The 57,671-nt window shown below is 62.1% G+C and carries 43 protein-coding genes and 3 pseudogenes (1 of these 46 running past the window's edge); 19 read left to right on the top strand and 27 right to left on the bottom strand.

Going from position 1 to position 57,671, the window contains the following annotated elements; all coding sequences use genetic code 11:
- Nucleotides 1-179, top strand: the final stretch of a protein-coding gene (locus tag XalbCFBP2523_RS10240; protein WP_045765478.1) for a TonB-dependent receptor plug domain-containing protein. 2,584 nt of this gene lie to the left of the window's left edge; the window shows 179 of its 2,763 coding nt (coding positions 2,585-2,763); its start codon lies off the left edge, out of view; its stop codon occupies nt 177-179.
- Between the two features lie 360 nt (nt 180-539).
- Here XalbCFBP2523_RS10240 and XalbCFBP2523_RS10235 read toward each other — a convergent pair whose 3' ends face one another.
- Entirely contained in the window at nt 540-2,132 is a 1,593-nt protein-coding gene (locus tag XalbCFBP2523_RS10235; protein ID WP_045765477.1) for a phytoene desaturase family protein, read from the bottom strand.
- A 158-nt stretch (nt 2,133-2,290) separates the two neighbouring features.
- Between XalbCFBP2523_RS10235 and XalbCFBP2523_RS10230 the strand changes: the two genes are divergently transcribed.
- The 5 genes and pseudogenes from XalbCFBP2523_RS10230 (at nt 2,291) to katG (ending at nt 10,809) form a co-directional block, all read left to right on the top strand.
- Nucleotides 2,291-4,417 (top strand): M13 family metallopeptidase, encoded by a 2,127-nt coding sequence (locus XalbCFBP2523_RS10230; RefSeq protein ID WP_045765476.1) that lies wholly within the window; start codon nt 2,291-2,293, stop codon nt 4,415-4,417.
- A gap of 182 nt (nt 4,418-4,599) precedes the next feature.
- Nucleotides 4,600-6,612: a M13 family metallopeptidase gene (locus tag XalbCFBP2523_RS10225; protein ID WP_045765475.1), complete on the top strand. Its 2,013-nt coding sequence runs from the start codon at nt 4,600-4,602 to the stop codon at nt 6,610-6,612.
- Between the two features lie 681 nt (nt 6,613-7,293).
- Nucleotides 7,294-7,674, top strand: a complete 381-nt coding sequence (locus tag XalbCFBP2523_RS16370) for a hypothetical protein (RefSeq protein WP_152625021.1) — start codon at nt 7,294-7,296, stop codon at nt 7,672-7,674.
- 242 nt (nt 7,675-7,916) lie between these two features.
- Nucleotides 7,917-8,116 (top strand): annotated as a pseudogene (locus tag XalbCFBP2523_RS17150) (IS3 family transposase); the annotation flags it as partial.
- 494 nt (nt 8,117-8,610) lie between these two features.
- Nucleotides 8,611-10,809: a catalase/peroxidase HPI gene (gene katG, locus XalbCFBP2523_RS10215; protein WP_045765473.1), complete on the top strand. Its 2,199-nt coding sequence runs from the start codon at nt 8,611-8,613 to the stop codon at nt 10,807-10,809.
- Nucleotides 10,810-10,900: 91 nt separating this feature from the next.
- On the opposite strand, the gene XalbCFBP2523_RS10210 is transcribed toward katG, so the two are convergent.
- A complete protein-coding gene (locus tag XalbCFBP2523_RS10210; protein WP_045765472.1) occupies nt 10,901-11,308 on the bottom strand; it encodes an RNA-binding S4 domain-containing protein in 408 nt (135 codons plus the stop codon).
- 463 nt (nt 11,309-11,771) lie between these two features.
- Here XalbCFBP2523_RS10210 and XalbCFBP2523_RS10200 point away from each other — a divergent pair, with 463 nt between their 5' ends.
- Nucleotides 11,772-13,232, top strand: coding sequence for an MATE family efflux transporter (locus XalbCFBP2523_RS10200; RefSeq protein ID WP_045765470.1), 1,461 nt, complete (start codon nt 11,772-11,774; stop codon nt 13,230-13,232).
- 253 nt (nt 13,233-13,485) lie between these two features.
- Here XalbCFBP2523_RS10200 and rplS read toward each other — a convergent pair whose 3' ends face one another.
- The 7 genes from rplS to ffh all read right to left on the bottom strand — a co-directional run bounded on the left by rplS (nt 13,486) and on the right by ffh (nt 19,235).
- The gene (rplS, locus tag XalbCFBP2523_RS10195; RefSeq protein WP_012915482.1) at nt 13,486-13,902 is read right to left on the bottom strand and encodes a 50S ribosomal protein L19; all 417 of its coding nucleotides are present in this window, start codon (nt 13,900-13,902) and stop codon (nt 13,486-13,488) included.
- Nucleotides 13,903-14,034: 132 nt separating this feature from the next.
- On the bottom strand, nt 14,035-14,826 hold the full coding sequence (gene trmD, locus XalbCFBP2523_RS10190) for a tRNA (guanosine(37)-N1)-methyltransferase TrmD (RefSeq protein ID WP_045764339.1): 792 nt from the start codon (nt 14,824-14,826) through the stop codon (nt 14,035-14,037).
- Between the two features lie 89 nt (nt 14,827-14,915).
- Nucleotides 14,916-15,428, bottom strand: coding sequence for a ribosome maturation factor RimM (gene rimM, locus XalbCFBP2523_RS10185; RefSeq protein ID WP_045765469.1), 513 nt, complete (start codon nt 15,426-15,428; stop codon nt 14,916-14,918).
- Between the two features lie 45 nt (nt 15,429-15,473).
- Complete coding sequence (rpsP, locus tag XalbCFBP2523_RS10180) at nt 15,474-15,734, bottom strand: 30S ribosomal protein S16 (protein WP_012915479.1); 261 nt, start codon at nt 15,732-15,734, stop codon at nt 15,474-15,476.
- Between the two features lie 93 nt (nt 15,735-15,827).
- Nucleotides 15,828-16,628: an aminotransferase class IV family protein gene (locus XalbCFBP2523_RS10175; RefSeq protein WP_045766660.1), complete on the bottom strand. Its 801-nt coding sequence runs from the start codon at nt 16,626-16,628 to the stop codon at nt 15,828-15,830.
- Nucleotides 16,625-17,689, bottom strand: coding sequence for an NAD(P)H-dependent flavin oxidoreductase (locus tag XalbCFBP2523_RS10170; RefSeq protein WP_045766659.1), 1,065 nt, complete (start codon nt 17,687-17,689; stop codon nt 16,625-16,627). The genes XalbCFBP2523_RS10175 and XalbCFBP2523_RS10170 overlap by 4 nt, the downstream gene beginning before the upstream one ends.
- Before the next feature lie 169 nt (nt 17,690-17,858).
- Entirely contained in the window at nt 17,859-19,235 is a 1,377-nt protein-coding gene (gene ffh / locus XalbCFBP2523_RS10165) for a signal recognition particle protein (protein ID WP_012915476.1), read from the bottom strand.
- A 116-nt stretch (nt 19,236-19,351) separates the two neighbouring features.
- On the opposite strand from ffh, the gene XalbCFBP2523_RS10160 reads away from it, so the two are divergent.
- Together XalbCFBP2523_RS10160 and XalbCFBP2523_RS10155 are read left to right on the top strand one after the other, a co-directional pair.
- A complete protein-coding gene (locus tag XalbCFBP2523_RS10160; RefSeq protein ID WP_045765468.1) occupies nt 19,352-20,143 on the top strand; it encodes a cytochrome C assembly family protein in 792 nt (263 codons plus the stop codon).
- A gap of 141 nt (nt 20,144-20,284) precedes the next feature.
- Nucleotides 20,285-20,380, top strand: a pseudogene (locus tag XalbCFBP2523_RS10155) (IS5/IS1182 family transposase); the annotation flags it as partial.
- A gap of 9 nt (nt 20,381-20,389) precedes the next feature.
- Here the strand turns inward: XalbCFBP2523_RS10155 and XalbCFBP2523_RS10150 are convergent.
- Nucleotides 20,390-21,442, bottom strand: coding sequence for an aldose epimerase family protein (locus XalbCFBP2523_RS10150; protein ID WP_045766658.1), 1,053 nt, complete (start codon nt 21,440-21,442; stop codon nt 20,390-20,392).
- A gap of 429 nt (nt 21,443-21,871) precedes the next feature.
- On the opposite strand from XalbCFBP2523_RS10150, the gene XalbCFBP2523_RS10145 reads away from it, so the two are divergent.
- Entirely contained in the window at nt 21,872-23,461 is a 1,590-nt protein-coding gene (locus XalbCFBP2523_RS10145; protein WP_080928060.1) for an alpha-N-arabinofuranosidase, read from the top strand.
- Between the two features lie 238 nt (nt 23,462-23,699).
- Complete coding sequence (locus XalbCFBP2523_RS10140) at nt 23,700-24,968, top strand: cation:proton antiporter (protein ID WP_045766656.1); 1,269 nt, start codon at nt 23,700-23,702, stop codon at nt 24,966-24,968.
- A gap of 14 nt (nt 24,969-24,982) precedes the next feature.
- On the opposite strand, the gene yjfF is transcribed toward XalbCFBP2523_RS10140, so the two are convergent.
- The 5 genes from yjfF to araD1 all read right to left on the bottom strand — a co-directional run bounded on the left by yjfF (nt 24,983) and on the right by araD1 (nt 30,691).
- A complete protein-coding gene (gene yjfF / locus XalbCFBP2523_RS10135) occupies nt 24,983-26,020 on the bottom strand; it encodes a galactofuranose ABC transporter, permease protein YjfF (protein ID WP_045757871.1) in 1,038 nt (345 codons plus the stop codon).
- Nucleotides 26,017-27,072: an ABC transporter permease gene (locus XalbCFBP2523_RS10130; RefSeq protein ID WP_045765467.1), complete on the bottom strand. Its 1,056-nt coding sequence runs from the start codon at nt 27,070-27,072 to the stop codon at nt 26,017-26,019. The genes yjfF and XalbCFBP2523_RS10130 overlap by 4 nt, the downstream gene beginning before the upstream one ends.
- Entirely contained in the window at nt 27,069-28,580 is a 1,512-nt protein-coding gene (locus XalbCFBP2523_RS10125) for a sugar ABC transporter ATP-binding protein (RefSeq protein ID WP_196297578.1), read from the bottom strand. Before XalbCFBP2523_RS10125 ends, XalbCFBP2523_RS10130 begins: the two co-directional genes overlap by 4 nt.
- 11 nt (nt 28,581-28,591) lie before the next feature.
- Nucleotides 28,592-29,584: an ABC transporter substrate-binding protein gene (locus XalbCFBP2523_RS10120; protein ID WP_230596693.1), complete on the bottom strand. Its 993-nt coding sequence runs from the start codon at nt 29,582-29,584 to the stop codon at nt 28,592-28,594.
- 99 nt (nt 29,585-29,683) lie between these two features.
- Nucleotides 29,684-30,691, bottom strand: a complete 1,008-nt coding sequence (araD1, locus tag XalbCFBP2523_RS10115) for an AraD1 family protein (RefSeq protein ID WP_045766655.1) — start codon at nt 30,689-30,691, stop codon at nt 29,684-29,686.
- A 152-nt stretch (nt 30,692-30,843) separates the two neighbouring features.
- On the opposite strand from araD1, the gene XalbCFBP2523_RS10110 reads away from it, so the two are divergent.
- A complete protein-coding gene (locus tag XalbCFBP2523_RS10110) occupies nt 30,844-31,821 on the top strand; it encodes a LysR substrate-binding domain-containing protein (RefSeq protein ID WP_045757867.1) in 978 nt (325 codons plus the stop codon).
- A gap of 201 nt (nt 31,822-32,022) precedes the next feature.
- Here XalbCFBP2523_RS10110 and XalbCFBP2523_RS10105 read toward each other — a convergent pair whose 3' ends face one another.
- On the bottom strand, nt 32,023-32,820 hold the full coding sequence (locus XalbCFBP2523_RS10105) for an SDR family NAD(P)-dependent oxidoreductase (RefSeq protein WP_045765465.1): 798 nt from the start codon (nt 32,818-32,820) through the stop codon (nt 32,023-32,025).
- A 171-nt stretch (nt 32,821-32,991) separates the two neighbouring features.
- Here XalbCFBP2523_RS10105 and XalbCFBP2523_RS10100 point away from each other — a divergent pair, with 171 nt between their 5' ends.
- Nucleotides 32,992-34,716, top strand: coding sequence for an IlvD/Edd family dehydratase (locus XalbCFBP2523_RS10100; protein WP_012915464.1), 1,725 nt, complete (start codon nt 32,992-32,994; stop codon nt 34,714-34,716).
- A gap of 202 nt (nt 34,717-34,918) precedes the next feature.
- Here XalbCFBP2523_RS10100 and XalbCFBP2523_RS10095 read toward each other — a convergent pair whose 3' ends face one another.
- The 9 genes from XalbCFBP2523_RS10095 to XalbCFBP2523_RS10055 form a co-directional block, all read right to left on the bottom strand.
- A complete protein-coding gene (locus XalbCFBP2523_RS10095; protein WP_045765464.1) occupies nt 34,919-35,746 on the bottom strand; it encodes an alpha/beta hydrolase in 828 nt (275 codons plus the stop codon).
- Nucleotides 35,747-35,876: 130 nt separating this feature from the next.
- Nucleotides 35,877-37,277 (bottom strand): DNA repair protein RadA, encoded by a 1,401-nt coding sequence (radA, locus tag XalbCFBP2523_RS10090; RefSeq protein ID WP_045765463.1) that lies wholly within the window; start codon nt 37,275-37,277, stop codon nt 35,877-35,879.
- An 85-nt stretch (nt 37,278-37,362) separates the two neighbouring features.
- Nucleotides 37,363-38,709: an aminotransferase class I/II-fold pyridoxal phosphate-dependent enzyme gene (locus tag XalbCFBP2523_RS10085; RefSeq protein WP_080928059.1), complete on the bottom strand. Its 1,347-nt coding sequence runs from the start codon at nt 38,707-38,709 to the stop codon at nt 37,363-37,365.
- A 492-nt stretch (nt 38,710-39,201) separates the two neighbouring features.
- Complete coding sequence (locus tag XalbCFBP2523_RS10080) at nt 39,202-41,091, bottom strand: M61 family metallopeptidase (protein ID WP_045765462.1); 1,890 nt, start codon at nt 41,089-41,091, stop codon at nt 39,202-39,204.
- Between the two features lie 251 nt (nt 41,092-41,342).
- On the bottom strand, nt 41,343-41,681 hold the full coding sequence (gene cyoD / locus XalbCFBP2523_RS10075) for a cytochrome o ubiquinol oxidase subunit IV (protein WP_045765461.1): 339 nt from the start codon (nt 41,679-41,681) through the stop codon (nt 41,343-41,345).
- The gene (gene cyoC, locus XalbCFBP2523_RS10070) at nt 41,681-42,301 is read right to left on the bottom strand and encodes a cytochrome o ubiquinol oxidase subunit III (RefSeq protein WP_012915458.1); all 621 of its coding nucleotides are present in this window, start codon (nt 42,299-42,301) and stop codon (nt 41,681-41,683) included. The genes cyoD and cyoC overlap by 1 nt, the downstream gene beginning before the upstream one ends.
- A 3-nt stretch (nt 42,302-42,304) precedes the next feature.
- Nucleotides 42,305-44,305: a cytochrome o ubiquinol oxidase subunit I gene (gene cyoB / locus XalbCFBP2523_RS10065; RefSeq protein ID WP_045757863.1), complete on the bottom strand. Its 2,001-nt coding sequence runs from the start codon at nt 44,303-44,305 to the stop codon at nt 42,305-42,307.
- On the bottom strand, nt 44,305-45,246 hold the full coding sequence (cyoA, locus tag XalbCFBP2523_RS10060) for a ubiquinol oxidase subunit II (protein WP_012915456.1): 942 nt from the start codon (nt 45,244-45,246) through the stop codon (nt 44,305-44,307). Before cyoA ends, cyoB begins: the two co-directional genes overlap by 1 nt.
- A gap of 590 nt (nt 45,247-45,836) precedes the next feature.
- A complete protein-coding gene (locus XalbCFBP2523_RS10055) occupies nt 45,837-46,292 on the bottom strand; it encodes an avidin/streptavidin family protein (protein ID WP_080928189.1) in 456 nt (151 codons plus the stop codon).
- Between the two features lie 564 nt (nt 46,293-46,856).
- On the opposite strand from XalbCFBP2523_RS10055, the pseudogene XalbCFBP2523_RS10050 reads away from it, so the two are divergent.
- The 5 genes and pseudogenes from XalbCFBP2523_RS10050 to XalbCFBP2523_RS10030 form a co-directional block, all read left to right on the top strand.
- Nucleotides 46,857-47,105 (top strand): annotated as a pseudogene (locus XalbCFBP2523_RS10050) (IS3 family transposase); the annotation flags it as partial.
- Nucleotides 47,106-48,245: 1,140 nt separating this feature from the next.
- Nucleotides 48,246-49,373, top strand: coding sequence for a TrbL/VirB6 family protein (locus tag XalbCFBP2523_RS10045; RefSeq protein WP_045765460.1), 1,128 nt, complete (start codon nt 48,246-48,248; stop codon nt 49,371-49,373).
- Nucleotides 49,374-49,424: 51 nt separating this feature from the next.
- Nucleotides 49,425-49,934: a DUF4189 domain-containing protein gene (locus XalbCFBP2523_RS10040; protein ID WP_080928058.1), complete on the top strand. Its 510-nt coding sequence runs from the start codon at nt 49,425-49,427 to the stop codon at nt 49,932-49,934.
- Nucleotides 49,935-50,004: 70 nt separating this feature from the next.
- Nucleotides 50,005-50,565, top strand: coding sequence for a hypothetical protein (locus tag XalbCFBP2523_RS10035; RefSeq protein ID WP_045765458.1), 561 nt, complete (start codon nt 50,005-50,007; stop codon nt 50,563-50,565).
- Between the two features lie 152 nt (nt 50,566-50,717).
- Nucleotides 50,718-52,226, top strand: coding sequence for an MASE1 domain-containing protein (locus tag XalbCFBP2523_RS10030; RefSeq protein ID WP_080928057.1), 1,509 nt, complete (start codon nt 50,718-50,720; stop codon nt 52,224-52,226).
- Here XalbCFBP2523_RS10030 and XalbCFBP2523_RS10025 read toward each other — a convergent pair.
- Nucleotides 52,210-52,803, bottom strand: coding sequence for a hypothetical protein (locus tag XalbCFBP2523_RS10025; RefSeq protein WP_249027722.1), 594 nt, complete (start codon nt 52,801-52,803; stop codon nt 52,210-52,212). The two genes, XalbCFBP2523_RS10030 and XalbCFBP2523_RS10025, sit on opposite strands and share 17 nt — an antisense overlap.
- 114 nt (nt 52,804-52,917) lie before the next feature.
- On the opposite strand from XalbCFBP2523_RS10025, the gene XalbCFBP2523_RS10020 reads away from it, so the two are divergent.
- Nucleotides 52,918-56,730 carry a hypothetical protein gene (locus XalbCFBP2523_RS10020; RefSeq protein ID WP_045765456.1) on the top strand — a complete coding sequence of 1,271 codons (3,813 nt, stop codon included), beginning with the start codon at nt 52,918-52,920 and terminating at the stop codon, nt 56,728-56,730.
- A 424-nt stretch (nt 56,731-57,154) separates the two neighbouring features.
- Here XalbCFBP2523_RS10020 and XalbCFBP2523_RS17145 read toward each other — a convergent pair whose 3' ends face one another.
- Nucleotides 57,155-57,565, bottom strand: coding sequence for a hypothetical protein (locus XalbCFBP2523_RS17145; RefSeq protein WP_249027721.1), 411 nt, complete (start codon nt 57,563-57,565; stop codon nt 57,155-57,157).
- Nucleotides 57,566-57,671: the final 106 nt, after the last annotated feature.

Raw genomic sequence — 57,671 nt, 5'->3', positions numbered from 1 at the left:
TCACCTACAAGGCATTCGAGGGCATGGAGCTGTCGCTGATGGTGACCAACGTGTTCAACAAGATGCCGCCGCTCGACAAGTCCTATCCTGGCAGCACATATTGGGCGTACAACGATTACAACTACGACGTGTACGGCCGCGCGTACTACCTGCAAATGCATTACGCGTTCGGCAAGTAAGCGGATACGCACAATCGGAAAAGCCCACCCCCGCGGGTGGGCTTTTTTGCGTACGCTGTAATTGGAATTTTGTACGTACATCATCACCACTTCACGGCATATACGGCCCATGACACATCGCCGCCAAGCGAAAATTACGCGCTTTTGATAAGCGCACACACCGCCCTTCGCGCCCGGCAGAGTAGGCGGCGGCGTTTGAAGTCCACAGACGAGGCGACCATATCGACAGACATCGCCACACCGCGGTGCGTCCGCCATCGCGCCACGAATCCACGCTAGGCCGCGCCGCCTATTCCACGATCGCCTCGCTCGAACCGATGCGCGCTTGCTTGCCTTACTGTGCGCAAACAGCGACGCAGCTCAACCACGCAACAGGGCCATCGCCGCGTTGTGGCCGGGCGCGCCAGTCACGCCACCGCCAGGATGCGTACCAGACCCACATAGAAACAAGCCAGCAATCGCACCGCGATACGCGGCTTGGCCAAGCATCGGCCGCGCACTGAACAACTGGTTGAGGCTCAACGCACCATGAAAAATGTCGCCGCCGACCAAACCGAACGTGCGCTCCAGGTCCAGCGGAGTCAGCACCTGCCGCCCCAACACCGAGGCGGCGAAACCCGGCGCGTAACGCTCGACGGTAGCGATCATCAGGTCCGCGACCACGTCGCGATACGCATCCCACGAACGCCCCTGCGGCAATTGCGGCGCTACGTGCTGGCAGAACAGACTGGCCACGTGCTGACCGGGCGGCGCCAGCGATGTATCCAACGTGCTCGGAATGAGCAATTCAATGATCGGGTCGCGCGACCAGCCCTGCGCACGCGCATCGTGGTAGGCACGATCCATGTAGCCCAGGCTCGGCGCCAGCACGATGCCGGCGGTGAGATGATCGCCTGGCTCGGGCAACGCGCGGAACGTGGGCAACCGCGATAGCGCCACGTTCATGCGAAACGTGCCGGAACCACAGCGCCAGTGCGCCATGCGCTCCAAGGTGGCGGCCGGCACGTGCCTGGGGTCGAGCAGGCGTTCGTAAAGCAACTTGGGATTGACGTTGGCGACCACATGCCGCGCGTACACACGTTCGCCACGTTCGGTCAGCACGCCGACTGCGCGTCCGTCCTTGACCAAAATCTCAGCCACACCGACATCGGTACGGATGCGGGCGCCGGCCGCGACTGCGGCCTTGGCCATCGCCTGCGTGATCGCGCCCATGCCGCCCAGCGCGTGCCCCCAGGCGCCCTTGACCCCGTTGCTTTCGCCGAACACATGGTGCAACAGCACGTAGGCCGAACCCGGCGTGTACGGGCTAGCGTAGTTGCCGACGATACCGTCGAAGCCGAACAAGGCCTTGACCGGTTCGCTCTCGAACCAGCGCTCCAGATACTCGGCGGCCGAGAGCGTGAACAAATCCAGCAACTCCTGGCGCAAGGTCGCCTCCAATGCATGCAGGCGCCGCCCGAGGCGAGCGGCACGCAGCAACTCCGGTAGCGCCTGCCACCAGCCGCCCTCGGTGACGTTGGGTGGCGGCTGCAACGCCAGCGCACGCAGCACGTCGGCAATGCATTCCAGCCGCGCCTCGTAGGCGGGTAGGCGAGCGGCGTCGCGCGCGGAGAATTTGGCGATTTCGGACTGGGTCAGGCCAGCGCCGGTCAGTAGATAACGGTCGTTCGGCAACGGCAGGAAATTGTTGCGGCGTCGCGGCACGATGCGCAGGCCATGCCCGGCCAGATCGAGGTCGGCAATCACTTTGGGCTGCAGCAGCGACACCGTATACGACGCCACCGAGTTGCGGAATCCTGGGTGGAACTCCTCGGTGACCGCAGCACCACCGACCACGCCGCGCCGCTCCAGCACCGTCACCGTCCAACCGGCCCGCGCCAGATACGCGGCGCAGACCAGGCCGTTGTGGCCGGCCCCCACGATCACGGCATCGCATGGCGGCTTGCTGCGCATTGCGGGCATGGTAAGCGAGTCCCGTGGCGGCGGCAGCGTGGTCGACCATCACGCCATGCCCATGACCTTCGACACCCCTGCCCCCCTCTGAAGCACGATAGAGTCTGCCCTCGGCCCATCCGGGCCATTCCGTATCCACGCTGGCCTGGAGCCTCACAGTGACCCTTCGCCCCCCTAAGATCTTGCTGCTGTCCCTCGCCGTGAGCGCCGCACTGGGCGGCTGCGGCAAGCACGACGCGGCCGCCCCCGCCGCCGACACCGCCAAGCCCGCCGCGACAACCGCACCAGCCCCCGCGCCCGCCGCGGCCGAACTCACCCTCGACACCAGCAAGCTGCCACCCTACAGCGCATTCAACATCGACGATCTGGATCCCAGCAAGAACGCCTGCGACGACTTCAATGGCTACGTCAACGGAAAATGGCTGGCCACACACGAGATCCCCAAGGACCGCAGCACTTGGGGCTCGTTCTCGATCCTGGAGGAGCGCTCGGTCGCCGTGCAGCACCAACTGGCCGAACAGGCTGCCGCCGCAACCAACGCAAAGGGCGTGGAAAAGATCGTCGGCGACTTCTGGGCCTCCGGCATGGACGAAGCCAAGATCAACGCGCAAGGCCTCGCCCCGCTGAAGGCCGAGCTGAGCGCGATCGACAACCTCAAGGATGGCCCAGCGGTGGCGGACTACCTGCGCCAGAGCGCGGCCAAGGGCGAGAAAACCCTGTTCTCTTTTTACGCGGGGCCCGACTACAAGAACTCGTCCATGAACATGGCCTACGCCATGCAAGGGGACCTCGGCCTGCCCGACCGCGGCTACTACCTCGATGCCGACAAAAAGGACAAGCTGAAGGCGTACCAGGCACACGTCGCCAAGGTACTGGAACTGTCCGGCGTGCCAACGACCGACGCCGCCAAGCAAGCGCAGGACGTGGTGGCGCTGGAAACGCGCTTGGCCAAAGTCTCCAAGTCAATCGAACAACTGTCGCGCGATGAAGCGCTGTCCTACAACCCGATCACCCCGGCCGAAGCCGACAAGCTGACTCCGAACTTCCCCTGGACCAAATTCTTCGAATCGCAAGGCGTGGCGGTGCCGGAGAAGTTCTCGCTGGCAATCCCCGCCTTCCACCAGGAGGTCAGCAAGGCATTGGGCGATACCGATCCGGCGGTGTGGCGCGCCTATCTGCGCTTCCACACCGTGGATAACGCCTCGCCGTACCTGAGCGATGCCTTCGTACAAGAACGTTTCGCGTTCTACAACAAGGAACTCAACGGCCAGGCGGAGATGAAGCCGCGCTGGAAGCGCGTTCTCCACAGCATCCAGGACGGCGCTGGCGAGGCAATGGGCCAGATGTACGTCAAGGTTGCCTTCTCCGCCGACGACAAGGCCAAGATGGAGCAGTTGGTCGACAACCTGCGTCAAGCGTTGAAGGCGCGGATCGAAAAGCTCACCTGGATGAGCGAGGAAACCAAGGCAAAAGCCTTGGACAAATGGAAGACCTTCACCCCGAAGATCGGCTACCCGGACAAGTGGCGCGACTACAGCGGCCTGAACACGCAGCGCGACAGCTACCTGGACAACGTGCGCGCCGCCAACGCCTTCAACTACAAGTACGTACTGAGCAAAATCGGCAAGCCGGTGGACAAGACCGAGTGGGACATGACTCCGCAAACGGTCAACGCGTACTACAACGCGCAGCGCAACGAGATCGTGTTCCCCGCGGCGATCCTGCAGCCGCCGTTCTTCGACCCGAAGACCGACGACGCGTTCAACTACGGCGGCATCGGCGCGGTGATCGGCCACGAGATGACCCACGCCTACGACGACCAGGGCGCGCGCTTCGGGCCGACCGGCAACATGGAAGACTGGTGGACCAAGGCCGACGCCAAGAAATTCGCCGCGCTCACCGGCAAACTGGTCAAGCAGTTCGACGCTTACAAAGTGGACGGTAAACCAGTCAACGGCAAGCTGACCCTGGGCGAAAACATCGCCGACCTGGGCGGTCTGACCACCGCCTACGATGCCTTCAAGAAAGCCACCGAGGGCAAGGACGACCCGAAGGTCAACGGCATGGCCCGCGACCAGAATTTCTTCATCAACTGGGCCACGGTGTGGCGGACCAAATACACTCCGCAGACCGCGATGATGCTGCTGATCACCGACCCGCACGCCCCGTCGCAGTTCCGTGCGATCGGCGCTCCCTCGAACCTGCCGGCGTTCGCCGCAGCGTTCCAGTGCAAGCCGGGAGCCCCGATGGTGCGCAGCGGCGACAAGCAGGTGGTGATCTGGTAAACGCCGCACACACGCGGCGTCCATCGAAAAGGCCCGGCATGTCCGGGCCTTTTCCTTGCCTGGCAAACGCGCAGCGTGCCACTGCCGACGCGCGCGGCACGACACACCACGCACCATCGGCACAGTTGCACGTCGCGGCTTGTTAAACTTGCCGACTTGATTCCTGACCGGATGCGTTCCAGATGCTCATTGCTCGTCCGCTTGCCCTTGCCGTCACCCTCGGCCTGATCGCCCTGGCATCCACCGCCGATGCTGCGCCCAAAAAGAAACATGCCGCTGCCCCCAAGCCCCCCGCCGTCAGCGCCGCCTGCAGCGATTTCTACGGCGACGCCAATGCGGATTGGTTGAAGCGCAACCCGGTGCCGCAAACCGGCGCAGTCACCGCTCTGAGCCAACTCGCCGAGCACGCCCAACAGCAGCAACGCGACCTGCTCGACGCGGCAATGCAGTCACCGCAGAACCAAGTGCAGAAGGCACTGGGCGACTTCTGGGCCAGCGGCCTGGACGAGGCCGCGGTGGAGAAAAATGGCTCCACTCCGATTGCGCCGCTCCTCAGCCGCATCGATGCGATCAAGAAAGCCAAGGACGTACCAGCCTCGATCGCCGCGCTACATCAGATCGGCATCCCGGTCGCGTTCAATTTCGGCGCCGACGTCGACCTGAAGGCGCTGGACCGCCACATCGGTTACTTCATGCAGGGCGGCATGGGTCTGCCCGACCCGGCCTTTTACACCCGCACCGACGCCGACACACTGGCGCTGATGGGCCGCTACCGGACCTACGTCAAACAGATCCTGACCCTGACCGGCGCACCAGCGGCCACGCTCGACGCCGACGTGCAGTCGGTGCTGCAGATCGAAACCGCGCTGGCGCGCAGCGCCAAATCCCTGGCCGGCATCAACAACCCGTTCAACAACTACGCGCCGATCTCCACCAAGGACTTGAACAAGCAGTATCGCAATCTGCAATTGGACGCCTTCCTCAAGGCACAGGGCGTCAACGACGACCTGGTGTCAATGGCCGATCCGGACATGTTCAAGCAACTCGACGGCATGATCCTCAGCATCAAGCCCGAGCAGTGGAAGGCCTACCTGCGCTGGCGCGTCGGCGATGCGATGGCGCCATACCTGTCCAAGAGCTTCCGCGACGCCAACTTCGACTTCCGCGGCCGCGTACTGGAAGGCCAACCCACGCCACCGCCACGCTGGGCACAGGTGCTGGACGCGATCAACGTCGCTGCCGGGCCAATGCTCGGCCACGAATACGTCGCCCGTTATCTCAACGCCGACACCCGCCACAAAGCCGAGACCATCGCCGACCAAGTGCGCGATGCGCAGATCGCCGCAGTCAAGCGTAGTACCTGGCTCAGCGAACCCGCACGCACCGAAGCGCAAGCCAAGCTGGCCGCCCTGAAGATCGAAGTCGGCGCACCGCATCGCGACCTCGACTACACCCTGCAACCAACCGGCCGCGGCAGCTTCGGCGGCAACATGCTGATCGCTTCCACTTGGCGCCATCGCGAAGAAATGAAGCGCATCGGCAAGGGCAACGCCGACCGCCGCTGGGACGTGTTGCCGCAGCAACCAGCACTGACCTACGACATCGCCCAGAACCGCCTGATCGTCACCGCCGCCGTGTTGCAACCGCCCGTATTCGCTAGCGGCGGCGACGCTGCTGCGCTATACGGCAGCTATGCGGCGCTGGTCGCGCACGAATTGATCGGCGCGATCGACGACAAGGGCAGTCAGGTCGATGCCCAGGGCCAGTTGCGCACTTGGTGGAGCGCCGAGGACAAGAACGCCTGGAACGCACTGGCCGCACGCGCCGCCACGCAATACGGCGCTTATGATTTCCCCGGTGTGAAAGGCGCCAAAGTCAACGGCACGCTTACCCAATACCAGGACCTGACCGACATCGGCAGCGTCGAACTCGCCTGGCAGGCCTACGCCGCCGCCCAACCCACCGCCAGCGATGCCGGCAAGCAAGCGTTCTACACAGCCTGGGCAGGCCTGTGGGCGCAGCAGCTATCGCCGAGCGAAGCGGTGCAACGCGTCACCGCCGACGTGCACGCGCCTGGCCGCTGGCGCACCAACGGCCCCCTGGCCAACCAACCGGCCTTCGCCGCGACCTTCAGCTGCAAAGCAGGACAGCCGATGGTGCGAAGCGACGCCGAGCAGATTCACCTGTGGCCGTAACTGCTATCGGATAAGCAACTCCATGCACGACGGCGCGGACAACCGCGCCGTCGTCGTGTTGGTCGCGACTTTTCTTCGGCGCATGGCCCGGGACAGAACACGTCATACCCTCGCCCATTTTTTGCTCAGGTCATCCGGTGAATCTCGGCATCGGCCAAGAACAGCAACCCACTTTTATTGCTCGATTCATCGTGGCTACAGGGGCCAATGCTGGCAAAACGCTTATTTTACAATGGACTCGTTTTCTTTGAGGTTGGTCAACGGATCTCTCCATCATCAATGAATCCGAGTTAACCATATACAATCCACTAATCAATATTAAATATCGTGACGCTAACCACATTATTATATTTTCAATGTTGCCTTTGAATAATCGATTCGACATCATAGTTATGCGATGCAATTTTAAGAAGTTAGAAAATCCACTTAGGCGCTTTGAAACAATGCGTAACCATTCGAATAATTTGCGTATCGCCGTGCCTACATGTTTCATGTGCTTCTCGCCGTATCAATCGGCAATGGCAAGGAGCTGCTGACCAATTGCCCACCTTGCTTGAAAGTGCATCGCATGCTTTATTCATGTAAATGATGCAGCGTGTCTCGCGTTTATAATTTGATAATTACGATTTTATCTGAAGTTCGCACTTATATTTTCAAAAATTTATTTTTTGGAGCAATATGATGGCCACTGATTTGAATATTTGCAAGATCGTGCTGTGCGCCCTGTTTGTAATGACCACAAGTGCCGCTACAGCGGCTGACGCGCAACAACCCGACACTGTGTTGTACAACGTGCAGAACTGGAGGCCGGACGTCGTGGCTATAAAGGTTACCACCAATAACTCCACGGGTTGCGCGCAAGTACGCTCGGCCAATGGAAACCCCCAAAACAACGACACAATACCCTTCCAGGTCGGTATCACACAAAGCGTTGTGGCGATGTCACAGCGTGATTGCAGCAATGGTCACGGTATAGCTGGATTATATGCATCCGCTTCCGTATCCAAACCAGGGATCATTATTATCAGGGGCAATCAACTCCAAATTCTCCCTAATCGTTGATCTGCGTAGGACGAGTCTGTAAATCGAACTGCTTGGACTCCACTTCCAAGTGCAACACCCCGCAATCACGCGGGGTGTTGTCATGTGAAAGCAATACAGTCATCTGAGTTGCAAGGACATGCGCGATCTGGGCGAGCGCTCCAGCCGTCATCGCGTGTATCGCTGGATGTGCGCGGAAGGGCTGCGCGCTTAGGTGGGCGATGGTGCAAGCCACGTTTTCATGCCATATCTATGCAGCATGGCGCGGCAACTGCCAAGACAACGCACCGGTGAAGAGTTTCCTCGAGCTGCTCAAACGCGAGCGGATCAGGCGGCGGATCTATCCCACGAAAGACGCCGCACGCGCCGACGCGTTCGACTACATCGAGATGCTCTACAACCCCACAACCACCGCCATCGTTCCAATGACGATCTGTCGCCTGTAGAGTTCGGGCGGCGCCACGCGCAACGAGGGTCATGCGCGTCTATGGAACCCTGGGCGATTCAGACGCTTGATGACCCGACCTTAGGCGATGCGCTCGGACACAGCGTCCATCGACTACACCTGCCCAGCGGGCCACTCAACATCGAGGGACGCCGACGCCGCAACATCGCGAGCCATCGGCAGCATGCGAACGCAAGGGCATGACAGCAGGACAGGACGAGCCTTCAGCACAATCGATAAGATAAAACTATCGATTCAGTAATTTTATTCAAATTACACCAATAAAACTTTCGTTCTATCGTTTGCACATCTGCCATATGAAGTTCGCCAGATGCGCTTGTCCACCACAGCACCGCAGCAAGCACTCACTCTTTGCCGCACAGCCGGCGAACGAACGCCTTGCCCCTGACCTGCCCTTGCCACCAACACACACGCCCACCGTCTGTTTTTCCATTCCAGCCACTGCTGCGACCCATCGCTCCCCACATGTTCACGTAGAGAGATAATTGCTCATGACGACCGAAGCGAAGTGCCCCTTCAACCACGCCACGACCGGCACCAGCACCAGCAACCGCGACTGGTGGCCCAATCAACTGCGGGTGGAACTGCTCAACCAACATTCCGACCGTTCCAATCCGCTGGGCACGCACTTCGACTACGCCAAGGCATTCAAAAGCCTGGACTTCCAAGCGCTGAAGCAGGATCTACGCAAGCTGATGACCGATTCGCAGGATTGGTGGCCAGCCGATTTCGGCCACTACGGTCCGTTCTTCATCCGCATGGCCTGGCATTGCGGCGGCACCTACCGTATCAGCGATGGCCGTGGCGGCTGCCGCCGTGGGCAACAGCGCTTCGCTCCGCTCAACAGCTGGCCGGACAATGTCAACCTGGACAAGGCGCGGCGCCTGGTGTGGCCGATCAAGCAAAAATACGGTCAAGCGATCTCCTGGGCCGACCTGCTGGTCCTCACCGGCAACGTCGCACTGGAGTCCATGGGCTTCAAGACCTTCGGCTTCGCCGGCGGCCGTATAGACACCTGGGAACCGGACCACGACGTGAATTGGGGACGCGAAACGACGTGGCTGGGCAGTGAAGAGCGCTACGCCCACGGGAAGCAGAAGAACACCCGCGATCTGGAACGCCCACTGGCCGCGGTGCAGATGGGGCTGATCTATGCCAACCCGGAAGGTCCCGATGGCGATCCCGATCCACTGTTGTCGGCCCAGGATATCCGCATCACGTTCGGGGAAATGGCGATGGACGACGAGGAGACCGTCGCGCTGATCGTCGGTGGCCACACGTTCGGCAAAACCCACGGCGCCGCCTCGACCGATTATCTCGGCCCCGATCCAGAAGCCGCAGGGCTGGAAATGCAGGGCCTGGGCTGGTTCAACTCCTTCCGCAGCGGCAAAGGCCCCGACACCATCACCAGCGGCCTGGAAGTGACCTGGACCACCACGCCGACGCAGTGGAACCACGACTTCTTAGAACTTCTGTTCAAGTACGAGTGGGAACTGAGCAAGAGCCCGGCCGGCGCGCACCAGTGGGTGGCCAAGAACGCCGATGCGGTGATTCCCGACGCATACGATCCGTCCAAGAAGCACCTGCCGACCATGCTCACCACCGACCTGGCACTGCGCGCCGACCCGGCCTACGAGGCAATCGCGCGGCGCTTCCTGGCGCATCCGGAACAATTGGCCGACGCCTTCGCCCGCGCCTGGTTCAAGCTGACCCATCGCGACATGGGCCCACGCACGCGCTACCTTGGCCCGGAAGTTCCGGCCGAAGAGTTGATCTGGCAGGATCCGATCCCCGCCGTGAACCACCCGCTGGTCGACGCACAGGACATCGCCGCATTGAAGCAGGCCCTGCTCAACGCCGGCCTGAGCATCGCCCAGTTGGTCTCCACGGCATGGGCCTCGGCCTCCACCTTCCGCGGTTCGGACCTGCGTGGCGGCGCCAATGGCGCGCGCCTGTTCCTGGCACCGCAAAAGGACTGGGAGGTCAACCAGCCCGCGCAACTGGCGCAGGTGGAAGCCACGCTGAAACGCATCCAGGCGCAATTCAACGGCGCCCAGAGCAACGGCAAGAAAATCTCGTTGGCCGACCTGATCGTCCTGGGCGGTGGCGCGGCGATCGAACAGGCCGCCAAGCAGGCCGGGCAGACGCTGACCGTGCCGTTCGTGCCAGGACGCATGGACGCCTCGCAGGCGCAGACCGATGTGGAGTCCTTCGCCGTCCTGGAACCGAACGCCGATGGCTTCCGCAACTACGCCAAACCTGGCTACACGGTGTCGGCCGAAGCCATGCTGATCGATAAGGCACTGTTACTGACCCTGACCGCGCCGGAGATGACCGTGCTGGTCGGCGGCCTGCGCGTGCTCGGCGCCAACACCGGGCAGTCCACAGATGGCGTCTTCACCGACCGCCCTGGCGTGCTCAGCAACGACTTCTTCGTCAACCTGCTGGACATGCGCACCGACTGGAAAGCCACCTCGCAACTGCAGGACTTCTACGAAGGCCGTGATCGCAGCACCGGCAGTCTGAAATGGACCGGCACCCGCGTCGACCTGGTGTTCGGCTCCAACGCGATACTGCGCGCGGTGGCCGAGGTCTATGGCAGCACCGATGCGCAAGAGAAGTTCACACGCGATTTCGTCGCCGCCTGGACCAAGGTGATGCAGCTGGACCGCTTCGACCTGGCCGCATGAGGTTGGCGGCTCAAGCGCCGACTGCGACGCCTGAGCCTGCGGCAATCGCGGCGACCAATCGCGACGTGTGGCATCGCGCGACGCACCGCGCCTACAACGCGTCGAGATCGCCCAGCGCGCGGATCAGCCGCCGCGCTCGCTTGTCTGGCTTGCTCTCGGGCGCCTGATAACCATTGCGTTCGGCACGCTGCTGCGCGCGCCATTGCGCGCGCCGTTCCCGCGACTGCTCGCTTTCTTGGTAAAGCGCCTGCGCCACACTGGCCGGGCCACGCGTGTCGCTGAGCCCCAGCACCTGAAGCTCGAAGAGTTCATCGCCTCGTTGCACGCGCAAGCACTCGCCCACGCGCACGGCGCGCGAGGATTTCGGCCGCTGCCCGGCCACCTCCACCTTGCCGGTTTCCACCGCCTGCTTGGCCAGGCTGCGGGTCTTGAAAAAGCGTGCGGCCCACAGCCAGACATCCAACCGAACCGCCGCCGCTTGTGCGAGAAGTTCATTCATTTGTGTTGACGAAAATCCAGCTGCATTGGCTGTTCGCCCGACCGCGCGATGTTGCCTTGCGGCGCCTGCCCGGGATTGCAGCGCTGCTGACGCTGGTTCGCCACCAGTCCATCGGCGCGTGGCGGAATCGCGCTGGGTTGCTCGCCGACCAAACACTCCGTCGATCCGGCCGCACCTTGGCATCGCCCCAACGCGCCCTGTCGGCGCAACCGGTCAATCCCGACAGCAACGCCAACCCCAACGCACTGGCCCCCATCCATTGCACATGACCACGTAACTGCCGCATTGCACGCTCCTTCATTCGGTTTGGCTAACGCGCACCCGCACATCCGCTTGGCGGACAGCGGACCTGCGCATCGATGCAACCAGTCTAGGACGTTGGCGGCTGCGCCGCATCTGTCACCGCCCCGTGCGCATATGCCAGTGCTAGTCTGCCCCCTCACCCAATCCCCTTACGCATCCAATGCAAAAGCCCGGCGCACTCACCGAAGGACCGATCGGCCGGCAGTTGCTGCTGTTTTCGCTGCCGATCCTGGCCGGCAACATCGCGCAATCGCTCAACAGCTCGGTCAATGCGATCTGGATCGGCCACTACCTCGGCGAGGCCGCGGTGACTGCAGCGGCCAACGCCAACAGCATCATCTTTTTCGTGCTCAGTTCGGTGTTCGGTATCGGCATCGCCGCCACGATCCTGATCGGCCAGGCGATTGGCCGCAACGACATGGCGCAGGCGCGTCAGGTGATGGGCACCAGCACGAGCTTCTTCATCGGCATTTCGGTACTGATCGCCGCCAGCGGCTGGTGGCTGGCCCGGCACCTGCTGGCGGCGATGGGAACCCCGGCGGCGTCGCTGCCGCTGGCCGAGGCCTACCTGCGGGTGTTCTTTCTGGCGATGCCACTGCTGTACACGTTCGGTTTCCTGTCAGCGGCGCTGCGCGGCACCGGCGATTCGCGCACGCCGTTTCGTTTTCTGCTGCTGTCGGTGGTGCTGGACATCGTCATGAACCCGCTGCTGCTGTTCGGGCTGGGACCGTTCCCGCGACTGGGGATCGCCGGTGCCGCCTGGTCCACGCTCATCGCACAAGGCATCGCACTCAGCGGACTGCTGCTATACCTGCGCCGCAAGCGCCACGTGCTGTGGCTTGGCCGCCGCGACCTGCACCTGTTCCGGGTGGATCTGCCAATCATGCGCGCGCTGGTCGTCAAGGGCCTGCCGATGGGCATGCAAATGGCGCTGATCTCGCTGGCGATGATCGTACTGATCTCGCTGGTCAACACCTACGGCACCGATACCTCGGCCGCTTACGGCGCCGCCTTGCAATTGTGGGCCTATCTACAGATGCCGGCGATGGCGATCGGTGTCGCCTGTTCGTCGATGGCCGCGCAGAACGTCGGCGCGCAGCGCTGGGACCGGGTCGCGGCGACCGCACGCAAGGGCGTGCTGTTCAACTTCCTGATGACCGGCGCCCTGATCGCACCGCTGATCCTGCTCGACCGCTGGACGCTCGCGCTATTCCTGCCACCCCACAGCACGGCGCTGGAAATCGCTCGCCATCTCAACCACATTACGCTGTGGTCGTTTCTGTTCTTCGGCGTGACCTTCGTGATTTCCGGCGTGGTCCGCGCCACCGGCGCGGTGATCCCGCCCCTGCTGATCCTGGCGCTGGCGCTGTGGGGCGTGCGCGTGCCATTCGCGCAGTTACTGCAACCTTACCTGGGCGCGGAGGCAGTGTGGTGGAGCTTCCCGACCAGCGCCATCTGCGCGATGCTGCTGTCGCTGAGCTATTACCGCTGGGGCAACTGGCGCAAGGCGCGGATGCTCGCGCAACCGCACGCCGACGCATTGACCCACCCCACCGACGTCGCAACGCAACCACCTGCGCCAGTAGTCGGGGTGCCAACCGCACAGGACCCGAGGCGCTGAAACCCGTCCCACAGCCCTCAGTCAATCGCCAGCACGTGCTGCGGGGACTAGCAGCGATTGAACGGAACCGTGCTGGCCGATGATGCAGATGCCACAACCGCTGCTGGGCGGAACTCACGCTCGATGCAAAAAAGCCGCCTCCTCCGCCACGCCCAGCGTGCGCCCCCGCATCGCCACACCGAGCAATCGCAAAAACGCAAACGGCCACCCGGAGGCGGCCGTTGCAGCAGCGACCAGTCGCCGCCGGAGAAGCTTATTCGGCCTTGGCGGCAGCCACAGCAGCCTGGCGGGCGACCTTGGCCTGCGCGGCAGCGGCCAAGTCTTCCTTGATGCGCGCAGCCTTGCCTTCCAGGCCACGCAAGTAATACAGCTTGCCGGCGCGAACCTTGCCGCGGCGCTTCACTTCGACCGACTCGATGGTAGCGCTGTGGGTCTGGAACACGCGCTCGACGCCGTAGCCGTGCGAAATCTTGCGCACGGTGAAGGAGGAGTTCAGGCCCCCGTTCTTGGTGCCGATCACCACGCCTTCGTAGGCCTGCACGCGCTCGCGGTTGCCTTCCTTGACCTTGACGTTGACGACGATGGTGTCGCCCTGGTTGAACTCCGGCAGCTTGCGCTGGATCTGGGCGGCTTCGAAGTCGGCCAGGATGGTCTTGTTGAGCTTGCTCATGATGGGCACCGCTTGTGTCTGGTGAGGTGGTCCGGCAGTCGCCACACGGCGATTGCACGATATCGGGCCGGGCCGAGTCAGCAACGCACTGGCCGGAAAGCCGGGCATTTTAACTCAGCCCAATGCCCATGGCTAGGGCTTGGAAGGATTTTCCGGTTTGGGCGGCTCGGGCGGTGGCGGAACATCCATACCCTCGCGGAATTCCTGCAACAAACGCCGGTCGGTCGCACTCAACGCGGCGGCGTCCAGCAACTCCGGACGCCGCCGCCAGGTCCGCCCCAGCGCCTGCATCCGCCGCCAGCGTGCGATCTCGGCGTGGTTACCGGAGCGCAGCACAGCCGGAACCTCGCCCAGGGCATGCATGCGCGGATGGGTATAGTGCGGACAATCGAGCAGGCCGTCCGGCCCTTCGAAACTGTCCTGGGCCGCGGACTCGGCGTCGTTCAACGCGCCCTCCTGCAACCGGGTCAGCGCATCCACCAGCACCGCCGCGGCCAATTCGCCGCCGGACAGCACGTAGTCGCCGATCGAGATTTCCTCGTCCACCGCAGCGGCAACGAAACGTTCGTCCACACCCTCGTAGCGCCCGCACAGCAGCAGCAGGCGCGGCAGTACGGCCAGTTCGCGGACCTTGGCCTGGGTCAACGGCTGCCCCTGCGGACTGAGGTAAATCAGCGGCGCCGGCTGCGGATCGACTGCGCGCACTGCCTGCAAACAGGCCTGCAGCGGCTCGATCATCATCACCATGCCCGGCCCGCCGCCGAACGGACGGTCGTCCACCTTGCGGTAGCCCCCACTGGCGTAGTCGCGTGGATTCCAGCCATGCAGACCCAACAGCGCGCGCTCCTGCGCACGGCCAACCACGCCGAACGCCGCACACTGGGCGACGAACTCGGGGAACAGGCTGATGACGTCGATGCGCATGGTGAACTCGGGACTCGGGACTCGGGACTCGGGACTCGGGACTCGCAAAGCCTAGGCATGCGCCGCTGCTGTGCAAGCCCCTGCCGGACTCAGAACTCGGGATCCCAATCGACCACGATCAGGTTGGCCTCGAAATCCACCGACCTGACGTAATCCGGCTGCACGAACGGCACCAGCCGCTCACGCTCGCCGCGCACCACCAGCACATCGTTGGCGCCAGTGGAGAACAGGTGCGATACCTGCCCCAAGGCCACACCTTCGACGGTGCGCACGTCTAGACCCTCCAGATCCACCCAGTAGTATTCATCCGGACGCGGCGGCGGCAAGCTACTACGCGTTACGTAGATCTCGGTGCCACGTAAGGCTTCGACCGCATCGCGATCGCTCACCTCGGGCAGGCTGGCGATCAGGGACTTGCCGGAAGCGCGACCACGCACGCCAGTCAGGGTGCTCTCGCTGCCGTCGGGTTTGCGCACGATCCAGGGTTGATAGCGAAAAATGGCCAGACGCGGCTCGGTCCACGATTCGAGCTTGGCCTCGCCACGGATGCCGAACGCGCCGAGAACCCGACCGAGCAGGATGCGGCGCTGGCTATCTTTCATCGGAGCAAACGCAAGGGCCGCACGCAGATGGCGCGGCCCACAGGATCAGGCCGCGACGGCCTGGGCCTTGGTGGCTTCCTTGCACAGATTACGCACCTTGTCGGTCAGCTGCGCGCCATTGGACACCCAATGCTCGACGCGGGCCATGTCCAGCACCACGCGCGGCTCTGCGCCCTGCGCGACCGGGTTGTAGTAGCCAAGGCGTTCGATGTTGCGGCCGTCGCGCGCGCTGCGCACGTCGGTGACGATGATGTGGTAGAAGGGGCGCTTCTTGGCGCCGCCACGGGTAAGGCGGATCTTGACCATGGTTGAGTTCCGGTGTTGCCCAGTCGCCAGGATGGCGCGGTGAACTGGCAATGATAACCACTGCTACGCGCGCTGCCAAGTCGCCCCAGCCGTTCAGATCGACTGCCATGGCTGGGTGCGCAATGCGGCCTCCAGTACTTCCAACACCTGCTTGGCAGGCCGCAACGCGCGCCCATCCACCGTGGCGATGGCCTGCTGCCCACGGGCATTGCAGACGAATGCGGCCATGTCCGCATCCAACTCGTGCACTTGCAACGGTCGCACTTGCTGCGCCACGCCCAACGCGGCCAATCCCGCCTGCAACAAGCGCTCCTGGGTTCCGCGCAGGGCCGGCGCCTGCGGCCAATGCAGACACTGCCCATCCCACGCACCCAGGTTCCAGGTCGTGCCTTCGGCCACCCATCCGTGCGCATCAACAAACAATGCATCATCGCACCCGGCCTGCATCGCCAGGCGGCGCTGGTGGAAGGCAGCGAAGGTACCGACATGCTTGATCTGCGGCAATTCGCGCGCGAACACGCTGCTGCGCAGACGCAATGGCGCGACGTCCGCCACCGCTGGCGCATCCAGCGAAACCAGCAACTCCGGCATGCAAACCGCATCGGCACGACGCAACGCGAAGCGCGGCGAGAACACCGTGGCGCGCAGCGAGGCATCGGCATGACCGAACTCAGCCAGCGCCGCGCGCAATTCGGCACGCACGTGCTCGGCCAGCAACGCACTGCCGAATAGCAATTGACTGGCCTGATCCAGCCGTTGCAGGTGCAGATCCAACCCGCGCACCGCGCCATCGCGCACCTGCAGCGTACTGAAGTGGCCGTAGTTGACTAGCGCCGCCGCGGCCAGCACCTCCGCATCCGCCAGCCTCCCGGCGTGAAACACGCGCGCGCTCACCGCAAAGCCTGCGCTTGCGCCCACCACTGCGCCACCAGTTCCGGCGCCGGCTGCGCCTGGGCCATCCATGCCGACTGTCCAGCCCAAGCCTGCATGGTCGGCAGATGATCGGCCTGCTGCGCGGCTTGGCGCATCGGCGTGGTCAAGCCGCGTTGCACGGGGTATGGCCGCGGCGCTGGCGCCCCAGGCGCGGCGGCGGCGCGCACATAGTCGTTGGTCAGCGCACGACCCAGGCGGCCAGAGAAGGCGCGCGTCAGCACCGCGTGTTCGGGTTCGGCCTGGGCCAGCGCATTGGCCCAGGCCGGCGCCAATGCCGCTTCCGGCGTGCGCAGCAACGCGGTGCCGATCTGCACCGCGCTCGCGCCCAGGGCCAATGCAGCGGCGATGCCGCGACCGTCACCGATACCGCCAGCCGCGATCACCGGCACCTGCAGGCGATCGACCAGGCGCGGCAACAACGCGAACAATCCGGTCAATTGGCGCTCGGCGCTGGCCGCATCGAACGCACCGCGATGGCCGCCGGCCTCGGCCCCCTGCGCGACCACCGCATCGGCGCCGGCCTCCTGCGCAGCCAGCGCTTCCTCCAACGTGGTGGCGCAGGCGAACCAGGCGATGCCGGCCTGCTTCAATTGCGCGACAAAGGCGGGCGGGAACAGCCCCATGATCGAGGAGGCCGCCATCGGACGCGCTTCCAACACGGCGGCGCATTGCGCAGCGAAGTCGGCTGGCGCCGCGTCGCCAGCGCTGGGATCCACCGGCGGCCCCCAGGCGCCGAGAAAAGCACGCATGTCGGCCTCGGCAGACGCATCGCGCAACGGCGGTGGATCCGGCACCCATAGATTGATCTGGGCCGGTCCACTGCAAGCAGCGCGAAAGGCGTCCATCCACGCGACGATGTCCTGCGGCGAGGACAACACCGCCCCCATTGCGCCCATACCACCGGCCGCAACCACGGCTGCCGACAGTGGCACAGGACACGCTCCGGCCATCGGACTGAGCAGCACCGGCAGGCGCAACCCGAACCGCTGCCGAAAGGCGTCGACCCGCGACAAGTCCCCCATCATGCGACTCCAATGATCAACAGAACACGCATGGTAACGGCGACTGGCCTGGGCCACTGCGCAGTCGCCGACAGCACTACCCAGCGGCTCATCGACTGCAACACCAAGACCAAAAACACAGAGAACAATCGCCAACGAAAGGACACAAAGCCCGTGCCGTGTTCAGCACTCAGCGGAACGGCAGGCCGCCGCCGCCCATGCCACCCATCATGCCCTTCATGCCGCGCATCAGGCCCTTCATGCCGCCGCCGGCGAGCTTGCCCATCATCTTTTCCATCTGCTGGAACTGCTTCATCAACTTGTTGACGTCGGCCGGCTGGGTACCGGAACCGCGGGCGATGCGCGCGCGGCGCGAACCGTTGAGCAAGGCCGGGTTGCGCCGCTCCTTCTTGGTCATCGAGCCGATGATGGCGATCATGCGTGGCACCTCCTTGTTACCGGCCACTTGCTGCTTGAGGTGCTCGGGGATCTGCCCCATGCCCGGCAGCTTGTCCATCAATCCGGACAAGCCGCCCATGTTCTGCATCTGCTCGAGCTGGTCGCGCATGTCGTTGAGGTCGAACTTCTTGCCCTTGGCGACTTTCTCCGCCAGCTTCTGTGCCTTGTCCTTGTCGACCTGCTGCTCGACCTGCTCGACCAGCGACAACACGTCGCCCATATCCAGGATGCGACTGGCCAGGCGGTCGGGATGGAAGACATCCAGACCATCGGGCTTCTCGCCCACGCCGATGAACTTGATCGGCCTGCCGGTGATGTAACGCACGCTCAGCGCGGCGCCGCCGCGCGCATCGCCGTCGGTCTTGGTCAACACCACGCCAGTGAGCGGCAGCGCATCGCTGAACGCCTTGGCGGTGTTTGCCGCGTCTTGGCCGGTCATGGCATCGACCACGAACAGTGTCTCGGCCGGGGTGATCGCGGCATGCAACGCCTTGATCTCCGCCATCATCGCCTCGTCGATGGCCAGGCGGCCGGCGGTATCGACCAGCAGCACGTCGACGAAGGACTTGCGCGCATCGGCGATGGCGGCGCGAACGATGTCCACCGGTTGCTGCGAGGATTCGGACGGGAAGAACAACACACCGACCTGCTCGGCCAAGGTCTTGAGCTGTTCGATCGCGGCAGGCCGATACACGTCGGCGCTGACCACCATCACTTTCTTCTTGCGCTTTTCCTTCAGATGCTTGGCCAGCTTGCCGACAGTGGTGGTCTTGCCCGCGCCTTGCAAGCCCGCCATCAACACGATGGCCGGTGCAGGCACGTTGAGGTTGAGGTCGCTGGCGGCCGAGCCCATCACCGCGGTCAACTCGTCGCGCACCACCTTGATCAGCGCCTGACCCGGGGTCAGGCTCTTGAGCACTTCCTGACCGACCGCGCGCACCTTGATGCGTTCGATCAGCGCCTGCACCACCGGCAGCGCAACGTCGGCCTCGAGCAGGGCAATGCGCACCTCGCGCGTGGCTTCGCGGATGTTCTCCTCGGTCAAGCGGCCACGCCCGCGCAGGCGCTGCATGGTGCCGGAGAGACGCTGGGTTAAGGATTCGAACATGCGGGCGGATCGCAGACGGGAAACGGTCTTTGATTATAGCCCTGCGCGTTGGCGATCCCCGTGGCGCAGCGGCCGCCACCATCACCAGGCTCGGCGCGATATGCGAAACTGACGCGATGCTCATCCTCGTCGCCACCTTGCTATACCTGACCGCGACCGGCCTGCTCGTTGGCGCGGTCGTGCGCGACCGGGTGGAGCGCAGCCGCGTGTGGCTGTGGCCGGCGTTGCCGGCGGTGGTGCTGCACGCGGCATACCACGTGCAGGTGGCGCTGCATACGCCCGGCGGCCCGGACATGCACTTCTTCGCCGCGCTGTCGCTGGTGAGCCTGGGGATGGCGTTGATGACCGCGCTGGTCGGCGCCAGCGGGCGCATGGCCGCGCTCGGCGTGGTGGTCTTTCCTCTCTCGGCGACGCTGCTGCTGGCCTACCACGGTTACGGCCACGCGCCAGCGCCACTGCTGGATTGGCGGCTGCAACTACATGCCTGGCTGGCGTTGCTGGCCTACGCCACGCTGGGCATCGCCGCACTGCTGGCGGCGATGCTGTGGCTACAGGAACGCGCGCTGCGGCGTCGCGACTTCCACCCGTGGTTGCGCGCACTGCCGCCGCTGACCGCACTGGAAACCCTGTTATTCCGCACGATCGTGGTCGGTTTCATCCTGCTCAGCCTGACCCTGCTGACCGGGGTCTTGTTCGTGCAGGATTTCCTGGCGCAACAGCTCGTGCAAAAGACCGTGCTCAGCGTGCTGTCGTGGATCGTGTTCGGCGCACTGCTGTTCGGCCGCTGGCGCTACGGCTGGCGCGGAGTCAAGGCGGTGCACTGGACCTTGGTGGCGATGCTGTTGTTGCTGCTGTCGTTTTTCGGCAGCAAGTTCGTGATCGAAGTGCTCCTGGGCCACCTGCAATAAGCACCACACGCCACCGAACAATGCATGCTTGCTCGTAGCGCATGCGCACGCTGCGACGCCTATACCGTGCAGATCGGCGCGAACAACATGCGCTGTTTAGAGCGTGTTCAAAGTCTCCCGCGAGCATGAGAAGCTCGGAGGATGAGAAAAGCCTATCCAAGCGGCATCAAGCGCGAGCAGTTCGAGCAGGCCAGGGAATTGCTCGAGAGCGCCCGCAGGAAGACAGCGCCGCGCAGGCGCGTGACCTCACCCGACCAGTGCGGCCTCCACCGCAGCCCAATCGGCGCCCGCACCGACCTCGGCAAAGCGGTATTGGATGCGATGCCGATAGATCTGCCCCGGGCGCAGGATCGTGTCGGGGAACCCAGGCTGGTTCGGTGCATCTGGATAGCCTTGCGGCTCCAGACAAATGCCGCGCCCCAGGTGCGGATGCTGCCGGTCCAGCCCCTGCCCCTCGTACAGTTGCAGCGCCGGCATCGGACTGTCCAGACGCATCGCCACGCCGCTGTACGGCGAGTACAGCAGCGCGCTGTAGTCGCGCACCTGCGCCAGCACCAGGCAATGATCGTAACCGGCACTCAGGCACAGTTGCGGATCGGCGGCGATGTCCTTGTCGGCGATCGCACGTGGGCTGCGGAAATCGAACGGCGTGGCGGCAACGCCGGCGATCTCGCCGCGGGGCAGCATGCCCGCGTCGCACACAGGCAGGTAGCCCTCGGCGGGCACGCGTAGCCACTGCGCCGCCGCGGCCACGGCGGGATCGCCGGCCAGATTGAAATACGGATGATGGGTGAGGTTGAGCGGCGTGGGCGCATCGGTCTGCGCGACGAACTCCAACTCCAGGCAATGATCGTGCAGACGAAACGCCGCTTCCACCCGCAACGCTCCGGGATAGCCTTCCTCGCCGGCCGGCGAGTCGTAACGCAGTTGTAGTTCGCTCGTGGACTGCGCCACGACCGTCCACACGCGCCGTCCGAAACCCTGTGCGCCGCCGTGCAAGTGGTTAGCCCCCTCGTTGGCGGTCAAAGGATAACGCTGCCCATCGAGCGTGAACGCCGACCCGGCGATGCGATTGCCGAAACGACCGACCAACACGCCCAGATACGCCGGATCGTGCAGATACGCCTGCAACGTCGGCAGCCCCAGCACCATTTCGACAGGACCGTGCGCGGTGTCCAGGCGCAGGCTGCGCAGCAGACCACCGTAAGTCAGCAGTTCGGCGCGCAGGCGATGCCCGCTGTCCAGGACCAGGCGATGAATGGCGGTGCCGTCGGGAAGATGGCCGAAGATCGATGACATGCAGACTCCAGGTTCTGCCGGCACACGCGCCAGCGTGGCGTGCAGCATACCCAGGACGGACACGTGGCGGCCATCGCCATGCAGCATCGCAGCGGCGCGGGGCAGCACCGACGGCGACACACCGCAGCGCAGCATTGCAATCCGGTTATACGCAAGCCGATTTAAAGCATTGGTCGCCGCCTCATGCGGTCCTCTATGCTCGATCCGCCGTGGACAGCGGCACCGCCCATCGCACGGGAGAACGAACGCGAACGCAAGACAGCACGCTGCACGTGTGACGCCAGCGCTTCGCGTGTTTCCAACGCTCGGCGTTCATACGTGTGCGCTGCGCGATGGGTATAGCGTCGGCGACACGCTGGCGCAAGCCACTGTCTACGCGCCACCCTTCCCTAGCGCGATACCGCGCTGGCCAGTATTGAGGAGATTCCGATGTACTCGATCCGTTCGCTGCACCACCTCGCCACGCATTGGCGGCAACGCCTGGCACTCATCGCCCTGGCGACACTGACGCTGAGCGCCGCACTGACGCAGGCCGACGCGGTCGAAGTGCATGGCACGCTGGCCGCCGACCACCCAGGCGCGACCGTCTCGCGCAACCTGTTCGGCCAATTCGCCGAACACTTGGGCAACGGCATCTATGGCGGCGTGTGGGTCGGTCCGGAGTCGAAGATTCCCAATACCCACGGCTACCGCAACGACGTACTGGCCGCGCTGAAGGCACTGGACGTCCCGACCATCCGCTGGCCTGGCGGCTGCTTTGCCGACGAATACCACTGGCGCGACGGCATCGGCCCGCGCAAGCAGCGCCCGACCAGCGTCAACACCCATTGGGGCGGCGTCGAGGAACCGAACAGCTTTGGCACCCACGAATTCATGGACTTCACTGAACTGGTCGGCGCCCAGGCCTACGTGGCCGGCAACGTCGGCGATGCGGCGCCGGACGAGATGGCGCAGTGGGTGGAGTACATGACGGCACCGACGCACTCGACCCTGGCCGAGTTGCGCCGCCACAATGGCCGTGATGCGCCCTGGAAGCTGCCGTTCTTCGGCGTCGGCAACGAGTTGTGGGGCTGCGGCGGCAACATGCGCGCCGAGTACGCGGCGGACGTGTTCCGCCGCTACCAGACCTTCGTCAAGTCGCCGGCCGACCAGAAAATCCTCAAGATCGCGCCAGGCCCGAGCGACAACGACTACCACTGGACCGAAGTGATGATGCGCGAGGCCGGCAAATACATGGACGGCCTGAGTCTGCACTACTACACCATCCCAGGCGGCTGGCCGCCGCGCGCCTCGTCCACCACGTTCGACGAGACGGCATGGATCGAAACGCTGTCGCGCACGCTGACGATGGACGAACTGATCGCCAAACACAGCGCGATCATGGACAAGTACGACCCGGACAAGAAAATCCCGCTGGTGGTCGACGAATGGGGGACCTGGTACAAGGGCCTGCCCGACGTCAACCCAGGCTTCCTGCGGCAGCAGAACACGCTGCGCGATGCACTGGTGGCTTCGCTCAATCTGGACATCTTCGTCGCCCATGCCGACCGCGTGCGCATGGCCAATATCGCGCAGATGATCAACGTGTTGCAGGCGATGATCCTGACCGATGGCGACAAGATGCTACTGACGCCCACCTACCATGTATTCGCAATGTACAAGCCGTACCAGGATGCGACCGCATTGCCGCTGCACTTGCAGACGCCCGACTACAAGCATGGGAGCTACACCGTGCCGGCCGTGCATGGTTCGGCGGTGCGGGCCAAGAACGGACACATCTACGTGGCACTGACCAACCTGGACCCCAACCACAGCGCCGATGTGGCGATCAGACTGCAAGGCGTGCAGGCGCGCCACGTCGGCGGCCGCCTCCTGAGCGCACCGGCGATGACCGCGCTCAACTCCTTCGCGCAACCGCAGACGGTACAGCCCACCGCCTTCGCCGGCGCCAGCGTGCGCGGCGACACGCTGCAGGTGACGCTGCCAGCCAAGGCCATCGTGATGCTGGAGTTGCAGTAATCGCGTATCACGGCAGTGCCAACGCGCTGCCGCTGCCGCGAAGGCATGATTCGCAAGATGGCGCGGTCGTCGTCGCAAAAGCAGCTCGCGGCGGCGGCGGCACGGTGCAAGCCCCGTGGACGCTCGCGCAACGTCGGCACACCCGCGCCATGCCGCAACCACAGCGACGCTGGAGATGCATGGATTTCGCCACGCCGCGCTCCTATCATCCGCGCAGCCATTCGAGACCCACCCCATCGTGACCACACCGCAACTGTCGGTCTATTTCTTTCTGCAAGCCGCCGCCATCCTGCTCGCGTGCCGGCTGGTCGGCATGCTCGCCAAACGCCTGGGCCAACCGCAGGTGGTCGGCGAGATGATCGCCGGTGTCGCCCTGGGGCCATCGCTGTTCGGCGCGGCGCTACCGGGCCTGCAGCAGGCGCTATTCCCCAAACCCACACTGGACATGCTCTACGTGGCCGCGCAGTTCGGCGTGGGCCTGTATATGTTTCTGGTCGGCACCGATTTTCGCAGCGCGCATTTGCGCGCGCGCTACCGCAGCGCGATGCACGTGTCGCTGGCCGGCATCGCCGTGCCATTCGCGCTCGGCTTCCTGCTAGTACCATGGTTGCTGCATGTGCCGGGCTTGTTCTCGGCCAAGGCCAAGATCGTGGACGCCTCGCTGTTCCTTGGCGCGGCGATCGCCATCACCGCATTCCCGATGTTGGCACGGATCATCCACGAGCGCGGCCTCACTGGCAGCTCGCTCGGCACCCTGGCGCTGACCGCCGGTGCAATCGACGATGCGGCGGCTTGGTGCATCCTCGCCATCGTACTGGCGAGTTTCGGCGGCAGTTGGGGCAGCGCCTATCTGGCAATCGGCGGTGGCGTGGGCTATGCGCTGTTCATGCTATTGCTGGGGCGGCATGGGTTGCGTCGACTGGCCGATCATGTAGATCCCGACCAACCTCTGAGCACCAGCGTGCTGGCCGTGGTCCTGATGCTGTTCTGCCTGAGCGCCTGGGCGATGGACGCAATCGGCATCCACGCGGTGTTCGGCGGTTTCCTGCTCGGCGCCTGCTTGCCCAAGGGCGCGCTGACCGAAAAATTGCGCGCGCAACTGCAACCGTTCGTGGTGGTGTTCCTGCTCCCGATGTTCTTCACCTTCTCCGGACTCAAGACGCAACTCAGCGTACTGCTGGACCCACAAATCCTGCTGTCCGCCGTGGCGATCCTGCTGGCCTCGTTCCTGGGCAAGGGCATCGCCTGCTGGGCCGCGGCACGCGCCAGCGGCGAGAACAACCGCGACGCCATGGCAATCGGCGCACTGATGAACGCACGCGGCCTGATGGAGCTGATCATCATCAACATCGGCCTACAAGCCGGGGTCATCGAACAAGGACTGTTTTCGATCCTGGTGCTGATGGCCATCGCCTCCACGCTGATAGCCACACCGCTGTTCAACTGGGTGATGCGCCATGACGGCACGCACGCGACAACATCGACCATGGCCGGCAACAGCAACTAGCCAGCAATCTGCGCTCAACCTTCTGCCGCACCACCAGGCCCACGCCGGGTCAACAAGCGCTGCAACAGGCAGAACACCAACAGCAGCGCGCCGATCACGATCCGCGTCCACCACGAACTGAGCGTGCCGTCGAATACGATCAGCGTCTGGATGACCCCCAACATCAGCACGCCGAACAGCGTGCCGATCACATAACCGCTGCCACCGGCGAGCAGCGTGCCGCCGATCACCACGGCGGCGATCGCATCCAGTTCCAGCCCCGACGCATGCAGGCTGTAACCGGACAGCATGTAGAACGTGCATACCACCCCGGCCAACGCCGAACAAAAACCGCTGAAGGCATACACCCGGACCTGAGTGGCATCCACCGGCAACCCCATCAGCCGCGCCGAGGCCTCGCTACCGCCCAGCGCATACACGCAACGACCAAAGCGCGTGCAGTGCGCCAGCCACATGCCCAGCGCCACCGTCGCCAACGCGATCAGCGCGCCGACCGAGAGCGACACGCCAGCCGCAACCGGCACGCGGGTTTGTGCGATCGCCATGTACAGCGTATTGGTGATCGGAATGGAATCGACGCTGACCAGATAGCTGGCGCCACGCGCCAGGAACATGCCAGCCAACGTGACAACGAACGGCTGCAAACGGTAACGCTGGATCAGCACCCCCATGCCAGCACCGAAGGCGGTGCCGATCAGCAACACCAGCGGGATCGCCGCCAGCGGCGACCAACCGTGGCGTTCGACCAGCGACGCCGACAACACCGTGGTGAACGCCAACGCCGCACCCACCGATAAATCGATGCCGCCACTGAGGATCACCAGACTCATGCCGACCGCGACGATGCACAGGAATGCATTGTCGATCAGCAGATTGGCCAATACCTGCGGCGACAGGAAACCATCGTAGAGTACGCCACCGGCGCCGAGCATCGCCACGAATAGAACCACTGTGATCGCCAACGGCAGACGCGCGCCATGCAGCAACGCTCCGGCCCGGCGCAGGCCATCCAGCATGCCCTGCACGGCAACACGCGGTGCGGGCGCGCTCATCGCACCCTCCCGGCAGACGGTCGCCGTACCCAACCGCGCACGCTGGCACGGAACCGTGGCGACTGCAGCAGCATCACCGCGAACACCAGCAGCGCCTTGATCAGCATGGTGACCTGCGCCGGCACGCCAAGCGCATAGATGGTGGCGGTCAGGGTCTGGATGATCAGCGCGCCGATCACGCTGCCCGCAAGGCTGAAGCGGCCGCCATCGAGCAAGGTACCGCCAAGCGTCACTGCGAGAATCGCGTCCAGTTCCATCAGTTGCCCGGCATTGTTGGCATCGGCGCTCTTGACGTTGGAACTGATCAACACCCCGGCCAGGCCCGCGCTGAATGCGCAGAACACGTACAACAGCACCGAGATCAGCCGCGCCTTGACCCCGGCCACGCGCGCGGCACGCGGATTATGGCCGATGGCCCGCACGAACAAGCCCAACGCCGTGCGTCCAAGCAACAACTGCAGGACAAGGAAAACCGCCGCGACCACGAACAGGGCAAACGGCAACCCGAACAGGAACCCATTGCCGAGATAAAAGTACGGCGCGTAGTAAATGGTCAAAATTTGTCCATCGCCGATCAGCTGAGCGATACCGCGTCCGGCCACCATCAGGATCAGCGTGGCGATGATCGGCTGCATGCCGATCTTGACCACCAGCAGCCCGTTCCACAGTCCGCACAGCGCCGCGACCAGCAGCGGCGCGAACAGCACCACCCAGAATGGGAAGCGGCTATGTTCACTGCCACCGATCGTCCAGGCCGCCACCATGGCAGCAATCGCCACCACCGCGCCGACCGAGATGTCCAGGCCGCGCACCGCGATCACCAGGGTCATACCCAGCGCCACCAGCGCCAACGGTGCGGCACGATTGCCGATGTCGATCAAGGTCCCGTACAGATGTCCGTCGCGCCATTGCAACGACAGAAAACCCGGATTCCACACGCCATTGCCGAGCAGCAGCAACGCCAAGGTCGCCAGCGGCCAGAACAAAGGATGCGCGCACAGCCACGCCAGCCATCGCTGTGGATTCGCAACCGACGCGCTGGCCGCATTCATGCCACCGCGCTCCCGGCGATCAGATCGAACACCACTCGCTCGCCGCAGCCGCCTGGCAGTTCGCCGACCAGGCGGCGCTCGCGCAGCACCGCGATCCGGTCGGCGATACGCGCAATCTCGGCGACCTCGGCAGAAATGAACACCACCGCCATGCCCTCGCGCGCCAACGCCAGGATGCGGGCCATGATGTCCTGCTTGGCCGCGATGTCGATTCCGCGCGTGGGTTCGTCCAGGATCAGCAACCGCGGCTGCGTCGCCAACCAGCGCGCCAGCACCACTTTCTGCTGATTACCGCCGGACAACAGGCCCACCGGCGTTTCCACGCTGGCGGCCTTGATCCCCAACGCCTCGACGAAGCGCTCGGCGATGCGCCGCTGTTCCGCCGGGGCCAGGAAACGGCGCAGGCCCCTGCGCGCCTGCAGCGCCAAGACGATGTTCTCGCGCACCGATAGTTCAGCGACGATACCATCGGTCTTGCGTTCTTCCGGACACAATGCGAAACCATGACCAATCGCATCGGGCGGACCGCGCAACACCACCTCGCGGCCATCGATGAGTACGCGCCCGCACTCGGCACGATCCAGACCGAACAGGAGCCGAGCCAGTTCGGTGCGACCAGCGCCGAGCAGACCGGCCAAGCCGAGCACCTGCCCACGATGCACGTGCAGATCGGTCGGATGCAGGTGGCCGCGCCGGCCCAGCCCCTGCACCTGCACCAGCGCTGGCCCCTGCTCGACCAGCGGCGCAGCGGCCTCAGCAGCGGTAGCCGCTGGATCGAGCACGCGCCCGACCATCGCCGCGACCAGCTGCGGCGCTGGCAGATCCACCGGCGCGTATTCCCCGACCAGACGACCGTTGCGCAAGACGCTGATACGGTCGGACACCGCATAGACCTGATCCAGAAAATGGGTGACGAACAGGATCGCCATGCCTTGCGCGCGTAATGCACGCATCACCCGAAACAAATCGGCGACCTCACCTTCGTCGAGGCTGGAGGTCGGTTCGTCGAGAATCAACACCCGAGCAGAGACGCTCACCGCGCGCGCGATCGCCACCATCTGCTGCACTGCCACCGGATACGCGGACAACGCTCGGCGCACATCAATGGCGACGCCCAGCCGCCGCAGGCATGCCTGCGCATCGCGCTCGACCCGCCGCCAATCGATCCGCCGCAGCCAGCCCTTCATCGGATAGCGGCCAGCGAAGAGATTCTCCGCCACCGACAGGTTCGGACACAGATTCACTTCCTGGTACACGGTGCTGATGCCCAAGCGCTGCGCCTGCAGCGGCGAGGCCGGCGCGATCGCCACGCCATCGAGCGCGATGCGCCCCGCATCGGCCGCGACCACCCCGGTCAACAGCTTGATCAGGGTCGATTTGCCGGCGCCGTTCTGGCCCATCAGCGCATGGATCTCGCCGCCGCGCAGGCACAACCCGACATCCTCCAGCGCAGCGACGCCGGCATAGGCCTTGCTCAAGCCCTGCGCATCCAGCACGACCGGATTCATGCGCGTGCCCGTCAGTATTTGCGTTTGGGCAGTTCGGCCGCGGCCTGCGCCTGGGTGTACACCGCCTCCTGGACCACGATGCGCTTGGGCAGCGACTTACCGGCCTTGATCTCGCGTATCGCCTGTACCAATTGCGGGCCGAGCAGCGGATTACATTCCACGGTGACGTTGAGCTTGCCGGCCTGCATGGCCTCGAACGCGCCTTTCACTCCATCGATGGAGATCACCAGGATGTCCTTGCCCGGCTTCAATCCTGCCTCTTCGATCGCCTGGATCGCACCGATAGCCATGTCATCGTTATGCGCGTACACCACGTCGATGTGGCGGCCTTCGGCTTTCAGGAACGCCTCCATCACTTCCTTGCCCTTGGCCCGGGTGAAGTCGCCGCTCTGCGAGCGCACCACTTGAAAGCGCGGATTGCCGGCGATGACCTCCTTGAAACCGCGCATGCGGTCGATCGCCGGCGCCGACCCCACCGTGCCCTGCAATTCGACGATGCGCACGGGCTGATCGCCATCCTTCAACGGCGACTGTTGCAGCAACCAGCGGCCGGCCTTGCGCCCTTCCTCGACGAAGTCCGAGCCGATCAGGGTGACGTACAGGCTCTGGTCGGACACCTTCACCGCGCGGTCGGTCAGCACCACCGGAATATTGGCGACCTTGGCCTCGCGCAGCACGGTCTCCCAACCCGATTCCACCACCGGCGAAAACGCGATCACGTCCACGCGCTGGGCAATGAACGAGCGCAAGGCCTTGATCTGGTTTTCCTGCTTCTGCTGGGCATCGGAAAACTTCAACTTCATTCCGGCATCGGCGATGGCCTGCTTGATCGAGGCGGTGTTGGCGGTGCGCCATTCGCTCTCGGCGCCCACCTGGCTGAAGCCGACCGTGATCTGTCCCGATGCCTTGCCCGCGTCCTTGCCGCCGCCCGAGCATCCGCCCAGGGCCAATCCCAGCATTGCCAGCATCCCCAACATCGCCGCACGCATTCCCGAGTTCTGCATAGCCCTTCCTCACTGTGTTGGCGCGCGGGTGGCGCATGCGGCGTTCGCGCCGCAGCGGCCGCCTGGCCTCCCAGGTCGGCGCGCGCATGGGACCGATCTCTACAACACGCGCACACCGCCCAAATCGAACCCGGCGGGCACCCGCTGCAACGGATTGACCAACGCCGCGCCCAAGGCAGGCAGCTCGATCTCGAAACGATCACCCGGCTGCGTCTGCACACCGTCGGCGAAACTGAGCGTGGCGGTACCGAAAAAATGCAGATGCACATCGCCCGGCACGCGGTGCGCGGCGTACTTGAAATGGTGGTATTCGAGATTGGCCAGCGAATGACACATATTGGCTTCTCCGGTGACGAACGGCTTCTCCCAGATCACCGCATCGCCGCGACGGATGCGGCTGCTACCGCGCAGGTCGCGCGGCAATTCGCCGCTGCGCAGTTCCGGCCCCACCGCGCAGGCGCGCAACTTGGAATGGGCAAGATACAGATAGTTCTGCCGCTCGGTGACGTGGTCGGAAAATTCGTTGCCCAGCGCGAAGCCGAGCCGGCACGGCACACCGTCGGCAGCGATCACGTACAGCCCGACCAATTCCGGCTCCTCGCCGCCATCCAGGGCGAAATCCGGCGACGGCAGCGCGGCGCCCGGGGCCACCAGAATGCTGCCATCGCCCTTGTAAAACCACTCCGGCTGGGCGCCGGGCCGGCCGTCGCGCGGGATGCCCCCTTCCACGCCAAGCTGGAAGATCTTCATCGAATCGGTGAGCGTACCGGCATCGGCCTGCTGCTGCAGGTTCTGGTGCATGGCATCGCGGGTGGCGGCGCTGCCCAGATGGGTCAGGCCGGTGCCGGTGACGCGACAGTGCGCCGGGTCAGGATGGGTCAACGGCGACAAGACCCGGCCGCTCGCCAGCAACTCGGCGTAATCCAGCACACGCTCGCTGCGTAGGCCCATGGCCTGCGCGTCCAGACTGCAACCGGCGGCCAGCGCTGCATTGGCCAACGCGTAGGTCGAGGCGACCTCGCGCAGCACCCGAACCTGGGTGCCCTCGGCTTCCACCACGCCCACAGCAGGAACACCGGAGGCCTCGCGCAACTGGATCAATCGCATGAATCGGTCGCCTGTCGAATACGGGGAAAATTTCGCGCGGCGCAGGAACGTCCACCAGGCGACGTGCGTGGTCATTCTGGCGGCATGACCTATATGCAACAAATATCGATTTTGGCTTAAATTATACGAACATTCGTATACTTCGGCGCATCATGCCTACCGCCACACCCTGGTTCGTCCGCGCCCGCCTCAAGACCCGTCAACTGATGCTGCTGCTAGCCATTGAGGAAGCAGGCAACATCCATCGCGCCGCCGAGACATTGAACATATCGCAACCGGCCGCCTCCAAGCTATTGAAGGATCTGGAAGACATGCTGGCCGTCCCCCTGTTCGAACGCCTGCCGCGCGGCATGCGCGCGACCTGGTATGGCGAGACACTGATCCGCCACGCACGCATCGCCCTGGCCAGCCTCAACGAGGCCGGCGCCGAAATCGAGGCGCTGAAAGCCGGGTATGCCGGCAACGTCAGCGTCGGTGCAATCGCCGGGCCGGCGATGAGCCTGCTGCCCACCGCACTGGCCCAGGTCGGCGCGCAGCATCCGTTACTGCGCGTGGCCTTGCGTGTGGACGGCAGCGACGTGCTGCTGGAACAACTGGCGCAGAACAAGCTCGACATCGTGGTCGCGCGGCTGCTCGCACGCCACGACAAGCGTCACCTGCACTATCAGGCACTGGCCGAGGAACACATCTGCGCCATCGTCCGTCCCGAGCATCCGTTGTTGGCAGGCCCTCCACCGTCGCTGCGTGCGCTGGCCGACGCCGCCTGGATCGTGCCACCGGACGGCAGCGTATTGCGCCACCGCTTCGAACTGATGTTCCAGAACGTCGGGCTGGAAGCGCCCAAACGCGTGCTGGAAACCTCCGCGCTGGCGGTGCTGCCGCAGTTGCTGCGGCACAGCGATCATGTCGCGGTAGTGCCGGTGGACGTGGCCCGGCATTTCGTCGACCACGGCAGCGTGGCAATCGTGCCGGTGGAACTATCCTGCTGCATGGATGCGTTCGGCATCATCACCCGCAGGGACTGGCTGCTCTCGCCCAGCGCGCGGATCATGCTGCAAGCACTGCAAGACGCCGCCGCCAAGGTGTATGGCATCGCCATGCCGGACGCGGAGCCGCTCACCCACGCATGACGCCAGCGCCGCAAGCAAGGACAATGCACACGTCTACCGCGTCCCTGCACGCTCGCTATAGAAGCGCGGTTGGTCGCCGCAAACGCACACACAAACGCACACATTAAGAACCCACCAGACACAGCGATCCTGTCGGACTACCGTCCCTGCGACAACAACCGTCACCAGTAGAACCCCCAACTGCGCACGCAGGCATGTGCATCAAGTCCAACCGGCATCCACCACGAACTCCTGCGCGGTGATCGCACGCGCCTCGTCCGAGGCCAGAAACAAGGCCATGCGCGCAATGTCTTCCGGCATCACTTTATCGGGCAAACACTGGTTGCGGGCCAACTCGCGCTCGCCGGCCTCGTCCAGCCACAGCGTGATCTGGCGTTCGGTCATCACCCAGCCCGGGGTCAGCACATTGATGCGGATCCGCGCTGCGCCCAGTTCGCGCGCCAGGCCACGGGTGAGACCGTTCACCGACGACTTGGCGGTGGCGTAGACCGCATAACCACCGGTCTTGGTCTGCCAGCCGGTGGAGCCGAGGTTGACGATGGCGCCGCCACCGAGCCGACGCATGCCAGGCACCACCGCCTGGATAGCGAAAAACGCGGCACGCTGGTTGATCGCCACGCAGCGCTCCCAGTACGCCGGGGTCACCGCGTCCAACGCGTGGCGGTCGTCGCTGCCGACGTTGTTGAGCAGCACATGGAAATCGCCCAGCTCGGTCGCCGCCTCGCCGATCGCCGCTTGCAGCGCCACCACATCGGTGACGTCACAACGGCGCCACCACGGCTTGACCAGGCCAGCGGCAGCCAGACGCTCGACCAGCGCCGCGCTGGCCTCGGCGGCAACATCCACGAACGCCACCTGCGCGCCCTGCACAGCGAAGGCCTCGACCAACGCCGCGCCAATGCCCGAGCCGCCACCGGTGATGAACACCCGACGCCCACGCAAGCTGCCGTATGTTGCCTGAGCATGGGAAGAAGACGCTGCGTTTGCCGAGTTGTCCATGCCGTTTCGCTCTAGATGAATGGGGTTGCCGCATGTAAAAACAAATATCGTTAACCAGATATTTGTTATTTTTCATGTATCAATATGCCCGCTAGCATCATCTGCGTAAAGCATCCGGGGGCGGCTTGCACACAGGCGGAACCCGGCGACCCGGACACGAGGAACGCCAGCATGGGCTCACCCAGCAAACCGCCACGCCGCAGCCAGGCCTGGTTCGGACGCGAAGGCAAGCAAGGCTTTTACTATCGCAGCTGGCTCAAGAGTGCAGGCCATCCGCACGACATGTTCGATGGCCGCCCGGTGATCGGCATCTGCAATACTTGGTCGGAACTGACCCCATGCAACGGCCATCTGCGTGAACTGGCCGAACACGTCAAACGCGGCGTCTACGAAGCCGGCGGATTTCCGCTGGAATTCCCGGTGATGTCGCTGGGCGAGACGCAGATGCGACCGACCGCGATGCTGTTCCGCAATCTGGCCAGCATGGACGTGGAGGAATCGATCCGCGCCAATCCGCTGGATGGCGTGGTGCTGTTGATGGGCTGCGACAAGACCACACCGTCCCTGCTGATGGGAGCGGCCAGCGTCGACCTGCCGACCATCGGCGTATCCGGTGGCCCCTCGTTGTCGGGCAACTGGCGCGGACAGCCGCTGGGCTCGGGCACCGGGGTGATCCAGATGTCGGAGATGGTCCGCGCCGGCACTCTGGCGCAGGAGGAGTTCGTCGAAGCGGAAGCCTGCATGCAACGCTCCAAAGGCAGCTGCATGACCATGGGCACCGCCTCGACCATGGCCAGCATGGTCGAGGCACTGGGCATGTCGCTGCCCGAAAATGCGGCGATCCCGGCCGTGGATGCGCGCCGCGCGCGGCTGGCGCGGCTCAGCGGTCGGCGCATCGTGCAAATGGTGGAAGAAGACCTGTGCATGTCGCAGATTCTGACCAGGCAGGCGTTCGCCAACGCGATCAAGGTCAACGCCGCCATCGGTGGTTCCACCAATGCCGTGCTCCACCTGCTTGCCCTCGCCGGTCGCATCGGGGTGCCGCTGAGCCTGGACGACTGGGACCAATTAGGCTCGCGCCTGCCGTGCCTGGTCAATTTGAAGCCATCGGGCGATTATCTGATGGAAGATTTTTACTACGCTGGCGGACTGCCGGCGGTGATGCGCGAACTCGGCGCCGAACTGGACCTGGATGCGCGCACCGTCAACGGTCGCACCCTGGGCGAGAACGTCGTGCAGGCACCGTGCTGGAACCGCGCGGTGATCCACGCACTGGATGCGCCGTTCCGCGAGCAGGCCGGTATCGCCGTGCTGCGTGGCAATCTGGCCCCGGACGGCGCGGTCATCAAACCCTCCGCCGCCTCGTCGCACCTGTTGCGGCACCGTGGCCGCGCGGTGGTATTCGAGAGCATCGAAGACATGAAAGCGCGTATCGACGACGAAGCGCTGGACATCGACGCCGACTGCATCATGGTGCTGAAGAACTGCGGCCCGCGCGGCTACCCCGGCATGGCCGAGGTCGGCAACATGCCGCTACCACCGAAACTGCTGCGCGCCGGCATCACCGACATGGTGCGCATCTCCGACGCACGCATGAGCGGCACCGCCTATGGCACCGTGGTGCTGCACGCCTCGCCCGAGGCCGCCACCGGCGGCACGCTGGCACTGGTGCGCGACGGCGACATCATCGAACTCGACGTTCCCGGCCGCTCGCTGCATCTGGAAGTGAGCGACGAGGAACTGCTACGCCGACGCAGCGAATGGACCCCGTTGCCCGCCCCGACGCGCGGCTGGAGCAAGCTGTACGTGGAGCACGTGCAACAAGCACATCTGGGGGCGGACCTGGATTTTCTGGTCGGCGGCAGCGGCGCAGAGGTCGCGCGCGATTCGCATTAGGCGCTGGACTCCAATGCAGGAGCGGTTTCAGCGGCACCTGCAGCGTGTCGCTGTGCGCTGCTGACAGCAACCTCGAACGACGCCAGCCACCACGTGCAATCGGACGCGCCTGCGCGTCACCGCAGCATCATGATCTCAGCCGGTTGCCCTGCACCATCGTCCCCCACAGCCTGCTCGACATCTACGATTTCCTGCCGTTTGCTTATCCCGCGCTGGCTTGAACAGCGCTGGCTTTAACCACGCATGGCAGCATTTCATTCAAGAACTCTACCGAAGCCGTCGCCACCGCAACGGCAAGCTGCGATTTATACGGCGACCCGATGGCATGAGCCGCGGCGGCGAACGGCAGTGCGCGTTTGTGCTGCGGGCGCGTTCCCAGTGCATCGAACATGGACAACATCGCAGGCACGGATGCCGTGCGATCTTCTGCTCCAGTTGCATCACGGTAATAGCCGAGAAACACCGGGCATTTCACCCTGGACCACGGCGGATCGGCCGCGTTTGCACTGAGCGTATCGCGCAGCGCGTTGAAGCCATCGGGATGTATCCACTGCGACCAGTAGGCTTGGACCGTCGGCGAACGCTCTCCGGGCACCTTCAACGGCTCGGTCGCCGCGCACAACTGGTCCAGGAACCCAGGGTCGGCAGCCTCCACCGCGGGCGACCACGCAACGACAGCGCCAACATCCGCAGGCCGCGTGGCCGCAAGCCAGAGTCCCAGCGTGGCGCCGAGCGAGGATCCGACGATCGCAACGACATCCCCCATCGCGCAGGCTCGATCCAGTGCCTCCAGAGCCGATGTCTCCAGGCGCCCACGGGTGAGCCCGTGCATCGCGTCCGGCGCGGCTTCACCGTGCCCCGGCCAGCGGTGGACGTAGAGATTGGCACCCAGCGCCTGCGCCATCTGCTCCGGCAGATCGCCGGCATCGCCGGGACTCGCCGAGAACCCATGAAGATAGAGAAGCACGAGTTGTCTACGAATGCCTGGTCCCAGGCGCCATTGCTCTCTGGCTGCATTGCCGGGCTTCATCGTTTGCTCCTGGGCCGCCGTGTGGCTGCATGGTGCCTGATAACAAAAAATAGCGCGTCAGCGTTGACGACATTGCCGGTCAGCCCGCCATGCCGCTGGACATGTCACCACTGCGTGCATGCACATACCGCTAAGCGCTCGCCGCCTCCAGCGCCTGCGCCAGCCGCTCCACCGCGATCACCTCCATACCCTTGACCGTGCCGATCTTGGGCGCATTGGCCTTGGACACGATGGCGCGCTTGAACCCATGCGTGGCCGCCTCGCGCAGCCGATCCTCGCCGTTGGGTACCGGGCGGATCTCGCCGGACAGGCCGACCTCGCCGAAGGCGATGGTCTTCTCCGCCAATGGCCGGTCGCGCAACGAGGACAGCACCGCCAGCAGCACAGGGAGATCGGCGGCGGTCTCCTGCACGCGAATGCCACCGACCACGTTGACGAACACATCCTGGTCGCCGACCACGATGCCGCCATGCCGATGCAGCACCGCTAGCAGCATCGCCAATCGGTTCTGTTCCAGACCCACCGCAACCCGACGCGGGTTGGACAGTGGCGAAGTATCCACCAACGCCTGCACTTCCACCATCAGCGGGCGCGTGCCTTCGCGCGTGACCATCACGCAACTGCCGGGCTGGTGCGCACTGCCACCGGACAGGAAAATCGCCGATGGATTGGAGACTTCCTTCAGCCCCTTCTCGCCCATCGCGAACACGCCCAGTTCGTTGACCGCGCCGAAGCGGTTCTTGAACGCGCGCAAGAGGCGGAAGCGGCTACCGCTCTCGCCCTCGAAGTACAGCACCGCATCGACCATGTGTTCGAGCACACGCGGACCGGCGATGCCGCCCTCCTTGGTGACATGACCGACCAGAAACACCGCGGTGCCGGTCTCCTTGGCATAGCGCACCAGTCGCGCCGCGCTCTCGCGCACCTGGCTGACCGACCCGGGCGCGGCGCTCAGCGCCTCGGTCCACAGGGTCTGCACCGAGTCGGCCACCATCAACTTCGGCCGCGCGGCGCTGGCGTGCTGCAGGATGTGTTCGATACCCGTCTCGGCCAATGCCTTGAGGCCGTCCAGCGGCAAGTCCAGGCGCACCGCGCGCCCGGCCACCTGCGCCAGCGATTCCTCGCCGGTCACGTACAGCACCGGCAACGTGCTGGCCATCTTCGCCAGCGCCTGCAGCAACAAGGTGGACTTGCCGATGCCCGGATCGCCGCCGATCAGCACCACCGCGCCTTCGACCAAGCCACCGCCGAGTACCCGGTCGAACTCGCCGATGCCAGTGGACACGCGCGCCTGGTAGCGTTGCTCCACATCCTTGAGCGCGGTGATTTTCGGCGTTTCGGCCTTGCCGGCCCAGCCGTCGCGCCGCGCAGCGGCTGGGACGCTCGCTGCGGTCGCGCGCTCCAGCACGATCTCGCTCAGCGTATTCCAGGCACCGCACTCGGCGCACTGTCCCTGCCATTTCGTGTAGTCGGCACCGCATTCGCCACAGACGTAGGCGGTTTTGGCTTTGCTGACGACGCTCTTGACCATGGGACATCCGGACGACAACGGGATGTCCCACTGTAACCGCAGCGCGTCTCGCCAGGCGAGAACGGCAAGCGCGCTGCGACGCCGATCAGGCAGCCTGGCGAAGCCGCGCCTCACCGCGCGCGTGTTCGTCCCAGACTTGGTCGATACAGTCGGCCAGACACTGCAGATCTTCCGAGGTGTGCGTGGACATCACACTGATCCGCAAGCGCTCCTGTCCACGCGGCACTGCGGGGAAATGCACCGGATTGACGAAGATACCCAACTGATGCAAGCGCATCGCCGCCGCCTTGGCATCCATGTCCGCCGGGGTATGCACCATCAGAATCGCCGAGGGTGTGGACACGTTCAAGCCCCAGCGCAAGGCGTTGAGCCGCGCGCACAGCGAAGCGGCATTGGCATGTAACTGACACATGCGCTCCGGCTCGCTTTCGATCACGTCCAATGCGCCATGCACCGCAGCGATAGTGGCGGGCGGCAACGCAGCGGAAAACATGTAAGAACGCGAGATCCAGCGCAGATATTCGATCAGCGGGCGCGAGCCGCAGACGAAGCCGCCGTTGACAGCCAGCGTCTTGCTGAATGTCCCCATCAACACGTCGATCTCTTTCGCCACGCCGAAGTGCTCGCCGCTGCCACCACCATGCGCACCGAGCACACCGGTGCCGTGCGCATCGTCGACCACCAGCATCGCCGAATGGCGCTTGCACAGCGTCACCAGATGATCCAACGGCGCCAGGTCGCCATCCATCGAATACACGCCCTCGACAGCGACGAACACGTCGCGGCCGCTGCAATCATGCTGACCCAGCCAGTGCGAAAGCCGCTGCAGATCGTTGTGCGGGAAGCGACGCGCGCTGACGCCCGCCAGCTTCAAGCCATCGAACCACGACGCATGCGAATATGCGTCGTAGTACATCCGATCACCTTCGCGCATCAGTGCGCCCGGCAGCGCCAGGTTGGCGGAAAAGCCACTGGAAAAGATCATCGCGTCTTCCTGGCCTTTGTGCGCCGCCAGGCGCTGTTCCAGTTCGCGGGTGATGCCGAGATATCCATTGAGAAACGGCGGCCCACCAATACCGGTGCCGTATTTTGCGATGGTGCGGGTGACCCGCTCGCGCACATGCGGATGATTGGCCAAGCCAAGATAGTTGTTGGAACCGAACATCAGCATGGGCTGCGCCTTGCCGGTATCGCGATCGAGCACCATCACTTGACGATCGGCAGGCGAGACGATTTCGCGGTGGTACGGCATGCGCGCATGCTGGCGATCCTGCTGGACCAGCGTATCGACGTAGCGCGCGCGCTGTCGCACGTTCATGTCGAGGTTGCCGAACAGCAGCGCGGGATCGAAGTTTTCGCCGCTTTGCGGCAAGGGATCGGAAGCTTCCAGAACATCGGCACCGGAAGCTCGCGTATGAGAAGACGACTGCATGGGGAAGGGCCTGCACAGGGAAACGCGAGTGAATTGAGAGCCCATGTAACCGGGCGCTCTACACTAGAGCGCACACCCATAAAGATTCCATCCATCGCCACATCAACTTACACGGTGACGACATAAATTTTGCGCATCCACACCAAAGCAAATGCACGATACAGCAGCACCGACGCAATACTCGCCCCCATTGCACCGATGATGCATCGGATGACACGCAGCATGGCGTGTGAGCAAATTGCGCCACACACAGTACACGACGGCACTAGGTCGCCACCTGTTACTGCATCTCGCCCATTCGATACCGGGAATGGCGCAGCGCTTCCAACCTCTACAGGCAACGCTCTGCAAGCGCCGCGATGCGATGTCCAGCACACGTTCGGCGATGCCAAGCACACACGATCACACCATACGGTCACAACGACGCGGCGACGAGTGGCGACCACCGATGCCGCCCTCAGCGCGCACGGCATCGGCAGACGCACTCGGCCATCAGCGCGTCTTGTACAGCTCGCTCAAACGATCCGGCTTGCCAGCGATGCGTTCCAGATGCGGATACAACAAGCCGCCGTGGTAATCCAGACGCAGCGTGTCGTAGCGGTCGCCACGCTTGACCAGCAGCTCCAGAGGCGCGCCACCACCCTTGGCTGCGGTAATCGCCTGCTTGAGCGCTTCCGCGCTGTACTCGCGACCAGCGACCGCGACGATGCGGTTGCCAGCCATGATGCCGGCAGCGAACGCCGGGCTATCCCATAGCACATCATCCACCTCGCCCCGCTCGTCCAGATATAGGCCCAACGAATAGGTCAGGTTGAGGCTCTTGCCGCGCGATTCGGTATTCGTGCTGGCCTCGTTCGGCTTCTCGGTGTAGACGAGTTTCCAACCACTGGCCTCGATACCACCGACCAGTGAGCCATGACCGTCGAGATGGCTGCGCAGGAAGCTGGCCCAGTCATACTTGGCAATACCGTTGAGCGCGACGACGATGTCGTCGAAGGTGTAGGTATTGACGTCCCAGGCACCGTCGTGCATGCCGAAGAATGCCTTGGCGAAATCGTCCAGCGAGCGTTTGTCGCCGCTCAGTTCGCGCAACTTCGCATCGACCTCCAGCCACATCATTTGCCCACCCGAGTAATAGTCCTCGCTCAATTGATAGCTGTCATAGGCGCGCGGCCGGCGCAGCGAGATGGTCGGGTCGTTGGTGGTGTCCTGCAGTGCGCGCCAGGTCAGGCCGGGATGGCCGCGCTGGTAGCTCGCCGCGACGTTGGCGAGTACGTCGCGCGCTTGCGTCTGCGTCCACAACCCCGAGCGCGCCGCGATCACCTGGCCCCAGAACTGGGTCTGGCCCTCGTACATCCACAACAGGCTGTCGCCCATCGGCACGTTGAAGTTCGGTGTGGCGATGTCGACGCCACGGCGATACTTGCCGTTCCAGGAGTGATTGAACTCGTGCGGCAGCAGGTCGCGCACTTGCCAGCTCTGGTTCCAATCGGTGAAATAATCCAACGGCTCTCTGTTTTCGCTGGAACGATGATGCTCCAGGCCGACGCGACCAAGTTTTTCGCTCAGCGCCAGCAAAAATTCGTAGTGATCGAAATGACGTGCGCCGTATAGCTTGTCCATCTGCTGCACCAGCACCTGATGCGCCTTGATCCCATCGGGCTTGGCGTCCAAGGCTTCAGGCTTGTCGGCGAACACATTCAGCGCCACCGGCGCCTTACTCTTTGCGTCCAGCACGATGCGTTTGTAGTACTTGCCGGCAAACATCGGCGAATCGGCCAGATCTTCCAACGTGATCGGTTTGAACGTCACCCTGTCGCCGGAACGGGTGGCGGTGTCCAACGCCGTGGCGTAGCTCCAGCCCGCAGGCAAGGTCACGCTGGCTTGGGTCATGATGTTGCGCACGTACACACCCGCCGGATACAGCATGGTGGTGTTCCACTCCAGGTTGAGCATCTCCGGAGTCATCATCACCTGGCCCTGGCCGTTGCCCTGCGAGGACAAAAACTGATACTCGGCGACGATTTCGTTGACGCCGGCCGGCACCTCGATCTTGAACGCGTACACGTCGAACTGATCGCGCGTCCACGGCAATACCTTGCCGTTGGCCTTGATGATCAATCCGGCCAGTTTGTCGAGCGGCCCGGTCGGCGAATGATTGCCGGGAATCCACTGCGGATACAGCAAGGTCATCGGCCCTGGCGTCGCCGGGATGGTGGTACGCACGCGAAAGATGCGATGCGGCAGATCGGTGGCATCGACATCGATCTTCAACGTGCCGGCAAATGGCACATCACGCGGTGGCGCGGTCTGGGCCGCAGCCTGGAACGGAGCAGTGGCGGCCAGCAGCAAGAGCGCCATCCAGGCGGTGGAATTATTCATGAACTCTCCCCAAGGGAACGATAACGGACAAGAAAACGACCATGCTATGCCTGCAACAGCACCTGCGTGCCATGCCATAGGTCATGCGCAGCAGCATTCACACCAACGGGCAGGGTAACGTCGCAGGCAAACGGCATACAACAGCGCATGCAGCCGCGTTTCACCCACGCAGCAAACACGACGCTGAGCGCAAAATGCGACAGGCCGCATGCAGGCGGCCCGTCGCAGCATCCAGGTGGGACTCAGCGGGTTCAGTGCAGCATGTTGACGTTGAGGTTGTGCAAGACCCACAGCGAGCCGACCACCACGATACCGATGATCAACAAGGAGAACAGGCCCACATGCACGTTGGAGCGCTGTTCAGGCGAGCGGTCCATGTGCAGGAAGTAGACCAGATGCACCAGCATTTGCACCGCGGCCATCACCGCGATGGCGATGACAGTCGCCCCCTTGGGGAATGCACCGCTCATCACCATGCCGAACGGGATCACGGTGAGAATCACGGCAAGGACGAAGCCGATCAGATAAGACTTCAGGCTACTGCCATGCGACGGGTCGGCATGCGCCTCGGAAGAAGGATGGTGGGCCATTACAGCGCTCCCAGCAGGTAAACGATGGTGAACACGCCGATCCAGATCACGTCGAGGAAGTGCCAGAACAGGCTCAGGCACGCCAAACGGGTGCTGTTGCGCGGGGTCAGGCCGTTCCTGGCGATCTGGATCACCAGCACCGTCATCCACAGCAGGCCCGAGGCCACGTGCAGGCCATGGGTGCCGACCAGAGTGAAGAAGGCCGAGAGAAACGCGCTACGGCCAGGACCGGCACCCTCGTGGATGAGGTGATGGAACTCGTAAAGCTCCATGCCCAGAAAGCCCAGGCCCAGGGCCGCAGTGACCGCGAGCCAGGCATACAGGCCGCCCATGCTGCGCCTGTGCGCGGCGATCATCGCCAAGCCGAAGCCCAGGCTGCTGAACAGCAGCAGGAAGGTTTCCACCAGCACAAACTTCAGGTCGAACAGTTCCTTGGCGGTCGGGCCATCCACCGTCGCGCCCGCCAGCACGGCGTAGGTGGCGAATAGGCCGGCGAAGATGAGGCAGTCGCTCATCAGGTAGACCCAGAACCCGAAGACGGTGCTGCCGCCCGTGTCGTGATGTGCGTGGTCGTGGCCGTCCGCGTGGTCGGCGTGGTGATCGAGCGTCGTGGAAGCCATGGTTCAAAGCGCCTTTGCGGCATGCGCCGCCTGTTGCTGTTCCAGCAGGGCGAAACGCGCGTTCTCGATGCGCTCAACTTCCTCTGCGGGGACCCAGTAGTCGATATCGTCATCGAAGGTGCGGGCGATGAAACTGCCGACCATGCCGACCAGACCGACGAGCGCCATCCACCAGATGTGCCAAGTCAAACCAAAGCCCAGGGCCACACCGAAGGCGCCGATCCAGAAGCCAGCCGCCGTATTGCGTGGCATGTGGATCGGCTCGTACTTGGCCGGACGCGTCCAGCCCTTGCCCTTCGCCTTGTCTTCCCAGAACTGGTCGCGGTCGTCGATGTGCGGCAGCACGGCGAAGTTGTAGAACGGCGGCGGCGAGGACGTCGCCCACTCCAGGGTGCGGCCATGCCACGGATCGCCGGTCAGGTCCAGGTTGTCCTTGCGCTTCCAGATGCTGTAAACGATCTGCAGCAGGTTGAGGAAAATACCGGCACCGATGATCGCCGCCCCCACCGCAGCCACCATCAGCCACGGTGCCCATTCCGGATGGTTGTAGCTGTTCATGCGCCGGGTCATGCCCATGAAGCCCAGCACGTACAGCGGCATGAAGGCGATGAAGAAGCCGACGATCCAGCACCAGAACGACGCCTTGCCCAGCGTTTCGTTGAGCTTGAAGCCGAATGCCTTCGGGAACCAGTAGGTCAGACCCGCCAGGTAACCGAACACCACGCCGCCGATGATCACGTTGTGGAAGTGCGCGATCAGGAACAGGCTGTTATGCAACACGAAATCCACCGCCGGGATCGCCAGCATCACGCCGGTCATGCCACCGATGGTGAAGGTGATCATGAAGCCGATCGTCCACAGCACCGGCGCGGTCATGTGCACGCGACCGCGGAACATGGTGAACAGCCAGTTGAAGATCTTCACCCCGGTCGGGATCGAGATGATCATCGTCGTGATGCCGAAGAAGGCATTGACGTTGGCACCCGAGCCCATGGTGAAGAAGTGGTGCAACCACACGATGAACGACAACACGCCGATGCACGAGGTGGCGTACACCATCGAGGCATAGCCGAACAGGCGTTTGCGGCTGAACGTGGCGATCAACTCGGAGAAAATGCCGAACGCCGGCAGGATCAGGATATACACCTCCGGGTGGCCCCAGATCCAGATCAGGTTGACGTACATCATGGCGTTGCCGCCACCGTCGTTGGTGAAGAAGTGCGTGCCCAGGTAGCGGTCGGCACCCAGCAGCGCCAGCGCCACGGTCAGGATCGGGAACGCGGCGATGATCAGGATGTTGGTGATCAGCGCGGTCCAGGTGAAGATCGGCATCCGCATCAGGGTCATGCCCGGCGCGCGCATGCGCATGATCGTCACGAAGAAATTGACGCCGGTGAGCAATGTGCCGAGGCCGGAAATCTGCAACGCCCAGATGTAGTAATCCACCCCGACGCCCGAACTGTATTGCAACTCCGACAACGGCGGATACGCCAGCCAGCCGGTCTGCGCGAACTCACCCACGCCCAGCGAGATGTTGACCAGCGCCGCACCGGACACGAACAGCCAGAAGCTCAGCGAGTTCAGGAACGGGAAGGCGACATCGCGCGCGCCGATTTGCAGCGGCACGACCAGATTCAACAAGCCGGTCATGAACGGCATGGCCATGAAGAAAATCATGATCACGCCATGCGCGGTGAAGATCTGATCGTAGTGATGCGGCGGGAAGATGCCCGGATTGCCATCGTGCGCCATGGCCTGCTGGGTACGCATCATCGCCGCGTCGGCGAAACCGCGCAGCAGCATGACCAGCGCCACCAGGATGTACATGACACCGATGCGCTTGTGGTCGACCGAGGTCAGCCACTCGTGCCACAGATAGCCCCACTTTTTGTACTTGGTGACCGCCGCCACGGCCAGCAGGCCGAACAGGCTCGCGCCCCCGAGGGCGGCCATGATGATCGGCTCGTGGTACGGAACCGCCTCGAGCGTAAGTTTGCCTAACATCACTTGTCTCCAGAAGTGCACATGGCGACCGGCTCGACCGCCGATGCCGGATGGGCGTGGTGGCCGTCCATGTCGTGGCCCTTGCCCATCATGTATTTGTCGATCAACGACTTGAACAGGCCGTTCTGCACCGAGGCGTAGTACGTCACCGGATAGGCCGCCTCGTCGTTGCGGTCGGCGGCCAGCGCCTGGAATTGGGCATGGTCCAGCGTCTTCTGCGACGCCTTGACCTTGGCCACCCAGGCATCGAAGCCGGCGCGGTCGGTGGCGTGCACCGTGAAGCCCATCTTGGAGAAGCCGTGACCGCTGTAGTTGGCCGACAGGCCGAACATCTCGCCCGGCTCATTGGCGATCAGGTGCAACTTGGTCTCCATGCCGGCCATCGCATAGATCTGCGTGCCCAGATGCGGGATGAAGAACGAGTTCATCACCGTGTCCGAGGTGATCTTGAAATTCACCGGCGTATCCACCGGCAAGGCGATCTCGTTGACCGTGGCGATGCCCTGCTCCGGGTAGATGAACATCCACTTCCAGTCCAGCGCCACCGCCTCGATGGTGATCGGCTTGACCTGCGACTCCAGCGGCTTGTACGGATCCAGCGCATGCGAGGAGCGCCAGGTGAGCACGGCCAGCACCAGGATGATCATGCACGGAATGGACCACACCACCACTTCGATCGCGGTGGAATGCGACCAGTTCGGCTCGTAGCGGGCCTTGGTGTTGGAGGCGCGATAGCGCCAGGCGAAGGCCAGGGTCATCACGATGACCGGGATCACCACCAGCAGCATCAACACGACGGAGGTGATCAGCAACGTCTTCTCGTCTTGGCCGATCTGCCCCCTGGGGTTGAGGATGGCCGAGTCGCAGCCGGCCAACAGCAGCACGGCCGGTAGTAGCAGACCGGAGCGCAGCGAACGCCGGAGTTGTTTCAACGGAATCATCGAACGATCCAACTTGCGTAAAGGAATGCGAACCACCCGAACGAAGGGCGGCGTGCCGTGCAAGGTCCGTCCGCATCTACCGCCGCATCCGGACCGGCCTGCGCGATCACCTGGGTATTTTATGCTGCCGTGCCACAATTCCGGAAGCCATGGCGCCGCCCAAGCAGGCGCAACGCCCTGGTTTGATGTGCGACACATTGCCGCACCGAGCTGCGACATGGGGTCGCAGTGGGTCGATGGACCGTTCCGGACGTCAGCATCTCACCACGCCATGAGATGAATGCAATCCAAGCCGCTCCGGGCTGGATGCGCTGCTAGGCAAGATGAGATTGCCCCTCGTGATAGATGCGTCGCCAGCACTCTCTCGGTGCGCGCATGCGGCAGGGCCGGGAAACCGTACGCGTTGAAGCATGCATCGTAACCGTTATCGGTCCAGATCACTTTCGGCAGGCCGAGCAGATAAAAAATGACCAAAGGAGATATCCGATTCAAATGGATATTTTCCTCTGGCCATGGAGTTCCACATGTTTTAAATAAAATATGGAAAAATCTTCGCGCCTGGAATCGATTGTGCGGCGCTGGTTAGCCGGTCAGTAGGGCAAGGCAGCAAAACCGTCGGTATTGGTCAGCACATGATCCCAGGAATAATCGGAGCTACCTCGCGCCAGATGCCAAAGCGTCGTAATCAACGCGGGCTTGTATTTTGTTCCATCGACACAGGTGCCGGTCCAGGCGGTGACGCTGCCATAGGTACCCCATCGCACGGAAAAAGTGAATACAGTCCGGTTGTTTGACTTAGTGGGTGAAGCATTATTAATCCACCCGACCATCGGATACTCAGAACCGGTAGTTCCGGAAGGCGAGATATAGTTACCTGATATCTTCCCGGAAGAAGCATCAAACTCCGAGACAATGAGCGTGGAACCCAACTCGTTTTTCCATCTCCCCAACGGATTGGTGCATGTGGGCTCGGCGTGGGCCAGCGAGGCGCAGCCCGCCAAAAGTGCAAGACAAGCCGCATAGCGATGTATGTGCGTTGACATTATCATGTTCTCCTAAGTAATCGAAACCAGAAAAGCTCGAAACCAGAAAAGCTATTGGGTAGGCCTGACTAACCGAATAGGGAAACGAGCTAGGAAACCACCCATTCTTATGCCACCACTCACTGCCACCAACAAAGCCAATGAAAGACAAAGTGGCAATGACTGAATCACTTAACGATAGTGAAAACCTTGGCTAAACAGATTACGGGCAGATCAGCTTGATCTATCCACGATAATTTACCTGATCGCCATATGTGTCAATGCCTACAGAGTAAACCGTCTACCGCACGAGATGGATAGACATCCCATTTGAAACAACATCGTGGCGGGATTTGCAAAAGCAGCCTTCGGATTGAACTTTTTCTTAATATTCTCAGAAATATTTTCTGATTGCGCCTTCAACGCGGCCCAAGATGAATCGCTCAGTGTTTCCTAAACATCTCAGGGCCATGGAAAATGGCGAGTTAGAACGTGTCCATGAGCAGCAGGCGTGATGCAGATGAGTTCAAGATAGATGGGACCCGCCAAGTGACCAATCGCAGGTTCAAGACGGTGGAGGCGCCGAACGGTTGGACGATGCGTGATCGCGCCGACACCGACCTGATCTTGCAAACCCTACTATCCGCGCTTTGACGGCGCGATCCCAAACCCGCTGGATTGGTTTATTCGGATCAAGGTTCGGCCCACACCAGCGATGACGGGCAATGCTTCCTGGCGGCCCATGGCCTAGTGCGCAGCACGAGTCGTCGCGGCAACTACCACGACAATGCACCGATGCAGAGTTTCTTCGGTCTGCTCAAACGCGAACGGATCAGGCATCCCTGATTTCTGGATGCTCGCCATGCGGGCATCTTATGGGGAATTTTTGCGGAGTGGGGGAGATCGATGTCGTGCAAATCGTGCCGCACACCAAAAACGGAAACGCCCGAAACCCTTACGGCCCGGGCGTTTCGTATCGAATCGTAGCGACTGAGGCAGCTACTGAATCCAGGCTCTGGTGCGGAAATAGGCAACAAAAACATTGGATTTTCAAGGCTTCTGCGCGGAAATAGTAAAAGATGCCCCCAATGTTGCCCCCAGGTGGATGGCGCTTGCGCATTCACGCACCAGCCCATCGCCATGATTCTGGCTTAGGTTCGCCAGCGCTCGGGCCTTCCCCTCCGGGGTCCGTTAGCCTGTGCTGCGTCCTCCATGAAAACGGCATCGGCTTTACCCGACTCGGATCGTGCCTAGCATGACTAGCCATCACGGTAGTGCATAGCACCACAGCTCGTGGGGCAGAAGGTACTTGCTTACTCTGGCGATGCGCCAGCGCACCTGAGTCATAAGCACACTCGATTACGACGAACTCCGGGCATTTTTTATGTCCAAAATAATCAAATCCGAATCCCTCGCGCGCGCGATTGCGGCGGATTGTATGCTAAGGCCATATCCAGTCGGCACAGGACGGTCAGTCGGTAGCAACGCCAAGTCTGTACCTCGCTGTCCCTGGCTGCTGATCGAGCAACCTCCCTCCGGATTTTGAATGGCGACCTTAGTACGCCCAAACCGTGTCGGCTGATTGCCGGCAGCGTCAGCATGGCGGTGGGCACTGTGATCCAGTGCCGGACTCATGCGCGCGCTGCATCCCCCGGATGGGCCTGCGTTTGACAGCTCCGGCACAATGTCGTATCCAATAGGATAACGGCTTGCACGTCGGCATCACCTGCGCATAAGGACCATGGCTTGAGCAAGCACACCACCCCCGAATCAGCTTCAGGACGCCACCAGCCGCCGTCGGCCGTGGGCGCATGATCTGTGGGCAATCTACGTGCCTGACGCGTCCATTACGCCAGGCATCTGCCACGCGCCCTGCATCTGGTTCGGGTCGTGCCAACGCCTTACTGGTATCGCCCCTGTCCAACGGATCTCCCCTTCACGATTTCGTTTACCACTCTCAAATAAAGGCGCAAGGCCATGAGCATGTTCGATGGATCGATGAATTGGTTACACCCCCTGGCAGATACCAGCCTGGGGGATTACGTCTTCTTCCGGCTGATCAACAACTACCTCAGTCACCAGATCGACACCTTCGGCATGGACGTGATGGCCCGCGCGATGCAGTGGGTAAGCGTCATCGCGTTGACCGCCACCACCTTCTGGGTGCTCTTGCTGGGCTATCGCATCGCCAGCGGACAATTACGCGAATCGGCCATGGCGACCATGATCAAGGCCGGCAAGGTGTCGGTCATCCTGGGCATTGCCGCCGGCATCGGCGCCAACGGCACGCTGCTGCATAAAACCATGACTGACGGTCTGGATAAGGAAATCCATTGGCTGTTCACCGGCGAGAAGGACAGCACCGCCGCCGACGCCATCGACGAGAACCTCACCTACACCCAATTGGCGTTGAGCACCTTGGACGCAATCCAGGTGAACCCCAGCGACCCGGAAACCATCAAAAAGAAAGAAAACGCGCTGCTGCTGGCCGGCTTCGGCACGGCCGGTCCGCCGATCATGGCCGGGGTGATGCTGTTGATGTTCAAGTTCACGATGGCGTTCCTGATCGGGGTGGGGCCGATCTTCATCCTGTTCCTGATCTTCGACCAGACCAAGGACCTGTTCAAACGCTGGCTGTTCTACGTGATCGGCACGTTGTTCTCGATGTCGGTGCTGTCGGTCGTCACCGCCATCGTATTGAAGATGACGGCCAGGATCGCGCTGGCCTACTGGGGGGCGAAGGTCATCAGCCTGGGCAATGCGGAAGGCTTGTCCTCGCAGGCATTGCAGCAGGGATGGGCAGGATTGATTGCCACCCTACTGATCGTCGTCCTACCCCCAATCGGGGCAATATTGTGGCAAGGCAGCATGACCAACTTCATGCACTTCTCCGTCTTCAATCCCGCCTCGGTCCCCGGACCGCAGGGGCAACCGCCTGGGTCGTATACGCCGCCGCAGATCGGGAGAAATGGCCATGATGTTTCACATACATCTTCAGAAGCGAAATCACAAACGACACGGCACTACAATGGCGCACAGTCAACGCAATCTTCACCCCCCCCCGGTTCACGCGGACAGGCCGGACGAAATCGAGACGATGTCTAATCTTGCAACCATCGATTCGATGGCAGATCGTTTTTATAAAGGAGAGAAGTTATGAAACACATTGCATTTATCGCTTTTGCGATTTTGCTATCCTCCTTGGATGCTAGTGCTGAGGGTGGCTGCCCACCCGGTCAACTTCCTGCTCAATCAAATGGCAGCATGGCATCTTGCGTACCTATCCCACAAGATAACCCGCAACCGCAACAACCGCGCCCTACTGGCAAATGGCTCAAGACATGGGGTGCGATTGCGGATGATGGTGCCGATGAAGTGGGTGTATCAACAGGAAAACTAAGCAAGTCGGAAGCCGAGGACGAGGCAATGGAAAAATGCGAAAGCGCAAGTAAAAACAAGTGCCGCATTATAAGCGCATACAAAAATCAATGCGTCGCCGTCGCCGACCCTGTTCGAACAGGCCATGCTATATCCAGCATCGAATCTGGCCCTTCCATCGAAAAAATAAGCAGTAGGGCGATTGCCAACTGTCAAAAAAACAATGAAGGGAGCGAATGCAAAATCGGCTATACCAACTGCACGGAGCCGATCTTTCAGAAATTCTAATCACCACACAAAAAATGTATAACGCCCCTTCTTCACTGCTGAATCAAGCCCATCGACAAGGAGCCATACAATGGACTACAGCAAAAAGGCCGTGGAGCAAGTACCATCACCTCCCTTCCAGTGGCAGAAGGCAGCGCAACAGATCACCGACCTGATGACCATCACCATCCTGGCCCTCTCGGTCACCACTTGCCTGACCATTCTGGCCTACCGCGCATCAGACAGCCTTTTGCTTTTGCTGGCTCAGACGCTGGCCAGCGTGGCCGTCCTGCTGCATGTTGGCATGGGGGCGATGCTGACACGGCTGGTGGTACACGCATCAGTGACTTGGAGACGCTTGCAATCCGGCGGCAAGCGTACAGTGGAATCTAAGCACCTGCGCAAAGCCTTCATGCGTGTAGCTCGCATATCGCTGGTGACGTGGATATGGACCATCTGCATGACAGGGTTTCCGTTTACACTACCACTAGTAAAGTCTGCGCCTGAAACTGGGATTTTATTAACATTATTTCTACCCTTTACTTTGATCTATCTGCTGATGAAAAAAATTCTCATCAAAAGAACCTGTGATCAGTTGCTCCATGCCATTACAATAGCCGAACAAGTGGCGAGACGAACATTAGTCGCTTAAGAATGACTGGAAAATATGCACCAAGTCACATCCTAAAAAATAAGAATGAAATACTCGCAGGCTTAAAAAATAATAATATATAAATGTCTACCAGTCACTGAGAAATTTGCAATATATTCCAACCATAAAAGCCAAGGACAGGAGGGATTGGAATGACGAGAGACATCATCAAGGGATTCCTCCTAAGTGCGGCTTACTGCGCTTCTTTCCTGTTAGCTTGGCAGCTCTCAGTCGATCAATGGTACTTACCAGCGGGACTGCGCGCAGCAACCCTACTCTTCCTGCCTTACCGGCTATGGCCTTATCTGCTGCTTGGCGATGCATCAGCACTGCTGGTGATCAGCTTACTCATAGTGCAAGCGCCCAGCGCTAGCCTATTTGGAACATACGCTGTTTCCTTCCTGATGCAGCCATGTGTGGCACTAGCAGTGCATGCAGCTCGGCGCAAAATGACGCGACTGCTGCACCAAGAGTGCCTACTCCTACCGCTAGCGTTGGCCCTGGCACTTTGGAGTACCTTGTGCAACATAGCAATGAATGCCGTGTTCGAGGGCAACACCACCATTACACCCACACAGATACTGATACGCTTCTGGCTAGGCGACTACCTAGGCATGCTGATGTTCATCATGCCTGCACTGTTGTGGCTACGGCGTAATGAACATGAAGCAGATAACTCCCGATTGTTGAAGGATGGCATATTAGGCGCGGGAATTGTGCTGGCACTTTTCATCAGCTCAGTCATGATCCAAGACCCTTTCTTGCATCAACTGTTGATGTCGATGATGCTTATTCCTCTAATTACAATGACGCTGCTACATGGTTGGCGTGGAGCGGTAATCGGTATCACGTTGGCAAACGTCGCCATCGGCATCATGCTACCCGACACAAAAACGCTTTTCGCATACAACGCCGAAGTATTTTCTGTACAGCTAGCGCTTGCGTCTACCGCCACAGGGATGTTCGTATTCGGATCGCGCTTATCATCGTTGACTGAAAGAACATGGCGCTTCCGTCATGCTAAAGAAGAAGCCCTACAGCTTGCACAAGCCAGCTATCTGCAATCGGAACGAACCCTTAGACGGCGCGTCGTCGAGTACACCGACATTACTGTGCACATCAACAAACTGCGGAAGGACATCGTGGCCTACCTTCGCTCCAAGGGCCAGCATGCTGCAGCGATGGAAATGACACGAACCGAAATGATCCAGGCCAGGCTGCTCGACGAGTACGTGACCGCCCTGTATCCGCTTGGCATCGAAACCCATGGGCTGTATGAAATACTGCGATCAGTGGCGTTTAGCAACCTGTGCAATACGGAGTTCAGGCTCAGGCTGAAAGGAGATTCCAAGCGCTTGTCGGTAGGATTGCAATTGGTCGCTTATCGCAGCGTACTGAATGTGATCGACTCTCTACCATTAGCAAGTAGACATTTCATCAAAGCAAGGGTCTGGCGAACGAAACATCATCAAGGGATCGCAGTCTGCGTCATCACCTATGCATCGCCACAGAATCCTGCGAAGCACGTTGTACATGATGTGGATTGGGAACTAGCCGCCAGACTCAAGACGCATGGCGGCACCTGCCGGCGCCGCCATGCGTATAGCCTTAGCTTCCTCGTTTCCGAGGCATTAAATGCAAGGATCAATCTGCGGCCATGATCTCCCACTTATTACCACGACTATCTGGAATGACACGGACGGTAAAAGCCGAAGTCTGACCGACCAGCAGCGCGTCCTTTGCTTCACTCTGCTTCGTTGGTAACGATACACGCGACACGTCAGCCCCCATCGGCAGCACCCACAACGCGCCGCTGACATTGCCAACTACGGCACGCACGTTTCCTGTCAGATCATTGATTTGAAGATAGGCCACTCCATCGCGCTGAAACTCGTAGATGCTCAACGCCGGGTCTAGCGACAGATTCCGGGCATTCGGCAAGCTTTCGCCGAGGCCAACAGTCGGCGCAGGAGGAGCGTGATGGATGCCACCTGGGCAACAAGCATGCGCCTCGTTGGCACCAGCCAGCAGCCCACCAACTAACACGATGTTCAACATGGTGCTTGTCTTGATTTCCATGAGTTTTCCTTTCCCCTGAATGGGGAGATTTCGCCTGCATTTCAGGCTCCCCCAAGGTACGTGCTGCAACAAGTCACCTGTTGACAAATGAAGCAGGCAAACTTGACCGGCAGCAAGTTTTGAACTGCCCAGGGATTGACCTCCTCCCTTGAAGTTCATCCAACTTCTGGGGGGCAGTTCAAAGTCGGATCGGTTCACTAGGTAATATGTGACTTCACGCGAACCATCTTTCCTGCTTTGATAAGGGAGTTTGGTCATTGCTGGCAGGGAGTCATGCGCTTCTTCGAACTTAATGCTGCAGATATCACGGCGCTTGGCGCGGGCGACCTGCGTGAGCTGGTCGCCCGTCTGAGCGAAGCGGAGGTGATCCAGCGGGGTCGTCTGTCGAAGAGCGTTACGTGGGGCGGCGCGCAGGAAGCGCCCGACGGCGGGTTGGACGTGCGTATCGAGGATACCGGCCTGGCGTCCAGCGATGGCTTTGTTCCGCGTGGGAGCTGCGGCTTCCAGGTCAAGAAGCACACGATGGCCTGGGCCGCATGCAGGGACGAGATGCTGGAAAATGGGGCCCCGAAGCTTGTTATCGCAGAGCTGGCCGATCGGAATGGTGCCTACATCATCGTCAGCGGCAAGGACGATTGTTCGGACAGCATGCTGGCGAGCCGATTGCGGGGGATGGCGGAGGCTGCCGTGCTGCTGCCTAACAATGCGTCTCTGCATCTGGACTTCTATGGTCGGGATCGACTGGCGACCTGGCTTCGGCGGCATCCAAGCGTGGCGCTGTGGCTTCGCGCTTGCCTCGGCCGGCCCTTGTCCGGATGGAAGCCTTTCGGGCGGTGGGCAGCGACCCCTCAGGGGCAGGACGACGCGTTCCTGATTGACGACCATCCCTGCGTGATCGACATGAATTCGAGTGCGAAGAATCCCATGCCCGTATCCGAAGGCATCAAGCTAGCTCGCGAGCGGCTTCGCCGCCCCGGCAGTGCCCTCCGCATCACCGGCCTCTCAGGAGTCGGCAAGACGCGATTCGCGCAGGCGCTGTTCGAGGCGGAGGTCGGCGAAGAGGCTTTGTCTCCTGCCAGCGCAATCTACGCCGATCTGGGCGAGAGCTTGGCGCCGACGGCATCCGAACTGGTTTCATACCTCATCGTCAACGATCACGCCGTTCAACTAGTGCTCGACAACTGTCCGCCGGACGTGCATCGGCAGTTACAGAAGCAGGTCTCTGAGAGCAGTGCCAGGCTAAGCCTGCTGACCATCGAGTACGATATCTCCGACGACCGCCCCGAAGAAACCGAGGTAATCCATCTCGAGCCGTGCAGCGAGAAAACGGTCTCCATGCTGATCCAGAAGCGCTACCCGGATCTGGGGCAGTTGAGCGCGGACAAGATTGCCGAGTTTTCTGGCGGAAATGCGCGCATCGCAATCGCGCTGGCAAGCCGGGTGGATGCGGATGAGACGCTGACAAACTTCTCCGACGAAGACCTGTTTCAGCGGTTGCTCAGTCAGCGGAAAGGTGCATCCGATCAGCTCTTGGCAAGCGCCGAAGCGCTCTCGCTCGTCTATTCGTTCAATGTATCCCCGTCCGAGTTCAATGACGAACTTGGCATCCTGGGCATCATCTCCGATCTCGATCGTAGCGTGCTGCATCGGGGCCAAGCCGAGTTGCTGCGTCGTCAGCTGGCGCAGCAACGCGGTGATTGGAGGGCGATTCTTCCGCACGCACTTGCCAACCGTTTGGCGAAGCGTGCGCTGGAAAATATTCCTCCCGACAAGATTAATGCCGAGCTTCTAAAGCCCGAGAACCGGCGTCTGTTCCGTTCATGCGCACATCGGTTGGGATACCTGCACGATTTCGAGCCTGCGCTCCGATTGGCGAATAGCTGGGTGGCCCCTGGCGGGCCGCTGCATGACATCGGATCGTGCAGAGAAGAAAGTTTGTCAGCTTTGTTGTACATCGCACCGGTCTTCCCGGAAACCGTGCTACGACTGATCGAAGACGCCGCAGCCAGCCCCGGATTTGCCTCTCGCGAGAATCCGAACTTCAGCTTGTTCGTGCGCTTGCTGGGCCAACTTGCTTACGACGATGACAAGTTCGATCGCGCCGTAGCAATTATGTTGAAGTTTGCCGAGGGTGAGAAGTCGGGCGAGAACAGAAACGGTATCGTCAACCAGATGTGTGAGCTTTTCTCGTTGTATCTGTCAAGCACGCAGGCACCACCGTCAAGCAGGTGCGCCTTCGTCGGGAAGCTAATCCAGTCGGGTAGCCTGAAACACCGGGAAATCGCAGTTGAATTGTTCCGCGCCGCGTTCGAGGGAATGCATTGGAGGTCTTTCTCGATGTTCGACTTCGGCGCACGGAGACGAGATTCCGGCTGGCGTCCGTGCACGCGCGCGGAAGAGCTCGACTGGTATGTCGGCTTCCTGAATTTGTTGCGACCGGCGCTGGCATGTGACGACCCAGACCTGCGCGAATGGGCGCGCTCATTGCTGGCGGGTTACTTTCGTGGGCTGTGGACATTCGCGGGCTGCTTCGATGAGCTCGAGACAATCGTCCGCAGTCATGCTGGCGGGGGCAGTTGGCCAAAGATGTGGATGGCCATCAAGCAGACGCTTAGTTTCGATGGCGACGCCGCTCATCCCGAGCTACGGGCCCGGCTGGAAGCGCTTGAACGCTTTGCGGCGCCATCCGACCTCTATTCAGAGATGGAGGCTTATGTGCTGGCCAATACCTGTGATCACGTCGAGAGCACGGAGGCGCTAGACACCGTCGGTGTCGACACGATCGAAACGAAGATCGCTTTGATGGGTGAGGTGGCCGCCACAGAGCCAAGCTACTTGGAGCGATTGGGTCCCAAGCTCTGGGAAGGCAAGTTCGATGCGCTGTATCACTTCGGAATTGGGTTGGCACGCGGTAGCGCCGACCTGACAGCCACTTTCGAGCATCTCTCGCACCTGGTGCAACGGCAGGCGCCTGCTGTGCTCCATCCGCTGATGCTTCGAGGCTATATCAGTGCGGTCCACGACATGAACCCCGGTTTAGCGAGATCGATGCAGGAGCGCGTGCTGGATCATCCCTTGCTGAGGCTGCATTTCATTTACCTGCTCGGCGCCCGCAAGATCGCCCCATGGGGAGTCAAGAAGCTCCTCGAGCTCGCACAAGGTGGAGAGTTCGAGCCTTGGCGGTTCCAGGGGATCGCTTATGGCCGCATGCACGAATCCATTCCCGACGGCGAACTGTCGGAACTGCTCGCTGTTCTGAACGGGCGGGATAATGGCATCTACACTACGCTCTGTATACTGGAGATGCGTTTCCACGTCAGCAATTATGTGCCGAGTGAAGAGCTTCTTTCGGTCGGACGCGGGGCCATTCGTAATCTGCTGTCTGGCGAGCGGGAGAAGATCGACCTGAGCCACATCCACTATGATCGTATCGCCTGTCAGTGCTTGTCTGCGTCCGCTCCGGAACAGGAAATCAAGGAAATCGTGAAGTTTCTTTGCGACGGAGTGGATGCTTTCCGTTTTTACATTTCTGATCTCGATGTAATTATCACGACGCTAACCAGCAACTTCCCGGAGATCGTCCTCAGTGAGATTTTCACGGGTGGCGACAGGGAACATCGATTGATTCACCATCTTTTCAAGTATCACCTGAGTCGTAGTTCATCGTATCTCAATAGCATCCCGGTGACTCGACTGGTCGCATGGTGTCAGGGTGATCAGGATCGGATCGCACGCGTGGCCACTGCGGTGTCAGCATACTCAGCTGCTGAGGCAAGCGATGCTCCGCTGGAGCATCCGAAACGCGTTGTTCTTAGCGAGCCCATCAAGGCTTTGTTGGAAGCCGCGGTGGATAAGAAGGGCATCATCAATACGATGTTTGCGGGAATTCGGCCTATGAGTTGGTCCGGCTCGCGGGCTGACATCATGGAGATTCGGGTCAAGGCCTTCACTGAGTTGCTGGAGCATCCCTTGCACGAAGTGCGGGATATAGCAAAGGAGAAGTTTGAAGAGGTGGAGCGGGAGGTGCGACGGGAACGCGAGTGGGAGGCGCAAGAGCACAGCCAGCGCGAACAACGTTTCGAATAAGCTATAGCTGTCCGATCTTGGTCGATAATGATACGCTCAGGGCTCCGTAGATACTCATGACCCTCGTTGCGCGTAGCGCCGCTCGAACTCTACAGGCGACAGGCCGCCATTGGAACCATGGCAGCGTTTCGGCTTGCGACGTCCCTCGACGTCGCCTCCGCCCTGAGTAGCAGTAGGATTTAAGTGAATTTCCCCCAATTCTTTGGGGGAAGAAGAAAGCCTGACATTCCATTCCGGGTAGCTCGCTCCACAACCTGCAACAGGCAATGAGAGTGTCGCCGCTAGGATCTCGGCTTCACCAAGCGATACTGCTTCTTTTCACCAAGCTTTGGCGCCTTTTCATCGATGTTGACGCATAACCGGCCATCGCCGCAGGGCACGATGTCCGAGCGGTTGATCGCCTCCATGTAATTCAACTGCGTCCTCAGTGCGTCGTAACGGGTCGCGTAGTCGCCGTAAAGCTTTTATACGTTCCCACCAAAGCGACGAGCGCACACAGCAACGACACGCCGACCCCGATCCACACCCAACGCACGATGGAGATCATGTCGCGCCGGGTGAGTTGCAATGCTCGCGCCGTCTGATCCGCCGCCATGGCAATCCCCTGCACCTTGTCTCGCGCCTCGGCGAGGGGTGGCTCCAATCCGGCGCGGGTGACACTTTCCACGTGACCCGAAGCGCTCTGCAGCCAGCGCGCCAGATGTTCCTGGAACTGCGATGGCACCTGCTCCGCCAAGGTGCCTAGACGATGTTCGATCCGGTCGCAGCGTGCCTCGAACCTCTTGATCATCGCGGCAATGTGGACGTCCAAATCGGCCTGTTCATCGTCTTGCATGCAGGTAATCCTTCTTGTCAATTTCAGTTAACGTCCTTGCGATGGCCCCTGTCGGGACTGCGCCATTTGCTGTTGGATCATCTGCTGCGCATCCGCCTGACGTTGC

This window comes from Xanthomonas albilineans (genome assembly GCF_002939705.1).
GTDB lineage: Bacteria > Pseudomonadota > Gammaproteobacteria > Xanthomonadales > Xanthomonadaceae > Xanthomonas_A > Xanthomonas_A albilineans.
This window is presented reverse-complemented; position numbering and strand designations above follow the sequence as displayed.

Excerpts from the sequence above, each read along its gene's own strand:
- radA (WP_045765463.1), bottom strand. The coding sequence starts at position 37,277 with ATGGTCAAGAGCGTCGTCAGCAAAGCCAAAACCGCCTACGTCTGTGGC.
- XalbCFBP2523_RS10030 (WP_080928057.1), top strand. The coding sequence starts at position 50,718 with ATGACGAGAGACATCATCAAGGGATTCCTCCTAAGTGCGGCTTACTGC.
- XalbCFBP2523_RS10025 (WP_249027722.1), bottom strand. The coding sequence starts at position 52,803 with ATGAACTTCAAGGGAGGAGGTCAATCCCTGGGCAGTTCAAAACTTGCT.
- XalbCFBP2523_RS10225 (WP_045765475.1), top strand. The coding sequence starts at position 4,600 with ATGCTCATTGCTCGTCCGCTTGCCCTTGCCGTCACCCTCGGCCTGATC.
- XalbCFBP2523_RS10080 (WP_045765462.1), bottom strand. The coding sequence starts at position 41,091 with ATGAATAATTCCACCGCCTGGATGGCGCTCTTGCTGCTGGCCGCCACT.
- araD1 (WP_045766655.1), bottom strand. The coding sequence starts at position 30,691 with ATGCGATTGATCCAGTTGCGCGAGGCCTCCGGTGTTCCTGCTGTGGGC.
- XalbCFBP2523_RS10110 (WP_045757867.1), top strand. The coding sequence starts at position 30,844 with ATGCCTACCGCCACACCCTGGTTCGTCCGCGCCCGCCTCAAGACCCGT.
- XalbCFBP2523_RS16370 (WP_152625021.1), top strand. The coding sequence starts at position 7,294 with ATGGCCACTGATTTGAATATTTGCAAGATCGTGCTGTGCGCCCTGTTT.
- rimM (WP_045765469.1), bottom strand. The coding sequence starts at position 15,428 with ATGAAAGATAGCCAGCGCCGCATCCTGCTCGGTCGGGTTCTCGGCGCG.
- yjfF (WP_045757871.1), bottom strand. The coding sequence starts at position 26,020 with ATGAGCGCGCCCGCACCGCGTGTTGCCGTGCAGGGCATGCTGGATGGC.
- cyoC (WP_012915458.1), bottom strand. The coding sequence starts at position 42,301 with ATGGCTTCCACGACGCTCGATCACCACGCCGACCACGCGGACGGCCAC.
- XalbCFBP2523_RS10200 (WP_045765470.1), top strand. The coding sequence starts at position 11,772 with ATGCAAAAGCCCGGCGCACTCACCGAAGGACCGATCGGCCGGCAGTTG.
- XalbCFBP2523_RS10100 (WP_012915464.1), top strand. The coding sequence starts at position 32,992 with ATGGGCTCACCCAGCAAACCGCCACGCCGCAGCCAGGCCTGGTTCGGA.
- cyoB (WP_045757863.1), bottom strand. The coding sequence starts at position 44,305 with ATGTTAGGCAAACTTACGCTCGAGGCGGTTCCGTACCACGAGCCGATC.
- XalbCFBP2523_RS10170 (WP_045766659.1), bottom strand. The coding sequence starts at position 17,689 with ATGGGGGACTTGTCGCGGGTCGACGCCTTTCGGCAGCGGTTCGGGTTG.
- trmD (WP_045764339.1), bottom strand. The coding sequence starts at position 14,826 with ATGCGCATCGACGTCATCAGCCTGTTCCCCGAGTTCGTCGCCCAGTGT.
- XalbCFBP2523_RS10105 (WP_045765465.1), bottom strand. The coding sequence starts at position 32,820 with ATGGACAACTCGGCAAACGCAGCGTCTTCTTCCCATGCTCAGGCAACA.
- rpsP (WP_012915479.1), bottom strand. The coding sequence starts at position 15,734 with ATGGTCAAGATCCGCCTTACCCGTGGCGGCGCCAAGAAGCGCCCCTTC.
- XalbCFBP2523_RS10040 (WP_080928058.1), top strand. The coding sequence starts at position 49,425 with ATGAAACACATTGCATTTATCGCTTTTGCGATTTTGCTATCCTCCTTG.
- katG (WP_045765473.1), top strand. The coding sequence starts at position 8,611 with ATGACGACCGAAGCGAAGTGCCCCTTCAACCACGCCACGACCGGCACC.
- XalbCFBP2523_RS10045 (WP_045765460.1), top strand. The coding sequence starts at position 48,246 with ATGAGCATGTTCGATGGATCGATGAATTGGTTACACCCCCTGGCAGAT.
- XalbCFBP2523_RS10130 (WP_045765467.1), bottom strand. The coding sequence starts at position 27,072 with ATGAATGCGGCCAGCGCGTCGGTTGCGAATCCACAGCGATGGCTGGCG.
- XalbCFBP2523_RS10145 (WP_080928060.1), top strand. The coding sequence starts at position 21,872 with ATGTACTCGATCCGTTCGCTGCACCACCTCGCCACGCATTGGCGGCAA.
- XalbCFBP2523_RS10150 (WP_045766658.1), bottom strand. The coding sequence starts at position 21,442 with ATGTCATCGATCTTCGGCCATCTTCCCGACGGCACCGCCATTCATCGC.
- XalbCFBP2523_RS10120 (WP_230596693.1), bottom strand. The coding sequence starts at position 29,584 with ATGCAGAACTCGGGAATGCGTGCGGCGATGTTGGGGATGCTGGCAATG.
- XalbCFBP2523_RS10210 (WP_045765472.1), bottom strand. The coding sequence starts at position 11,308 with ATGAATGAACTTCTCGCACAAGCGGCGGCGGTTCGGTTGGATGTCTGG.
- XalbCFBP2523_RS10095 (WP_045765464.1), bottom strand. The coding sequence starts at position 35,746 with ATGAAGCCCGGCAATGCAGCCAGAGAGCAATGGCGCCTGGGACCAGGC.
- XalbCFBP2523_RS10035 (WP_045765458.1), top strand. The coding sequence starts at position 50,005 with ATGGACTACAGCAAAAAGGCCGTGGAGCAAGTACCATCACCTCCCTTC.
- ffh (WP_012915476.1), bottom strand. The coding sequence starts at position 19,235 with ATGTTCGAATCCTTAACCCAGCGTCTCTCCGGCACCATGCAGCGCCTG.
- XalbCFBP2523_RS17145 (WP_249027721.1), bottom strand. The coding sequence starts at position 57,565 with ATGCAAGACGATGAACAGGCCGATTTGGACGTCCACATTGCCGCGATG.
- cyoA (WP_012915456.1), bottom strand. The coding sequence starts at position 45,246 with ATGATTCCGTTGAAACAACTCCGGCGTTCGCTGCGCTCCGGTCTGCTA.
- cyoD (WP_045765461.1), bottom strand. The coding sequence starts at position 41,681 with ATGGCCCACCATCCTTCTTCCGAGGCGCATGCCGACCCGTCGCATGGC.
- rplS (WP_012915482.1), bottom strand. The coding sequence starts at position 13,902 with ATGAGCAAGCTCAACAAGACCATCCTGGCCGACTTCGAAGCCGCCCAG.
- XalbCFBP2523_RS10125 (WP_196297578.1), bottom strand. The coding sequence starts at position 28,580 with ATGAATCCGGTCGTGCTGGATGCGCAGGGCTTGAGCAAGGCCTATGCC.
- XalbCFBP2523_RS10020 (WP_045765456.1), top strand. The coding sequence starts at position 52,918 with ATGCGCTTCTTCGAACTTAATGCTGCAGATATCACGGCGCTTGGCGCG.
- XalbCFBP2523_RS10235 (WP_045765477.1), bottom strand. The coding sequence starts at position 2,132 with ATGCGCAGCAAGCCGCCATGCGATGCCGTGATCGTGGGGGCCGGCCAC.
- XalbCFBP2523_RS10085 (WP_080928059.1), bottom strand. The coding sequence starts at position 38,709 with ATGCAGTCGTCTTCTCATACGCGAGCTTCCGGTGCCGATGTTCTGGAA.
- XalbCFBP2523_RS10160 (WP_045765468.1), top strand. The coding sequence starts at position 19,352 with ATGCTCATCCTCGTCGCCACCTTGCTATACCTGACCGCGACCGGCCTG.